This is a genomic window from Salimicrobium salexigens, from assembly GCF_900156705.1.
Classification (GTDB): Bacteria; Bacillota; Bacilli; order Bacillales; family Halobacillaceae; genus Salimicrobium; species Salimicrobium album.
On record NZ_FTOK01000013.1, the window covers coordinates 1 to 43,604 of the forward strand.

The 43,604-nt window shown below is 46.2% G+C and carries 46 protein-coding genes; 40 read left to right on the forward strand and 6 right to left on the reverse strand.

The window, feature by feature from the left end; translation table 11 throughout:
- Nucleotides 1–177 (forward strand): ATP-binding protein (locus tag BW931_RS12120; protein WP_143541866.1); only part of this gene is annotated, 177 nt, incomplete at its 5' end.
- Nucleotides 178–703: 526 nt separating this feature from the next.
- On the opposite strand, the gene BW931_RS13570 is transcribed toward BW931_RS12120, so the two are convergent.
- Both BW931_RS13570 and BW931_RS12130 read right to left on the reverse strand, forming a co-directional pair.
- Entirely contained in the window at nucleotides 704–913 is a 210-nt protein-coding gene (locus BW931_RS13570; RefSeq protein WP_008590711.1) for a hypothetical protein, read from the reverse strand.
- 165 nt (nucleotides 914–1,078) lie between these two features.
- Nucleotides 1,079–1,312 carry a helix-turn-helix transcriptional regulator gene (locus BW931_RS12130; RefSeq protein ID WP_076572609.1) on the reverse strand — a complete coding sequence of 78 codons (234 nt, stop codon included), beginning with the start codon at nucleotides 1,310–1,312 and terminating at the stop codon, nucleotides 1,079–1,081.
- 440 nt (nucleotides 1,313–1,752) lie between these two features.
- Between BW931_RS12130 and BW931_RS12135 the strand changes: the two genes are divergently transcribed.
- The 6 genes from BW931_RS12135 to BW931_RS13725 all read left to right on the forward strand — a co-directional run bounded on the left by BW931_RS12135 (nucleotide 1,753) and on the right by BW931_RS13725 (nucleotide 7,400).
- Nucleotides 1,753–3,147: an alanine/glycine:cation symporter family protein gene (locus BW931_RS12135; protein WP_076572611.1), complete on the forward strand. Its 1,395-nt coding sequence runs from the start codon at nucleotides 1,753–1,755 to the stop codon at nucleotides 3,145–3,147.
- A 175-nt stretch (nucleotides 3,148–3,322) separates the two neighbouring features.
- Complete coding sequence (locus BW931_RS12140) at nucleotides 3,323–4,279, forward strand: glycosyltransferase family 2 protein (protein ID WP_076572613.1); 957 nt, start codon at nucleotides 3,323–3,325, stop codon at nucleotides 4,277–4,279.
- Nucleotides 4,280–4,439: 160 nt separating this feature from the next.
- Nucleotides 4,440–5,234: a mechanosensitive ion channel family protein gene (locus BW931_RS12145; RefSeq protein ID WP_084193936.1), complete on the forward strand. Its 795-nt coding sequence runs from the start codon at nucleotides 4,440–4,442 to the stop codon at nucleotides 5,232–5,234.
- A 150-nt stretch (nucleotides 5,235–5,384) separates the two neighbouring features.
- Complete coding sequence (locus BW931_RS13715) at nucleotides 5,385–5,600, forward strand: hypothetical protein (protein ID WP_234972636.1); 216 nt, start codon at nucleotides 5,385–5,387, stop codon at nucleotides 5,598–5,600.
- A complete protein-coding gene (locus BW931_RS13720; protein WP_234972637.1) occupies nucleotides 5,551–6,339 on the forward strand; it encodes an acyltransferase family protein in 789 nt (262 codons plus the stop codon). Before BW931_RS13715 ends, BW931_RS13720 begins: the two co-directional genes overlap by 50 nt.
- Nucleotides 6,285–7,400, forward strand: a complete 1,116-nt coding sequence (locus BW931_RS13725) for an acyltransferase family protein (RefSeq protein WP_234972638.1) — start codon at nucleotides 6,285–6,287, stop codon at nucleotides 7,398–7,400. Before BW931_RS13720 ends, BW931_RS13725 begins: the two co-directional genes overlap by 55 nt.
- Before the next feature lie 41 nt (nucleotides 7,401–7,441).
- On the opposite strand, the gene BW931_RS12155 is transcribed toward BW931_RS13725, so the two are convergent.
- The gene (locus BW931_RS12155; protein WP_076572616.1) at nucleotides 7,442–8,002 is read right to left on the reverse strand and encodes a DUF6241 domain-containing protein; all 561 of its coding nucleotides are present in this window, start codon (nucleotides 8,000–8,002) and stop codon (nucleotides 7,442–7,444) included.
- 173 nt (nucleotides 8,003–8,175) lie between these two features.
- Between BW931_RS12155 and BW931_RS12160 the strand changes: the two genes are divergently transcribed.
- The 4 genes from BW931_RS12160 to asnB all read left to right on the forward strand — a co-directional run bounded on the left by BW931_RS12160 (nucleotide 8,176) and on the right by asnB (nucleotide 12,995).
- The gene (locus tag BW931_RS12160; RefSeq protein WP_076572617.1) at nucleotides 8,176–9,552 is read left to right on the forward strand and encodes an outer membrane protein assembly factor BamB family protein; all 1,377 of its coding nucleotides are present in this window, start codon (nucleotides 8,176–8,178) and stop codon (nucleotides 9,550–9,552) included.
- Nucleotides 9,553–9,617: 65 nt separating this feature from the next.
- Nucleotides 9,618–10,397, forward strand: coding sequence for a 3'(2'),5'-bisphosphate nucleotidase CysQ (gene cysQ, locus BW931_RS12165; protein WP_076572619.1), 780 nt, complete (start codon nucleotides 9,618–9,620; stop codon nucleotides 10,395–10,397).
- Between the two features lie 53 nt (nucleotides 10,398–10,450).
- Nucleotides 10,451–11,017, forward strand: coding sequence for a YdcF family protein (locus tag BW931_RS12170; RefSeq protein WP_076572620.1), 567 nt, complete (start codon nucleotides 10,451–10,453; stop codon nucleotides 11,015–11,017).
- 73 nt (nucleotides 11,018–11,090) lie between these two features.
- A complete protein-coding gene (asnB, locus tag BW931_RS12175; RefSeq protein WP_076572622.1) occupies nucleotides 11,091–12,995 on the forward strand; it encodes an asparagine synthase (glutamine-hydrolyzing) in 1,905 nt (634 codons plus the stop codon).
- Nucleotides 12,996–13,062: 67 nt separating this feature from the next.
- Here asnB and BW931_RS12180 read toward each other — a convergent pair whose 3' ends face one another.
- Together BW931_RS12180 and BW931_RS12185 are read right to left on the reverse strand one after the other, a co-directional pair.
- Nucleotides 13,063–13,965 (reverse strand): LCP family glycopolymer transferase, encoded by a 903-nt coding sequence (locus BW931_RS12180; RefSeq protein ID WP_076572623.1) that lies wholly within the window; start codon nucleotides 13,963–13,965, stop codon nucleotides 13,063–13,065.
- Between the two features lie 122 nt (nucleotides 13,966–14,087).
- Nucleotides 14,088–14,828 (reverse strand): helix-turn-helix domain-containing protein, encoded by a 741-nt coding sequence (locus BW931_RS12185; protein WP_076572625.1) that lies wholly within the window; start codon nucleotides 14,826–14,828, stop codon nucleotides 14,088–14,090.
- Nucleotides 14,829–15,063: 235 nt separating this feature from the next.
- Here BW931_RS12185 and BW931_RS12190 point away from each other — a divergent pair, with 235 nt between their 5' ends.
- From BW931_RS12190 to BW931_RS12310, 24 genes are all read left to right on the forward strand, one after another.
- Nucleotides 15,064–15,921, forward strand: a complete 858-nt coding sequence (locus tag BW931_RS12190) for a glycosyltransferase family 2 protein (RefSeq protein ID WP_076572627.1) — start codon at nucleotides 15,064–15,066, stop codon at nucleotides 15,919–15,921.
- A gap of 461 nt (nucleotides 15,922–16,382) precedes the next feature.
- The gene (locus tag BW931_RS12195; RefSeq protein WP_076572629.1) at nucleotides 16,383–17,054 is read left to right on the forward strand and encodes a sugar transferase; all 672 of its coding nucleotides are present in this window, start codon (nucleotides 16,383–16,385) and stop codon (nucleotides 17,052–17,054) included.
- Between the two features lie 49 nt (nucleotides 17,055–17,103).
- Nucleotides 17,104–18,111 (forward strand): EpsG family protein, encoded by a 1,008-nt coding sequence (locus BW931_RS12200; RefSeq protein WP_159435711.1) that lies wholly within the window; start codon nucleotides 17,104–17,106, stop codon nucleotides 18,109–18,111.
- 79 nt (nucleotides 18,112–18,190) lie between these two features.
- On the forward strand, nucleotides 18,191–18,940 hold the full coding sequence (locus BW931_RS12205; protein ID WP_234972639.1) for a YveK family protein: 750 nt from the start codon (nucleotides 18,191–18,193) through the stop codon (nucleotides 18,938–18,940).
- Nucleotides 18,930–19,616, forward strand: coding sequence for a CpsD/CapB family tyrosine-protein kinase (locus BW931_RS12210; RefSeq protein ID WP_076572633.1), 687 nt, complete (start codon nucleotides 18,930–18,932; stop codon nucleotides 19,614–19,616). Before BW931_RS12205 ends, BW931_RS12210 begins: the two co-directional genes overlap by 11 nt.
- Before the next feature lie 47 nt (nucleotides 19,617–19,663).
- Entirely contained in the window at nucleotides 19,664–20,971 is a 1,308-nt protein-coding gene (locus BW931_RS12215; RefSeq protein ID WP_076572675.1) for a lipopolysaccharide biosynthesis protein, read from the forward strand.
- Between the two features lie 93 nt (nucleotides 20,972–21,064).
- Nucleotides 21,065–22,153, forward strand: a complete 1,089-nt coding sequence (gene galE, locus BW931_RS12220) for a UDP-glucose 4-epimerase GalE (protein WP_076572635.1) — start codon at nucleotides 21,065–21,067, stop codon at nucleotides 22,151–22,153.
- Between the two features lie 73 nt (nucleotides 22,154–22,226).
- Nucleotides 22,227–23,069 carry a glycosyltransferase gene (locus BW931_RS12225; protein ID WP_076572637.1) on the forward strand — a complete coding sequence of 281 codons (843 nt, stop codon included), beginning with the start codon at nucleotides 22,227–22,229 and terminating at the stop codon, nucleotides 23,067–23,069.
- A gap of 619 nt (nucleotides 23,070–23,688) precedes the next feature.
- The gene (locus BW931_RS12235; RefSeq protein ID WP_076572640.1) at nucleotides 23,689–25,542 is read left to right on the forward strand and encodes a heavy metal translocating P-type ATPase; all 1,854 of its coding nucleotides are present in this window, start codon (nucleotides 23,689–23,691) and stop codon (nucleotides 25,540–25,542) included.
- 193 nt (nucleotides 25,543–25,735) lie between these two features.
- A complete protein-coding gene (locus BW931_RS12240; RefSeq protein ID WP_066189340.1) occupies nucleotides 25,736–25,969 on the forward strand; it encodes a heavy-metal-associated domain-containing protein in 234 nt (77 codons plus the stop codon).
- A 47-nt stretch (nucleotides 25,970–26,016) separates the two neighbouring features.
- The gene (locus tag BW931_RS12245; RefSeq protein WP_076572642.1) at nucleotides 26,017–26,316 is read left to right on the forward strand and encodes an iron-sulfur cluster repair di-iron protein, ric; all 300 of its coding nucleotides are present in this window, start codon (nucleotides 26,017–26,019) and stop codon (nucleotides 26,314–26,316) included.
- A 66-nt stretch (nucleotides 26,317–26,382) separates the two neighbouring features.
- Nucleotides 26,383–26,616 carry a heavy-metal-associated domain-containing protein gene (locus tag BW931_RS12250; RefSeq protein ID WP_066189344.1) on the forward strand — a complete coding sequence of 78 codons (234 nt, stop codon included), beginning with the start codon at nucleotides 26,383–26,385 and terminating at the stop codon, nucleotides 26,614–26,616.
- Nucleotides 26,617–26,680: 64 nt separating this feature from the next.
- Complete coding sequence (locus BW931_RS12255; protein ID WP_076572643.1) at nucleotides 26,681–27,379, forward strand: Crp/Fnr family transcriptional regulator; 699 nt, start codon at nucleotides 26,681–26,683, stop codon at nucleotides 27,377–27,379.
- A gap of 123 nt (nucleotides 27,380–27,502) precedes the next feature.
- Nucleotides 27,503–28,315 carry an amino acid ABC transporter substrate-binding protein gene (locus tag BW931_RS12260; RefSeq protein WP_076572645.1) on the forward strand — a complete coding sequence of 271 codons (813 nt, stop codon included), beginning with the start codon at nucleotides 27,503–27,505 and terminating at the stop codon, nucleotides 28,313–28,315.
- Nucleotides 28,293–29,003 carry an amino acid ABC transporter permease gene (locus BW931_RS12265; protein ID WP_169819471.1) on the forward strand — a complete coding sequence of 237 codons (711 nt, stop codon included), beginning with the start codon at nucleotides 28,293–28,295 and terminating at the stop codon, nucleotides 29,001–29,003. The genes BW931_RS12260 and BW931_RS12265 overlap by 23 nt, the downstream gene beginning before the upstream one ends.
- A 10-nt stretch (nucleotides 29,004–29,013) precedes the next feature.
- Entirely contained in the window at nucleotides 29,014–29,751 is a 738-nt protein-coding gene (locus BW931_RS12270; RefSeq protein WP_076572647.1) for an amino acid ABC transporter ATP-binding protein, read from the forward strand.
- Between the two features lie 327 nt (nucleotides 29,752–30,078).
- Nucleotides 30,079–30,780, forward strand: a complete 702-nt coding sequence (locus BW931_RS12275; RefSeq protein ID WP_076572648.1) for an N-acetylmannosamine-6-phosphate 2-epimerase — start codon at nucleotides 30,079–30,081, stop codon at nucleotides 30,778–30,780.
- Between the two features lies 1 nt (nucleotide 30,781).
- The gene (locus tag BW931_RS12280) at nucleotides 30,782–31,651 is read left to right on the forward strand and encodes an N-acetylneuraminate lyase (protein ID WP_076572650.1); all 870 of its coding nucleotides are present in this window, start codon (nucleotides 30,782–30,784) and stop codon (nucleotides 31,649–31,651) included.
- Nucleotides 31,652–31,687: 36 nt separating this feature from the next.
- Nucleotides 31,688–32,725: a sialic acid TRAP transporter substrate-binding protein SiaP gene (locus tag BW931_RS12285; protein WP_076572652.1), complete on the forward strand. Its 1,038-nt coding sequence runs from the start codon at nucleotides 31,688–31,690 to the stop codon at nucleotides 32,723–32,725.
- A gap of 27 nt (nucleotides 32,726–32,752) precedes the next feature.
- A complete protein-coding gene (locus BW931_RS12290) occupies nucleotides 32,753–33,217 on the forward strand; it encodes a TRAP transporter small permease (protein ID WP_076572654.1) in 465 nt (154 codons plus the stop codon).
- 4 nt (nucleotides 33,218–33,221) lie between these two features.
- Nucleotides 33,222–34,502, forward strand: a complete 1,281-nt coding sequence (locus BW931_RS12295) for a TRAP transporter large permease (protein WP_076572656.1) — start codon at nucleotides 33,222–33,224, stop codon at nucleotides 34,500–34,502.
- Nucleotides 34,503–34,550: 48 nt separating this feature from the next.
- Nucleotides 34,551–35,450, forward strand: coding sequence for an ROK family protein (locus BW931_RS12300; protein ID WP_076572659.1), 900 nt, complete (start codon nucleotides 34,551–34,553; stop codon nucleotides 35,448–35,450).
- 21 nt (nucleotides 35,451–35,471) lie between these two features.
- Entirely contained in the window at nucleotides 35,472–36,311 is an 840-nt protein-coding gene (locus tag BW931_RS12305; protein ID WP_234972641.1) for a MurR/RpiR family transcriptional regulator, read from the forward strand.
- A gap of 41 nt (nucleotides 36,312–36,352) precedes the next feature.
- Complete coding sequence (locus BW931_RS12310) at nucleotides 36,353–36,646, forward strand: monooxygenase (protein ID WP_268794171.1); 294 nt, start codon at nucleotides 36,353–36,355, stop codon at nucleotides 36,644–36,646.
- Nucleotides 36,647–36,907: 261 nt separating this feature from the next.
- Here BW931_RS12310 and BW931_RS12315 read toward each other — a convergent pair whose 3' ends face one another.
- Nucleotides 36,908–38,563: a high affinity choline transporter 1 gene (locus BW931_RS12315; RefSeq protein WP_084193937.1), complete on the reverse strand. Its 1,656-nt coding sequence runs from the start codon at nucleotides 38,561–38,563 to the stop codon at nucleotides 36,908–36,910.
- A 456-nt stretch (nucleotides 38,564–39,019) separates the two neighbouring features.
- On the opposite strand from BW931_RS12315, the gene betB reads away from it, so the two are divergent.
- The 5 genes from betB (at nucleotide 39,020) to BW931_RS12335 (ending at nucleotide 43,514) form a co-directional block, all read left to right on the forward strand.
- Nucleotides 39,020–40,486 carry a betaine-aldehyde dehydrogenase gene (betB, locus tag BW931_RS12320; RefSeq protein ID WP_076572665.1) on the forward strand — a complete coding sequence of 489 codons (1,467 nt, stop codon included), beginning with the start codon at nucleotides 39,020–39,022 and terminating at the stop codon, nucleotides 40,484–40,486.
- Nucleotides 40,487–40,502: 16 nt separating this feature from the next.
- Nucleotides 40,503–42,188 (forward strand): choline dehydrogenase, encoded by a 1,686-nt coding sequence (gene betA, locus BW931_RS12325; protein WP_076572667.1) that lies wholly within the window; start codon nucleotides 40,503–40,505, stop codon nucleotides 42,186–42,188.
- Between the two features lie 121 nt (nucleotides 42,189–42,309).
- A complete protein-coding gene (gene cudC / locus BW931_RS12330) occupies nucleotides 42,310–42,855 on the forward strand; it encodes a choline uptake/conversion transcriptional regulator CudC (RefSeq protein ID WP_076572670.1) in 546 nt (181 codons plus the stop codon).
- A 272-nt stretch (nucleotides 42,856–43,127) separates the two neighbouring features.
- Nucleotides 43,128–43,265, forward strand: a complete 138-nt coding sequence (locus BW931_RS13575; RefSeq protein WP_159435713.1) for a hypothetical protein — start codon at nucleotides 43,128–43,130, stop codon at nucleotides 43,263–43,265.
- Between the two features lie 36 nt (nucleotides 43,266–43,301).
- Entirely contained in the window at nucleotides 43,302–43,514 is a 213-nt protein-coding gene (locus tag BW931_RS12335) for a hypothetical protein (RefSeq protein ID WP_076572671.1), read from the forward strand.
- The last annotated feature ends 90 nt before the right edge of the window (nucleotides 43,515–43,604 follow it).

Below are 43,604 nucleotides of genomic sequence, written 5' to 3' on the forward strand. Positions count from 1 at the left end.
CTGTACGAACGAAGTTCGATTATCTTAACATCGAACAAAGGTCCTGAAGAATGGGGAGAACTCCTTGGAGATCAGGGAATCACCACAGCTATTTTGGATCGTATTCTCCATCGTTCCGAGGTTCTTCATTTTGATGATAAGAGTCACAGAATGAAGAACCGCAAGTCTTTATTTTAACCGAAAAGTGTCCAAGCCTACCGAGCAAAAAGTGTTCAGAAAGACTTGACGGTTACAGGTCTTCAAAATGCACGAATCACTCCATGATATTAACAGTAAAATAAAAGTGCAGGAAGACGATAGGGATATGTAAAGTAACATCAAATACGGGAAGCAATAGTAAATAATCATTTAGGCTATTAAGTCTCCTCAACAATTTAATTCTCATTTTTGTCTCGGCGCAATACGCGGTTGAGAGAAATGAGAATTAAAGTTTTAGGGAGTTTATATTTTAAAATATCTGAATGTTCTGTTATTAAAATAAGCAATAAGAAATTAGTTTGTATTTAGCAAGAGAAATTTTCCGATTATAGAGCCGATAATCATACCGAAATATGTAGATGTAGTTTTATGAAGACGGAGGAAAACGAACAGTACTCAGTCCTGGTGGTGGGAAGACATTCACCTTAGTCTAGTTAGTTACAGCCAGTTCGTCGAAAGTTACAACGTCATTTTTGTATTTAGAATTACATAAAAGTTGAATCAATTAATTTGTGAAAAGGTCACGGTTATCCGAAATTATGCGACGAAGTATGGTGGCGAGCACTTTGTTCAAATCTTTCCCTTCGACCTGGTAAGGCATATGATAGAAGACTGACCGGGCGTAGAAATAATTCTCTCCCAGAACTTCAATATCGATGAATGTGTCGGCCAGGGGAAAGCGGAGGTAACGTTTTTTAGTGAAGATGAGAATCACCTTTTTCTATTAGGATGGATGTTGCAAAGGGGAGGGGAAGAGGAGGGTGCTATTTGTAAGAAACGAATAAGATCGGAGATGAAAGCTATTCCCTGGTTTTTCATGCTGTTTGTAACTGAAAGGGCTTTATGGCAGGAAATTGTAAGGCAGCTGGGACCTCAGAATTTATGAGCCGCTTCTGCCCGTATTTCTTACGAGAGCTTCCGGCTTTGTATCCAGGGCTTCCGCAATTTGATAAAACAATAGTATGGAAGCATTTACCTCCCCGCGTTCAATCTTCCCTATGTATGAGCGGGAAATTCCGGCTTCCCACCCCAACGTTTCCTGCGACATGTTTCTTTCCATTCGTAAGAGTCTTATGTTTTGTCCTAGTTTTTGCAGAGGAGTTAAATTAGTCATAGTTTTATATTCTTATGGAGGTTCAATTTATACTACGTTCTCACAGGAGCATTTTGTAATAATATGTAAAACGAACTCTTTTTAATAGAAAATTTCAGTCAAATAGAGATTAATAGCTGCAGTCAGTATTTTTGAGGTCCATCCCTTTCGCTTCTTTTATAAAAGTGAATCATCCCTTTTTTACAGTTCCGTGGGAAAATCGAAAACGTTCATCGGTTTTACAGTAGCTTATTTCCAAGCATCTCCCTTTAGGTATTTTCGTTTCATGAAAGTGTATGAGTAACAAGTAGATCTTATTCGCTATCCAAATTGACAGACAATGGAATTTAACATAAGATTGATTAAACTTCATTGGACGAATTAGTGTTTCCGGGATAGAATTTCTACATACGAGTTGTAAGCGATTACTTGATCACGGAGACGAACCTAGGAGGGCTTGGATGGAACAATTCACGGAAATCATTTCAAAAATTACCGAAATCGTATGGGGTTTGCCTATGATTATTTTACTGCTGGGCGGCGGTGTCTTTTTGACATTGAAGCTCGGATTCTTTCAGTTCAGGCATCTGCCGCATATTCTCGGTGAAACACTTGGAAAGATGTTCAAAAAAAGTGATCATCCGGGCTCGGTGTCTCCTTTCCAGGCGACGACAAGTGCTCTTGCGGCGACGATGGGAGCGGCGAACATCGTCGGGGTACCGGTGGCGATTGCTCTCGGGGGGCCGGGATCGATTTTTTGGATGTGGATTGTCGCTCTGATCGGTATGGCTACGAAATATTCGGAAGTCGTCCTCGGTATCCGGTACCGGGAGACGAACGAGAAGAATGAGTACGTCGGCGGCCCGATGTACTACATACGGAAAGGACTTGGCTGGAAGAAGGTCGCGTATTTTTTTGCGTTCGCCCTTATGCTTGAAATCATCGCAAGTACGATGGTCCAGGCGAACTCCGTGGCGGAGACGATCAACGGATCATTCGGTATCTCCCCGCTATGGACCGGGCTCGTCGTTATGCTTCTCGTCGGTATGGTGGTTATCGGCGGCATTAAGCTGATCGGAAAAGTGACGGAGAAGCTGATTCCGGTTATGATTCTCGCTTACATAGCAGGTGTACTTACAATTCTTATCATCAACATCAGTGAAGTGCCGCAGGCTTTTCTGTTGATTTTTGAATACGCTTTCCAGCCGATTTCCGCTGCGGGAGGTTTCCTTGGTGCCGGGGTGGCTGCAGCTATACGCTGGGGGCTGGCACGCGGATTGTACTCCAACGAAGCAGGGATGGGCACCGCGCCGATCGCCCACTCGGCTGCGAGAAACGATCACCCGGCCAGGCAGGGGTTCTGGGGTGTGTTCGAAGTCATTATGGATACGCTCGTCGTCTGTACGATGACCGCCATGGCTGTTCTTACGACGGGGGCCTGGAAGGAAGTTGGTCCGGACAGCGCCGCCGACATGGTACCGACGGCTTTCGCGACGATATTCGGCTCTTCCCTCGCAGGAAGCATCATCTCTCTTATTCTGTTTTTCTTCGTTATTACTACTGTGCTGATTATCGTCTACTACGGGGAGAAGCAGGCGGAGTTTCTATTCGGTCGTAAGTTCTCGCTCTTCATGCGCTACGTCTACCTCGTGGCTATCGTTCTCGGTGCCATAGGCGGGCTGAAATTCATCTGGCAGTTCCTCGATCTGCTGCTGGCGATGATTGTTATCCCTAATATGATTGCTGTCGTATTTTTAAGTAAGCAGGTGAAGTCGATTACGGACGATTACTTCAGGAACTACTTGCGCGGGGAAGGCGAAAGTAAGTATAGAGGAAATGGAGAGCAGCAGGAGTAAGGCAGAGGCGTTTTTTTGCCTTACTCCTCTTTTTACATCTTATTGAAAAAGCAGTTCCCGACAGGAATTGTTTTTTATTTTGTTGTTTTGTTTTTTATAATGAATTAGAATAGATTATAGAGAATGGAAATTTCATGAGGGTTGCTGAGAAAAATTCGCTTAAAGGAGAGGGTATATGTTGGTGAAATTATCGATCATCGTCCCCCACTTCAATTCCTCCGGATCTTTGGAGCGACTTGTTGCCTCTATCCCTGCCCGTCATTCAATTGAGATTATTATCGTGGATGATCATAGTGACCCTGCCGAAAAAGCGAAGCTGGAAGTGCTGCGTGATAAGTTTTATAAACACCGGCTTCTGTTTCTGTCGAACGGAGCTGGGAAGAAAAGTGCCGGTGCTGCGAGAAACGAAGGTCTTTATCACGCATCAGGTCAGTGGGTTCTGTTCGCTGATGCGGACGATTACTTTCTGGACGGTTTTTATGAAAAGGTGAGTGCTTTTTTTGAAAGTGCTTACGATATCGTATATTTCACTCCGGTAAGTGTGTATAACGGTACTGACGAACAGGCGGACAGGCACGTGAAGTACGAAGGTCTCGTTAAGAACTATGTGAAGGAAAAGAATCGTACGGCTGAAATAAAATTGAGGTATCAGTTCGAGGTGCCGTGGTCGAAGCTGCTCCGCCGTTCGTTGATTATGAGGAATTACATTAAGTTTGATGAAGTTATGCATGCTAACGACGTCCTTTTTTCCGTAAAGAGCGGTTATTACGCGCGGAAGATTTATGCTTCTGACGAACGGATCTACTGTGCGACGAAAGACAGCGGCAGTTTGACCACTGTCGTAACGGAGAAATCGTTTGATACCAGGTGCCACGTTTTCCTTAGGGAACATTATTTTCTAAAAGACCACGTATCAAAAGCGGAGTTTGAAATCATCGAACCGAACGGACGTTACTACCTGCTGGGGGCGCGGAAGTTCGGCATACGGAAAGTGTGGGGAGTGTATCGAGCATTAAGGAAACAGAAAGTGAAAATTCTTACACGACGGATGTTCAACCCGTTCTGGTTCAAAGACAGGTACAGAAAAGTGAAAAAGGAAGATGAGGAGAAAGAGAGATTTATGAATAAGTAATGAGAGCAGGGCAGAGGATTCTTCTGCTCTTTTTTATGTTCGGACTTGTGGCTGTTGCTAATCGGTAATTTCCATTTTTTACGTTGTTCGCTGAATGAAAAGAATGTAAGATAGGGTTGGAATTCATAAATTATCAATGCGTAAAGAGGAGGAGTTTTTCGTGGATTGGTTGGAAATTGTTTTACCTATCGCCAAGAGCATAGCTCTTGCGCTTATTGTACTGCTTGTGGGACTTGCAGTTATCCGAGTTATAACGAAATTCGTAGCTAAAGGAATAGACCGTTCGAAAATGGACGATACGCTGAAGCCGTTCCTGACTTCCATGGCCGGGACGATTCTGAAAATCTTGCTGGTATTGACAGTCGTTCAGATTCTAGGCGTGGATATCACATCTTTCGTCGCTATTATTGCAGCTGCCGGGTTCGCTATTGGTCTTGCCTTCCAGGGGGCGCTGGCTAACTTCGCCGGCGGTGTGCTGCTGCTTACCCTTCGCCCGATCCGGGTCGGAGACTACGTGGAAGGCGGCGGCTACAGCGGTACCGTACAGGGGATCAAGATTCTTTATACAGAGCTCGTCACTCCCGACAACAAAGTCATCTTCGTGCCGAACGCTTCGTTGTCCAACACCGGACTGACGAACTACAACGTCAAGGAAACGAGACGTGTGGACTTTGCGTTCGGAGCAGGATATGAAACGAATGCAGACTACGTGATCCAGTCTCTTACGGAAATCGTCAGTAAGCATCCTCTCGTGTTTCAGGATCCGGCTCCGTTCGTTAAAATTTCCGAACACGGAGAGAGTGCTGTCGTTTATACCGTACGCGTCTGGTCGAAGTCGGAGGACTACTGGACCGTGCACTTCGACGTAATGGAAGACGTGAAGAAATGGTTTGAAAATGATGAATTGTCCATCCCTTATCCGCAGATGGACGTGAACGTAAGTCAGAAACAATAGGCTGTTACAGTCGAATGGAGAGGTGGTGCCGTGGGCATTGCCTCTCTTTTTATGATTCATTGAAAAGTTATACCAGTTGATGTATTATTACGTTGCATAATAACCGTTTACAGTGATCGGAATATATTAAAGATAATGGAGAGGGTAACCATGGACAACAGAGAAAAAAGCAGAGACTTGAGAGCGCCGGAGAAGCGCTTCCGTCCTGAACTCGAAGGAGTGCGTGCAGTGGCCGCCCTTCTGGTGGCTATTTATCATATCTGGTTAGGCTCTGTGTCGGGGGGGCGTAGATGTATTCTTTATCGTATCCGGCTATTTGATTACTACTTCGCTTCTATCTCGGATGGTGAAATACGGGCGCATTAATTTGGCGGAATATTTATTGGGCCTTGGCAAGCGTCTCTTCCCGGTCGCATACGTAGTCATTATAACGGTCGCCCTGTTGTCCATCGTCATTATGCCGCTTTCGCAGTGGCCTCAGCTCATTTCGCACATGTTTTCTTCCGCTTTTTATTTCCAGAACTGGCAGCTGGCATTTAATGCGGTCGATTATCTGGCTCAGACCAATAACTCCAGCCCTTTCCAGCACTTTTGGGCGCTGTCTCTGCAGGGGCAGTTTTACGTAACCTGGCCTTTAGTCATTTTTCTAAGTGTAATGCTGGCTAAGAAATTGCTGAAGACGCCTGTCAGAAAGACGCTTCTCGGTGTACTTACCTTTATATTTATAGCTTCTATGTCCTACTCCATCTATATTACGGAAGTGAACCAGCCGTGGGCTTATTTCGATACTTTCGCCCGGGCCTGGGAATTCAGTCTCGGCGGAATGCTGGCACTCCTGCTTCCATATCTGCGGTTACCGAAGAACGTCAGTTTCGGTTTAGGCTGGGCAGGACTTGCGGTCATCTGCCTGACAGGTATTGTCGTACCTGTATCGAGCGTGTTCCCGGGTTACGCTGCACTTTTACCTATTTCCGGAGTCATCATGGTCATTCTGCGGCAGAAATCGGGCACGGATTCGGGGTGGAAAAACTCCTCGGCTCCAAGCCTTTCATGTATTTCGGAGGGATTTCCTACGGGTTTTACCTGTGGCACTATCCGCTTCTGATTTTCTACTACAATTATTTCGGTACGGACACGATTCCAATACAGTGGGGGTTGCTCATTCTCGTCATCACTTTCGTGTTATCGGTAGCTTCAGTGAGACTGGTGGAGTCACCTATCCGTACGATTAATCTGAGAGAAGCGAAAGGGAAAGTCGCTGCCGTTCTCGTGGCGCTGGTCGTCCCGGTGCTGGCCGTATACTTTTCCTGGGACATCTATGCCTCGCAGGCGAAAGATAATCTGAACGACGATTATAATCAGCAGGATTACCCGGGGGCTTTGGCGATGGAAGAAGGGGTGGAAGCGCCTGAGGGGGTGGAGCCTATCCTCAATCCTCCCGGTTCGGAAAGCAACCTGCCTGAATTCTATAGTGACAAAGACTGTTACACCGATCTCGAGGAGGAAGGCGTGAGCCACTGCTCCTACGGTCAGACCGAAAACCCGGACTATACGGTAGCTCTGGTGGGAGGCTCCCACACAGGCCACTGGTTCCCGGCGCTGAATCGTCTCTCGGACGAATTGAATATGCAGATTGATGTGTACAACAAGGATGGCTGCAGATTCACCACCGACGATTTCGGAGGTGCCATGAATGAATCATGCATGGAATGGAACGAAAAAGTGATAGAACCCCTCCTTGAAGACCCACCGGATATGGTTTTCGGTACAGCTACCGTGAATAATATGCCGAAGGTGCCGGAAGGGTATATCGAGCAGTGGGAGAAGCTGGAGGGCGTTACCGAAGTGTTCGCCATCCGGGATAACCCGCGAATGGGGGAGAGGATCCCTGAATGTCTGGAGACGAAATCCGAAGAGGAGTGTTCGATTGAACGGGAAGGCTCCTTGCCGAAGACTCCGCCGTGGGAAATAACAGAAGGTATTCCGGATAACGTAACGTTTGCCGATCTGTCGGAGTACTTCTGTGACGAGGATACCTGCCACTCCGTAGTAGGTAACGTCATCGTTTATCGGGACGTGCACCATATCTCGAACCTTTATTCCTATACGCTGGCCGAACCGTTGAAGAAACCGCTGAGAGAAGCTCTGGAAAATCTGGATGAATAGTAAAAGAAGCCATAGCCGGCGATGCGGCTATGGCTTCTCTGTTACTGGGCGGATTCGATATACGCCTGTTCTTCCTCTTCGCTCAGGACGCCGGTCGCTTTGCCGACGTTTCCGCCCTGCATCCTCCATATAATATTGTGGTGTTCATCGACGTTGCTGAAATTTCCGTTACTCCAGGCAGTCAGTATATTTTCATACTGATCCCCTTCACTGTATTCATTCGTCTTCACTTTATCGGAGAGCCAGCTGATCCGCTCATCGGTTATACGGTAAAAGCCCCACTTCTGTTCGGCCTGTACTTTCTGGTGACTCATCTGGTGGATGTAATCCCGGATGGTCGATTCAGGGACAGTGTCAGCTTTCTTCTCATCCCCGAACGGATTCAGTTCCTCCTCGTCCGAGGATTCCTCGAACTTCTCCTTAGATAGTTCTTCGACTTTTTTCTCCTCTTCCTTTTTCCCCGGTTTCCCGTCTTTGGAATCGGACGGTTCTTCTTCTTTCGTTTCGGAGCTTTCCGTATCTGTTATGTAAAAGTAACCCCAGGTCCCCGCTCCGGCAAGAAGCAGAATACCAAGCGTCCACAGAATCGTTTTCCTGACCATAATAAAGCCTCTCCTCTCCTTGCATTCCATCTACATGCTATCGATGATATACTGGGAATTCAAGAGAGAAAAAATAGGCAGGCCAATTATTTGTATACGTTTTCGCTACGGGGAGAAGGGTAAGTTTGGTAAGTATAATAAGAGAACGTCTATCACGATGGAGGAGGTCACCGATGAAGAAACGAGTCCGTAATGTAATGTTATCCGCTTTATTTTTGACGGGGAGCCTGATGATGACGGAGCAGGCATCTGCTGCGAAAGTCGGTCCGGAGGAGTGGACGGAGTACCGGATGAATTCCGAAAACAACCCCGTATATAACAGCAGTTTCGACGAAGAGATACAGGATGTCATCGAAACGAACAACCAGATACGGTCGACTCCCGTGATTGTCGGTAACAATGCCTACATAGGAAATCACGAGTCCGGCGATCTTTACTCTTATAATCTGGTCGAGGGTACGATGAACTGGGAAGCAAAAGCTCCGAACTGGGTACACTCGGAAATGATTTATGCCGAAGATAATCTGTTCGTAGGTTTCGGAAACCGCTATTTCAAAGAAAATGGAACGAGAGGAACAGAAGACAGTGGGGTTCTCAGTCTGAATCCCGAAACGGGGGAGACCCGCTGGAAGTTCGAAACCGACGGCGAGGTGATGCCGACACCGGCTTTTCATGACGGGACGGTATACATTGTAGCCGGAGATCGACACCTGTATGCCGTGGATGCAGAGAGCGGGGAAGAAGAGTGGAACTTAGAACTCGGCCACGTGATGAGTATGTCCTCTCCGACGATTGAAGACGGGATGCTGTACGTAGGGGGAGGGGCGCCTACGCCTTACACATTCACAGCCGTCGATCTTGAAAAGGAAGAAATCAGCTGGCAGACGGAATTCCCGGAAGCCTACGCGGGGCTTGATGACGTACCGCCGGTCATCTATGAAGATTCCGTCATTACAACAGCTCTTGAGGGGGAAGAGGACGACAATCCCACCCACATGATCTACGCCATGAATACCGATAACGGAGAGATGAAATGGAAAGACAGCCTTGGCCAGGGGGAAATGGTGAAAAATAATAAGTCGGGAGCCCCGATGATTTATGAAGACCAGGTATTCGTCGCGAGTCCGATTACCAAATCCTATTACGCTTACAACGCGGCGGACGGGGAACAGAATTGGAAGTACGAGGCGAACGTTAGTAAGGCGCCTCCGGTTGCGGAAGACGGGACCGTGTACTTCACAGATAAAGAAGGGTTCGTGTACGCTTTCGATACCGAAACGTATGAGCTGCTCGGGAGTAAGGAACTCGGAGGAGTCCTGGCCCCCTCCGGCCCGGTACTGATGAACGGAACTCTGATTGTCGGGAGTCAGGACTCGAACGTGTACGCCCTTCCCACCAGTGACGTCAGAGGTTCCTCGGACGCTTCCTTTTTTTGGACGAGTCCGCTAGGAATAATCCTGTTCGCCGCGACGGCACTGCTCGCCGTGGTGCTTCTGTTCATATTAAGGAAAAGGACAGCCAGGAAAGATCCCCGGAGAGTAGGGAAGTAGAGGCCCTCCGGCGGGGAATCATGTATAATAAACAATAAATTATAGTGAACTAGGGGGAGAAACATATGGAACAAGCGATTGCAGCTGCTCTTAAGGCAGGTCAGGAAATTATGAAGATTTATGAAAGCGAAGACTTCGATGTCGAAACGAAAGAGGACGATTCACCGCTCACCCGGGCGGACCGTGCCGCTCATGATATTATCGTGAAGAAACTGGAGGAGGGAGAGGACTCCCTTCCGATTTTAAGCGAAGAAGGAAGTTCCATTTCCTACGAGGAGCGTAAAGAGTGGGGAGAATTCTGGCTCGTCGATCCGCTGGACGGCACGAAAGAATTTCTGAAGAAGAACGGGGAATTCACCGTGAACATCGCGCGGATCAAAGACGGAAAACCGGTATTCGGCGTCGTGTATGCTCCGGCCCTTGAGGACCTTTACGTAGCGGTCGAAGGGAAAGGATCCTTTAAACTCACTTCCGTCCTGCGTCCGGAGTGGGAGAAAAAAGCGACGGTACTGCCGGCTCTCCCTGCAGCAGGAGATACGGCACGCATCGTCGCAAGCCGTTCGCACATGTCCGAAGATACGAAGGAGTTCATCGGAGACCTCGAAATGACGTATGACTCTGTGGAAACCGTTTCTGCGGGAAGTTCACTTAAGTTCTGCCTCGTTGCCGAAGGAGTGGCCGATTATTATCCGCGCTACGCTCCTACAATGGAGTGGGACACGGCAGCCGGTCAGGCAATCGTCGAGCTTGCCGGCGGCTCCGTCGGTGTCGCCAATTCGATTCATTCGCTCACATACAACAAAGAGGATCTGCATAACCCGTGGTTCCTCGCCACACGAGGATAAGATCCGGCACTCCTTTACGGGGTGCCTTTTTTTACGATAAGGGGAGGTCTGTTATGCAAACGAAGAAAAAAGTGATCGCCGGTGTTCTTCTGTTATTTTTTCTGATTTTCCTGGCTGTCGTTATCACATTCACTGTACTCGGGCGTGACTTTCTCGTTATCAAAGAAAAACCGAAGCCTTCCGAAGTGATATACGTGCTGGACGGAAGCCCCGGACGGGTGGAGCGTGGTTTCGCACTTTATAAGGAAAGGTACGCGGGACGCCTCATCCTCTCCGGAGGCGTTCAGCCGGAGGATGCAGAAGCGTTCCCAGGACTGAAGACGGCTGCCGTCACCGGTACTCCGGAAGCGGAAAGCACGTGGGAGGAAGCGAGGAATATGGAAAAGATAGTGAAAGAAGAAGGGATACGGACGCTGCTGGTCGTTACGGACGACTACCACTCCAGAAGAACGAAAATTGTTTTTGATAAAGTGATCGGAAACGAAAATGTAAACGTAAGCTATGCGACGGCAGATACCCCGTTCGATCCCGAAAGCAAGTTGACGGAAGAACAGCATCTGACTGCTTTCCGGGAGTACGTGAAACTGATGTTCTACCGGATCAGACTTTTATTTGAATGAATGGAAATAAAAAGGTGATGATATCATTCGAATGGTGGTATAATAGTCCTGTGTTAATTGAAGGAGGTTAACTATGTGCGGTTTTATCGGTGTCCTCAGAAACGTTCCCGGTCCTATGACAGAAGAAGACAAACTGCTCTTCCGGAAGAAAAACAATCTTCTCACGCATCGTGGTCCTGATGAGGAAGGAATATATCACGACGAATATATATCTTTCGGGTTCCGGCGGTTGAGCATCATAGATATTGAAAACGGTCAGCAGCCGCTGAGCTACGAAAATGAAAGATATTCTCTCGTATTCAACGGAGAAATCTACAACTATATCGAATTACGGGAAGAGTTACAGAAAGAAGGCTATACGTTTGCGACCGAGTCCGACACGGAAGTCATCGCCGCTCTATTCGAGGCGAAGCGTGAAGACGCATTCCGCCGTCTGCGCGGCATGGTCGCCATCCTTCTCTGGGACAAGCAGGAAGAGATGATGTACGGAGCCAGAGATCCTTTCGGAATCAAACCTATGTATTACTCGGTGGAGGAAGATGGGACGTATTTCGCTTCGGAGAAGAAGTGCCTTACGTTTGATGATGATCCGGTCGACGTGGACGAAGAAGCCCTGAGCCATTATTTAAGTTTCCAGTACGTTCCCGAACCATGGACGATGACGGCCAGCATCCGGAAAGTACCGGCCGGTCACTATTTCACTCAGAAGCCGGGCGGGGCCGTAACATTCACGCAGTACTGGAGATCTGAATTTACTCCTGTAATCATGGAGAAGGGGAAGTGGGTCCATCGTGTCCGCGACGTTATGTATGATTCGGTGGAGAAACATATGCGGAGTGACGTCGAAGTCGGTTCTTTCCTCTCCGGCGGGATCGACTCCAGTCTGATTGTGGCCATGGCCAAAGACATCCACCCCGGCCTCCGCACGTTTTCGGTCGGATTTGAAAGAGAAGGATATTCCGAAGTGGATGTAGCCCGGGAAACCGCGGAGAAGCTCGGAGTGGAAAACCACTCCTACATGATCTCGCCGGAAGAGTATGTGCGTAAACTTCCGAAAATCATGTATCACATGGATGATCCTCTTGCGGATCCTGCCTGCGTCCCTCTATATTTCGTCGCAAGAGAAGCGCGCAGGCACTCCACCGTCGTTCTCTCCGGCGAAGGGGCGGACGAGCTGTTCGGCGGCTACAACATTTACCGGGAACCTCAGTCGTTGAAGGCCTTCACAAAAATTCCCCGGCCGGTGAACTACTGGCTGAACCGCGTCGCGTCGATCATGCCTGAAGGGGTGAAAGGGAAAAGCTTCCTTGAACGCGGTACGACCCCGCTCCGCGACCGCTATATAGGGAATGCGAAAATGTTCGAGGAGAAAGAAAAACAGGAGCTGCTTCGAAACCACACCGAACCTCCGTATCAGAAAGTGACGGAAACCCTTTTTGATGCAGCGAAAGATTATGATTACGTCCATCAGATGCAGCATGTGGATATCCACACCTGGCTGCGTGGGGACATTCTGTTGAAAGCGGACCGGATGACGATGGCTCACTCGCTTGAACTGCGGGTCCCGTTTCTTGATAAGGAAGTATATGATGTAGCGAAACACATTCCGGCGGATCTGAAGATAGCGAACGGAACCACGAAGCACATTTTACGGGAAGCAGCGGAAGGTATTGTGCCGGATCACGTACTGGACAGGAAGAAGCTCGGGTTCCCCGTGCCGATCCGTGAGTGGCTGAAGAATGAAATGTACGACTGGGCACGGACGCTTATTTCCGAAAGTGAAACCGGGCGATACTTCCACAAGGAGTACGTCCTCGGGCTTTTAGAAACGCACCGGAGTGGCAAACATGATTACAGCCGGAAGATATGGACGGTACTCATGTTTATGCTGTGGCACCAGGTTTTCGTCGAGAAACGCTATTCGTTTGAAGAACTCATTTCGGAAGACAAAACAGAAAGCAAACTGACTCTCGTGTAACGACAAAGAAGCCTGACGGATGGGTATCCGTCAGGCTTCTTCTTGTGTGAGGGTTGATGGAACGTTATTAGTTACCGTTGATGAGAGATTTCGCTTTGGCGATCTCTTCATCGGGCATCTGCATGTAGTAGATGCCGTCGATGGTCACACCGCTGCCTTTCATCTGGTACGTGTCGATATTCTGACCGGACTTCCGGTAATCCTGGAACAGCATCTTCATCGTATCGAAGTCGGCGTTCGTCGTGACGTTGCCGCCGAGGACGTCCAGAATCCCCTGGATTTTGCTGACCGAGGAGAAGGAAGCGGCTTTGTCGACCACCCCTTTGATCACTTCACGCTGTCTTTCGTTACGGCCGAGGTCGCCGTTAGGATCGTTCTTTCTCATTCGTGCATATTCAAGCGCTTCGTTTCCGCTTAGATCAATCTCCCCTTCGGGAAATTCGATCCCTCCCTGAGTGAAAGCTCTGTCGTTAGTGACAGTCACTCCGTTCACGGCATCCACCAGTTCGACGAGACCTTCCATGTTGATTCTTACGTAGTAGTCAAGCTCCATATCCATGAACGTCTCTACCGTATCCACAGCCATATCGACTCCCCCGAAAGCATAGGCGTGGTTGATTTTATCCATCCTCCCGCTCTCCGGTTCATTCCCGCCGAGCACCGTTCTGGTGTCTCGCGGTATGCTGATCATATTGGTCTTCTCCTTGGACGGCTGGACGGAAGCGACGAGGAGGGTATCCGATCTTCCGCGGTCGCCTTCCCGCTCATCGACGCCCATCAGCAGTATGTTGATCGTTTCTTTATCTTCGACTTTTTTCTTCGTTTCTTCATGATCGATAGAGGTGACCGGCGAATGCATATTGCTGTTCACCGTCGTTTCTGCCTGGCTGTATACATATCCGGCGTACGTCCCGGCTCCGAAAAACAATAAAATAGCGACAATTGCAGTGATTTTTCCAAGTTTCTTCAAATGAAACCCTACTTTCCAAGTGTAGTGGTAGTACCGGTTCGCGATGCGAAACCATTATTCTTTATTTTACCACAAAAGCTGGCGTACGTGAGAAAAGCATGGAAAGATTTTGGAAATTTCTTTTAAAAGGAGTGGGCTTTCCGGTATTTTAGCGGGGTCGTCCCCATCACTTCCCTGAATTTCCTTCCGTAAGTGGTGACAGAGGAGTATCCGTATTCCGATGCCACGTCCTTGATCGAATAGTCGGTGAAGATAAGATGTTCCGTGGAAGCTTTTATCTTCTTGCGGTGGATATAGGAAGTGATCGTTTCCTGCATTTCTTTTTGGAAAATGGAAGACAGATAAGGAGAGGAGATATCGAGTTCTTCTGCTACAGTACTCAGCTGCAAATCCCGCGACTTCACTTTTGTATTGATGAACTGGATAGCCTTGGCGACATGCGGGTTCGTTATCGTATCGAATTCCTTCACGCTCGAGGCGTACAGATCAATGATCTTGTCCGTCAGAAAACGTGCCCCCGACTCCGCCTGCTCCGCCTTCATCTCGTCAATCGTGTGGAACAGGGAGAAGACCTGAGCCATAGACATCAGGGTGAGATGCCTGGCCTCGGACTGAAGACTTGCTGAAGCGAGAATGCTCTTCCAGAAAAACTGGATGCTTTTCCACTGTTCCGGGTCCGGGTATTCCTCATAACAGAAACCGGTGGAGTGGAAAACGTTATAGAGACTCTCCCGGTCGTTGTCGGCGAGAGAACGAGTGATGTTATGAACGTCTCTCGAGGTTGTGGAATGCGAGTTAAGATGATCCACAGCCCGCATAGTCTCATCCAGACGTTTCAAATAAATATGTTCAGCTGACTCCAAAGGGAATAACCTCCTTTCTGAAATTCCGTCATTATTTAAATTTATAATACACTAGTCCTAGGTAAAAGTGAAAAAAAAGGTTCTTTATAATCATACAAGCGCATTTTTTTGAATAGCTATGAAGGTGAAAAGCATCTTTTGTTCTTTATAAAATAAATTTGTTTTCTTTTTAGATACCTACGTGTATACTGAACGTAATGATGAATGGAATGTCAGGACCGGGAGGGGCAGCGGAATGAAAAATCATAAGTTCTCCTTAATCTTATGTACGCTCGGAAGAACGGATTTGGTAGGGGATTTTATAACGTCAATATCTTCACAGACGTATCAAAATTTGGAACTTATCATTGTCGATCAGAATGAAGACGAGAGAATCCACGAGCTGTTGAAGAGAATGGAGCCGGATTTTCCCGTTCTTCACTTGAGTTGTGAAAAAGGCCTGTCCAAATCCCGCAATGAAGGTTTGAAATATGTATCCGGGGAGATTGTAGCCTTTCCGGACGATGACTGTTTGTACCCGGAGAATTTACTGCGGAGAATCAACGATTTTTTCGACGAGAATAATTTAGATGTGCTGGCGATTAAAATGAAGAACAGCGTCCCGACAGGAAGAAAAGTACAGGAAAATACGAAGTCCCAGTTCGTTCATAAATACAATGTTATCGGTCTGATGGCCTCTATCTCCTCTTTTTATAAAAAAGAAGTTATCGATCAAGTCGGCGCGTTCGATGAAAGGCTTGGCCTCGGAGCGAATACGATATTCCAGGGCTGTGAGGATTACGATTATCCGATCCGGGCTCTTAAAGAGGGGTTTATCATTTATTACACGAATACGATAGAAGTACTGCACCCCTGGGATTATGAAATGGTTGATAAAAACAAAGATTTGAAAGGTCGATCTTATAACGGGGGAGCGGCCGAAATGTTTCTTTTGAATAAGCATAACTATTCTCTTTTCTATCGACTGAAACGGATATTCAGGAGAATAATGGTGAGTTTGTACTATATGTTGAAGCGAAACCGGTATAAAGCAGGTCTCAGTATTGCAATTTTAAGAGGTATGATTGCTCACTTCAGGTATCGCCCGGGGTAGGTAGTATAAACGTAGCATCTTTACAGAAGCAGAGCCTCCTCCGCTGGGAGAGGCTCTTTTATATAGAAGGTTTCGGGACTGTAATCAACATCATTCTTTATAAAGAATTTAAAACAGGGAAGTACAAAAAGGTTTTGTTCTTTATAAAATATATATTTTCATTATTTTAAACAAAGGCTAGGCTTTTTGTAAACGATGTAGTATAATACTAAACAAGACCAGAAGAAAAAATAGCGAATTTCCGGATTGTAAATAAAGAGTGAAAGGAGTGGATTCAGTTTATCGTTCCTTATTAAGAACGAAGGCTGTGTTTTCCGAAAAAAGTGAGCTTCAGCGTGAGTCTTTTATTTTTTGCCGGTTTGTTCTTTATAAAGAATAAAATAACTTTAATAGAAATGAACCTTCAGCAATTGCAGGAAAGAAACGGGCGATCTTTTAACAGGAAAAGGAGTGACTTTAATATGGAAAACTCTGTTGTTCAGAAAAAACCCGTCCCACGTCCCTCCGGAAGATCATTTCAGGGAGTCGTTAAGAGAAGTCTCGATATTATTTTAAGCGTGATCCTCCTCATGGTTTTGACACCTGTGTATGTGCTCATTGCTGCTGCTATCTATATAGAGGACGGCGGTCCGGTTCTGTTCAGACAGACACGCACCGGTAAGGATGAAAAACTTTTCCGTATGTATAAATTCCGATCTATGCGAGTAGTGATGAAAGAGGAAAGGTCGGACGGAAAGATGTACAGCTGGACGAACGGTGTACCGGATGATTTCGTATTCAAAAGCTGCTCTGAGTGGCATCCGGATGTCACCAGAGTGGGAAGGTTCATTCGGAAGTTCAGTCTGGACGAACTGCCTCAGCTGGTGAACGTCTTAAAAGGCGAGATGAGTGTGATAGGACCAAGACCGGAAGTTCCGGAAATCACAGACTGCTACAGTGCCGCTCAGAAAAGAAGGCTGGAAGTGAAACCCGGCATCACCGGATGGGCTCAGGTAAATGGAAGAAGTGAAATAAACCACGGTCAGAAAGTACATTTCGATAACCATTACGTCGATCATCTGTCATTGAAAATGGATGTGAAAATCTTTTTTCTTACCATATTGCAAGTACTGAAAGGAAAAGGTGCTGTGTAATGAATGGCAAATGGAAGAAAAGGGTTACCGGGTTCGGGAGGAAAAGCTGATGGGAGCATTGATGGGTTTCTATGTAAATACGTTCCTGCTCGCAATCGTCAATCTGAAATTGCGCAACAGAACACTCGGTTTTTTACTGATAGCATCCCTTTTAATCTTTTCTGCTTTCCGGAAAAATATCGGTACGGATTTCGAGTCTTACTTTCTTCTTCAAAAGGCAGCGGATGTAAATCTGGACTATGTATATTTTGAACCGTTCCACAAACTGTTGTTTTTCCTCGGTACGGTCACAGGTTATGAATACGCTTATTTCGTGCTTACTACCCTGTTCATCTTCTTCTTTCTCGTCAAAATCCTTAAAGATCATGCGAAAGTGGCGCCGGAACTTACCCTGATTTTTCTCACTTCCGGATTCTTCTTCTATTCGTTCAACGGTATCAGACAGTTTATGAGCATCATCGTCTTTCTGTACGCTGTGAAGTATCTGGAGAAGAACTTACTGAAGTACTTCCTGTACATCGGTCTTGCGATCACCGTACACTACAGCGCTATGATTCTGCTTATCGTACCGTTCGTATTGAAAGGTCTGAAAAAGGTACCTGACAAACTGTTTATTTTCATTATACTTTTCTCTATAGCGTTCTCACCAGTAATTAACATAGCGATAGAGTTCGTCGTCGAAAGTGTTCCTATCCTGGAGACTTACTCCTTCTACGTTCGCGAAGATTTTGTAGAGGTAAGCGCCAAACACTTTATGGAACGGCTGGCGTGGGTTGTGTTGGCGATGTTTCTGATACTCGGCACCGGAAAAAATGTCAAAAATAATTTTTACTACCTGGTGCTGTTCGGAATCATACTTCGGCTGGTTCTGCCACTTTCCTTATCGAGAATAGCCCTGGACTTCCTGATGGTACAGATGCTGCTTTTCCCTTATCTGCTCAGCTTGACCGGCACTAATGTAAACCGGAGTATCAGAACTGTAGTGCTGGCGTTCTCTCTTATCCTGTTCTGTACGTACCTGTTAACCAACACTTCCCACATTTTCGGTATCAGATAGAACTGGAGGGATTATACTGTCCCCTTGTTCTTTAAAAAGCGCGTTACGACTATTCATAAAACAAAAGGGGCTGTTACTAGTGGAAAATGGTTATTCGACCATGGAACTTCTGCTTATATTGAAACGACGCTGGCTGGTTATCACTCTCATAGTAATTCTGGGGCTCGGAGCGGGTGCTTTCGTTACGCTTTACGTAATGACTCCTCAATACAAGATGTCCTCGGAGTTCATCGTTAACCAGGCTCAGCCGGTTTCTACAGAGAGTAATTCAGTGACATCAGAGAGTATAAGATCGAATATCGAACTGATCAACACGTATAACGTCATCATTAAAAGTCCTGCCGTGCTCGACGAAGTGACTTCGTGGCTGGGTCTTGAAATGAGCGCAGAAGAACTCAAAGACAAAATATCGGTATCGAGTGCCGAAGAATCACAAGTAGTCAAAGTCACGGTAGTCGACGCAAGCCCGGAGAAAGCAGCCGAAATCGCTGATACTACGGTCCTTACTTTTAAAGATAGTATCCCTGAACTGATGAACGTAGATAACGTGCAGATTCTTTCGGAAGCTGCCCCGGCCGGGGAGGCTGTTCCGGTCAGCCCTAATATAATGCTGAACCTGCTCATAGCTCTGGCGGGGAGTGCGGCTGTCGGAAGCGGAGTCGCTTTTATCCTCGAGACGTCGGATACGACACTTCGAAAAGAAAATGACGTAATCGAAAACCTCGGTGTACCGTTCATGGGTAGTGTCGAAGTAATTGTAGAAGAAGGAGAAGACTCCATCCCTGCTTCTAACACTGTGGAAATGAGAGGTGAGTCCATTGGTTCGTAAACAGACAGTAAATAAAAAAGGCGGTTACCTTGTTAACGGCAGACATTCTTTAGCGGCAGAGCAGTACAAAACCATCAGAACGAATCTGGAATTTGCGTCTGTAGATCGTAAACTCCGATCATTTTTCGTCACATCCCCGGGCCCGGGAGAAGGTAAATCTACAACTGCCGCCAATCTGGCTGCCGTTTTTTCGGAACAGGGGAAAAGAGTAATTCTTATTGATGCCGATATGCGTAAACCGACCCTTCATTATACGTTTTCCTCCGATAACGTGGTGGGTCTCAGCAATTATCTAGCCGGTCAGAAAACTTCCGTCACCAATGTAATTCAGGAAACAGCAGTGGAGAACCTGGATATAATAACGAGCGGGCCGGTTCCGCCGAATCCGGCTGAGTTGCTGGGCGGAAGTTCCGTGAAGACTCTTATGAACGAATTGAAGAGCACTTACGACCTGATCATTTTCGACACGCCACCCGTACTTTCTGTGACTGATTCACAGTTATTGGCCCCGCATACAGAGGGAGTAGTTCTCGTAGTGCGGAGCAGAAAGACAAGAAAAGAAGAAGCGAATAAAGCCAAGGAAGTGCTCCTGCACTCACGGGCCAGGATCCTTGGTGCGGTACTGAACGGTAATGAAATGGGAAGAAGGAAGAAAAACTATTATTACTACGCCTAGCAATGGGATATGCAAATAAGAAGTCAGAGCTTCGGGAAGGGATGCCAATGGAAAATATATTAGTGAAAATTTCACAGAAAACATTTGTCAGAAACGTAGTGATCGTAGCTTCCGGTACCGCCTCTGCGCAGGTAATTATGGTAGTGAGTTCTCAGTTTTTAACGAGAATATATGGACCTGAGGCTTTCGGCATGTTTGGAGTCTACTCTTCGATCATCGCCATCCTGGCTCCCGCAGTCGCCCTGACTTATCCTATTGCCATCGTATTACCGAAGTCGAAAGAGACAGCGATGAACCTGATGCGGCTTTCTTTTTACGTCACGCTACTGGTGGCGTTGCTGACGGCGGTGGTGCTGCTATTGTTCAATGACCTCATAGCATCAGTGTTCCATTTACAGGAAGTCGCCGCTTTTCTTTACTTTCTTCCATTCGTCATTTTCTTTTCAGGATGTCTGCAAATCATAGAGAACTGGCTCATTCGTACCAATCAGTATAAAGTTACGGCCCGTTCCATTATGGGTCAAACGACCATCGTTCAGGCAGGCATGGTCGGAATCGGTTTTTTCAACCCAATGGCAGCCGTACTGATTCTGTTCACTTCGATGAACCAGGTGTTGCGATCTTTTCTTATGGTGGCCGGTGCCGGGTACTTTCGACTCGGAAAACTCACGGCTTTTTTGAAACAGACGAATACGCAGGAGATGAAGAGGTCAGCGAAAAAATATTATGACTTCCCGGTTTATCGGACCCCTGAACTTTTGCTGAATGGATTCTCTCAGGGGTTCCCGGTTCTGATGCTGAGCAGTTTCTTCTCTCCTGCAGCCGCAGGGTTTTACGCCATAGGCAGAATCGCTCTCGATATGCCGGCTCATTTAATCGGGAAATCCGTTTCAGATGTTTTTTATCCCCGTGTTACGAAGGGGGCGAATAACTTTGAAAAGATCACTCCCATACTGATGAAAGCGACGGGGGTGATGGCTGTCATAGGTCTCCTCCCGTTTGGCCTCGTCATCCTGATCGGTCCGTGGTTATTCGAACTGGTCTTCGGAGAAGGATGGGCGATGGCGGGGGAATACGCCGTGTGGATTGCAGTGTGGGGATGGACAAGATTCCTGCAGGGACCAAGTACCAGTACTCTGCCGGTTTTGTCGGCGCAGGGGTTCCATCTCGTCTTCACGATCTGTTCCTTAAGTGTCCGGGTATCAGCGATGTTTGCCGGATACTGGATTTTCGGTGATGACCTTATAGCCGTGGCGTGTTTTTGTCTTGGAGGTGCGGTAATGAACGTACTTCTTGTGCTCATTACGTGGAAACGAACTCGCAGATTTGATACGGAGCGAAGTAGTTTGATATAAAAGGAAGAATTATACACTTTCGTTCGTTATATAGAATTAATTTTCTTCGGCGCCTGGAGGTATCGCGGATTTAAATAAAGGAGGACATTGAAAATGAAAAAGAATGCCCGTAACTCAAAAGGCACGGTTCTGGTCACGGGAGGAGCGGGGTATCTCGGCTCCCATACGAGTGTCGCCCTGCTTGAAGCCGGTTATAACGTCGTCGTCGCCGATAATCTCGCTAACGGATACGAAGAAAATATAAAGAAAGTGGAGGAAATTACCGGAGCGTCCGTCACCTTCTATCGGGCGGACGTAACAGATGAACAGGCACTACAAAAGATATTTACGGAACATTCGTTCGATGCGGTCATGCACTTCGCCGGACTGAAATCTGTTAAAGAATCCTTCGCGAGAGCGCTGGACTATTACCACACGAACGTCAGCGGAACTGTAACGCTGGCGAAAGTCTGTAACGCTTTCGGAGTACAAAAATTCATCTTCAGCTCATCCGCTACAGTTTATGGAGAGAACCAGGTTCCGTTTACGGAGCACATGCCGCTGAAGCCGACTATCAACCCGTACGGAGAAACGAAAAGTATGTGCGAACGCGTACTGCAGGATTTTTCATTGATGAATCCTGAGTTTTCCATAGCCATTCTTCGCTATTTCAACCCTGTCGGTGCTCATGCAAGCGGGAAGATAGGTGAAAACCCGCGCGGTATCCCTGATAATATCATGCCCTACATTACCCAGGTTGCGACCGGGAAACTTGAGAGGCTCCATATATTCGGGAACGATTACGAGACACCGGACGGAACGTGTATAAGAGATTTCGTCCACGTCATGGATATTGCCGAAGGACACGTGAAGACGATGGAACATCTGGATGGCGGGGCAGTCGTTTACAACCTCGGAACCGGAAAAGGGACGAGTGTGAAGGAACTGATTTATACATTCCAGCAGGTGAACAACATCCGTGTCCCGCATGAATTTGCAGCACGAAGAGAAGGAGACATAGAAATCTGTTATGCAGACACCGGAAAAGTCAACAGGGAAATCGGCTGGCGGGCGGCACGCACGGTAGCGGACATGTGCAGGGATGCATGGCAATACGAACTCGCTCTCATGAAAGAAAAGGCGACGCTGCTTGAAGCCTCAAGAGGAGGAGGGACTTTTATCGATATGGAAAAGAAAGTCTGATCTGCGGTCATGATCGACAGTCTTCGGAACATCTCGAACATCGGATCGATTACTGAAAAGGGGCGGTGGGACAATGAAATTCTCTGTATTGATTTCCGTATACGATAAGGAAACTCCCCGATTTTTCAAAGAAGCGTTGGAGAGTGTAGTGGAACAGACTAGGAAGCCGGACGAAATCGTTGTAGTAAAAGACGGAAGACTTACTGATGGACTGGAAGAAGTGCTTCGAACATTCGAGCGGGAGAATGAGCCGTTAGTGAAAATCGTGCCACTCGAGGAGAACGTGGGGCTCGGGGAAGCTCTCCGGACAGGGGTATGGCACTGTTCCCATCCTGTCATCGCCCGTATGGACAGTGATGATATAAGTCTTCCTCACCGGTTTGAAACACAGATCGATTATTTGAAAAGGCACGTAGATGTGGACCTTGTAGGAGGATGGATTTCCGAGTTTGATGAAAACGACTCCAGGAGGCATACGAGAACCGTACCCACGGGACATGAAACGATTAAGAGACGGGCCAGATACCGGAACCCGCTGAATCACGTATCCGTCATGTTCCGGAAACAGGCAGTGCTGAAGAGCGGAAATTACCAGACGTGCCTGTGGAATGAAGATTACTACCTATGGATCCGGATGCTGAGCAGAGGGTGCAGAATAGAGAATATTCCGGAAGTCCTCCTGGATGTAAGGACCGGGAAAGGGATGTACCAGCGCAGGGGCGGAAGAAACTATATAATGAATGAAGTGAAATTTCAAAGAATGATACTGGAATCGGGATTCATCTCTCGTTCGGAATTTGTGTTCAACGTATCGAGCCGCACATTTGTAAGAGTGCTTCCGAACGACGTACGTTCTCTGATATATACCCGGATGCTGAGGAAAAAGCCGGTTGTGCCTCAGGCTGCCGGAGAATAGAGCTTGAAAGCTGCGGTCCTTGAGTGGACGGCAGTTTTTTTATGTGGTCGTCCCCCGAATCCTGACGTTTGGGGGAGGAAATTCAGTGTGAAGGTCACGAAAAGGCTGAAAACCTTCCCTTTGGAGGAGAAATTATCTGTTGAAGGTAACAATTCGGGGTTAATCGTTACCTTCAGAGCTTTTTGAGAACGGTGAAGGTCACGAAAGAGACTTGATTGAGAAAGTGAACACGTGTTTCAGTGTTTTTTTCATTCAATTAGCAGTGAACAACAAAAAGCCCTGAAAAAATGAGCGATTCACTTAAAATAGCCAAATCTATTATTATACGGTCTCTATGTAAGATACAATAGAAGCATTTATTATTCCGACTTTTTTATCGTTTTATCAAACAAAAGGTTGTTTTCACATGTCTTATTTGTTTTTAACTAAGAAGTCGGGATAATCTGAAAGTCGGAATAAGTGGTGTGAGAGGTCGGGGGTTAGTCGCCCCCTCCTACTCGATTAATTTTTCACTTTTACAATAGAACTTGATCCTAATCAATTTTTATTTCATAGAAACATCCTATACTAGAGTCATCAACAAGGAATACAAATGAAAATGAAATTGGAGGGAATCAACATGCAAAGATATATATTAAGTAAAAAGAATTCCATTACACTGATCAGTGCAATTTTGATTGCACTTGCATTCTTCGGACAATTTTCCTTAGACAACATGGCCATTTTCAATTGGTCGCTCATCATTGCATCTATTCTTGGTGTAGCACCAATTGCGATTCAAGCCTTTCAGGCATTAAAAGTAAAAGTTGTCAGTATTGATGTTTTAGTTACCATTGCAGTAATTGGGGCAGTATTGATTCAAAATTATGAGGAATCAGCCATCGTTACTTTCTTATTCTTATTTGGTTCTTACTTGGAGCAACGTACCTTGAACAAAACACGTTCTGCCATTAAAGAATTAACAGAGCTGGCACCAGAAAGTGCTTTAAAGCAAATGGAAAATGGAGAATTTGAAGAAGTTGATGTCGATGATGTAGATGAAGGTGACATTTTATTAGTCAAAACGGGTGCAAAAGTCCCCGTAGATGGAACCGTGTTAACAGGTGAAGGTCACATCAATGAAGCAAGTATTACCGGAGAGTCTGTTCCAGTAAGCAAAAGGGTCGATTCTGAAGTATTTGCGGGAACAATCTTAGAAAATGGAACGATTCAAATTCGATCTGACCGTGTAGGGGAAGATACAACATTTGGTAGAATTATCGAATTAGTGGAAGAAGCACAGGATTCCAAATCAGAAGCAGAGCGGTTTATTGATCGATTCTCTAAATATTATACACCAGCTGTTTTAGTCCTTGGTTTTATTGTTTGGCTATTCTCAAAAGATATTGAACTAGCTATCACGATTCTTGTTTTAGGATGTCCAGGTGCATTAGTTATCGGGGTTCCTGTATCCAACGTTGCCGGTATCGGAAACGGTGCACGTAATGGTGTCCTCCTAAAAGGTAGTGAAGTTATCAATGACTTTAGCAGAGTAGATACTATCGTTTTTGATAAAACGGGAACATTGACAGTAGGAAACCCTGAAGTTGCCGAAAAAGAATTTTACGGCAACAACACTGAAGAAATTCTAGGATACTTAGCAAGTGTGGAGCGCGAATCGGACCACCCACTAGCAAAAGCTGTCTTACAGGATATTGGCGAGACAACTTTCTATACTGTTGAAGAAACCGAAGTCGTTAAAGGTGGCGGAATTGTAGCAAAAATAGGTGTTCATCGTATAGCCGTTGGTAACGTAGCTTTAATGGAAAAAGAAAATGTGAAATTAAGCGAAAAAGCTAAAAAAGACGTCGAACGCTTTGAGAAAAATGGGAATTCTCTTGTGTTAACTGCGGTTGACGGAGAATTAAAAGTTCTGATGGGTATTCGGGATCAAATCCGTCCAGGTGTTAAAAAAGATCTTCAAAACCTAAAAAAACTTGGAGTCAAAAACCTAGTCGTTCTTTCAGGGGACAACCAAGGAACCGTAGATTTAGTTGCTCGAGAACTTGGATTAACAGAAGCACACGGTCATATGCTTCCAGAAGGAAAATCCGCATATATTGAAAAAATGCAAGCAAAAGGCCAACTCATTGCCTTTGTCGGTGACGGAGTGAATGATAGTCCTTCATTAGCCTTAGCAGATATCGGAATCGCAATGGGAAGTGGAACAGATGTTGCAATTGAAACATCGGATGTCGTTTTAATGAATTCTGACTTTAGTCGTTTACCACACGCATTAGGCTTAACAAAATTAACTTCAAGAAACATGAAACAGAACATCACCATAGCAGTTGGTGTGGTATTAGTCTTACTTGCTAGCCTACTATTTAGTGAATGGATGAATATGTCAATCGGGATGTTGGTTCACGAAGCAAGTATCTTAGTAGTCATCTTGAATGGTATGAGATTGCTTCGATACCGTTTGAGAGGATAAATTTAATAGAAAGCGGTCTTGACGAATGATAAAGGGGAAGTATTCAGGTAGGAAGAACAAAATACTCCCCTACTTTTTTCTTAAAACTTGATTTGCGTCAATTTCATTTCGTAGAACCTCAGCTATACTTAAATTGTAAAGAAGAAGAGGGAAAACAAAAAAGTCAAAGATAAGATGAAAGGAGAAATAATTCATGCAAAAAGCAGTTATTCAATTAGAAACATTATCTTGTCCATCTTGTATGCAAAAGATTGAAAATGCGGTGAAAGGATTAAATGGGGTTAATCAAGATAGCTTAAAAGTATTATTCAATGCCAGTAAAGTAAAAGTAGATTTTGATTCAGAAACGATCACCGTTAACGATATCAAAAAGGCAATTGAAGACTTAGGATATCCCGTTGTTAAATCAAAAGTAAAATCTGCCTAAGACAAACACACATAACAAAAATTATATATAGAAAGAGGGAAATAATAATGTCTGAGCAAACATTTAACGAAGTAATAACAAACCATTTTGAAAAACTGGATTTATACACTACTGCGATTACACGGGCCCATGGTAAGAACCATCCAGAAGCCTTTGAAGTACGTGAACTATTTGAAAAACTCAGTAAAAAGGTAAAAGATGCTGGTGCAAACAAACCAGACTTGGATGTTGAATTTGCTCAGTTACGAAAAATCACAAACAACTACGCCATTCCTGGAGATGTATGTGAAACATATGCAGGCACCTACGAAATGTTATCAGAAGTAGACAAAGCATATCAGGCTTAAAAGTAACCCAAAAACAAAAGAATAAATTGGTTTACGGTCGTTAAAAAATGAAGGGAGAAATGATTTATGCAAAAAGCAACGATTCAATTAGAAACCTTATCTTGCCCATCTTGTCTCCAAAAGATTGAAAATGCGGTGAAAGGAATAAACGGTGTGAATCAAGATAGCTTGAAGGTAATGTTCAATGCTAGTAAAGTAAAAGTAGATTTTGATTCAGAAGCAGTCGTTATTAACGATATCGAAGAGGCAATTGAAGACTTAGGATATCCTGTTGTCAAATCAAAGGTAAAACCTGCTTAATCGAGTGAATAGAAAGGAAGCCTAAGATGCCCTCTTAGGCTTTTTATAAAAAGGAGAGGTTATTTTGGAACAAAACCAATGTTGTCATCACCAACATGGACATGCAGAATGTATTCGTATTGTTCCCATTTTCAACCATCTGGAAGACTCACAAATGGATTTGATTGCCGAATCTGCCAAGACACTTCATCTACAAAAAGGGGAAATGTTATTCCGTGCAGGTGAGAAAGATGATACCTTATATATTATCAATTCAGGTAAGGCTCGGATTTACCGCTTATCGGATTCTGGAAAAGAACAACTTGTTCGCATTTTAAATCCCGGTGATTTTACAGGTGAAGTCGCCATTTTCCAATCTGGAAGTATTCATGAGAACTATGCGGAAGCACTACAAAATACATCCATTTGTTTAATTAAACGAGAGGATTTACAAGAGTATTTGGTGGAATATCCGCAGATCTCATTAAAAATACTGTCAGAAGTAACGATGCGTTTGAAGGATTCTGAAAAACAAACCACACAAGTAGCGATTGAAAATGTAGAAACCCGCATTATATCCTTTTTAGCTGAGAATGTTGAAAAGGGAAGTGGCAATAGTCCAACGATTATCTTACCAATGTCCAAAAAGGATTTAGCCTCGTATCTTGGTACCACACCAGAAACAATCAGCCGTAAATTTACTACTCTAGAAGAACTTGGATTGATTAAACAGTTACCGAAAAAGAAAATTAAAATAATGGATTTAGATCAATTGTTAAAATAATTTTAATATTCGAATATATTCCAATACTTACTTGAAGAACGTTTAGTTGTTGACGAAAAGCATCTCCTTTTGTATCCTTATTAAACATACCATTTTACTAAGGATTAGAAGGAGCTGGACTATATGAAGAAAGTTTTCGGTTTTATATTTATTATTATTTTCATGGTGATCCTCAGCGCATGCGGATCAAATGGAGAAAGTGAGTCCTCTTCCGATGAACAGAGCGGAAGCGTGTGGGAAAGCATTCAGGAAGAAGGGGTACTTACGGTTGGTACGGAAGGGACGTATGCTCCATATACTTTCCACAACGAGGAAGATAAACTTACCGGGTATGATGTGGAAGTTGCGAAAGAAATAGGGAACAGACTCGGGGTCGAAGTGAATTTCGAGGAAACGAAATGGGACTCCATGTTTGCAGGACTGAACAATGAGCGTTTTGATATGATTGCCAACCAGGTCGGCATCAAGCCGGACAGGGAGGAGAAGTATGCATTTTCCGAACCCTACACGTATACCTCTGCTGTCCTCGTAACTCAGGAGGACAATGAGGATATCCAGAGCTTCGAGGATCTGGAAGGTGCGACTTCCGCTCAGTCTCTGACCAGTAATTACGCGTCCATTGCCGAGAAACACGGAGCGGAAATCGAAAGTGTCGAAGGGTTTAACCCTGCGATGGAGCTTCTGGCAAATGGCCGGGCAGACGCGACTGTGAACGACCGTTTATCCGTGCTGGATTTCCTGAATACGAGAGGAGATAAGGCCGGGGTGAAAATTGCGGATCGCAAGGATGATGCTTCTGAAACAGCGATGATGTTCCGCCAGGGAAATGAAGAATTGGTGGAAGCTGTGAACGGAGCTCTTGAAGAAATGAAAGAAGACGGTACGCTGAAAGAAATCTCCAAAGAATGGTTCGATGAAGATGTATCTGTTCAGTAGTATTCTCTGGATGAGCTCGGAGAATATAGAAATACTGAAAGAGTCGTTCCTGCCGCTAATGCGGGGAGTACTTACGTATACGATTCCTCTCTCCCTGCTGTCGTTTTTTATAGGATTGGTTCTTGCAATTGTTACAGCGCTTAGCCGTTTGTCAGGTATAGCTTTACTGTCGGGAGCGGCGCGGGTATACGTATCCATCATTCGCGGGACGCCGCTTCTCGTTCAGTTATTCATCGTCTATTTCGGTCTCGGTAATCTCGGAGTGGAATTCTTGAAATTCGAACCGTTTACCGGTGCCCTGATCGCTTTTTCCCTGAACACGGGTGCTTACGCTTCCGAAACGATACGGGCATCGATTCTTTCCGTGAATAAGGGGCAGTGGGAAGCGGCCTCGTCCATCGGAATGTCCTACATGCAGTCGCTCAGGCGGGTGATTCTGCCGCAGGCGGCCCGCGTTTCGATTCCGCCGCTTTCCAATTCGTTCATCGGTCTTGTGAAAGAGACGTCACTCGCTTCGACGATTCTCGTGAGTGAGATGTTCCGGAAAGCTCAGGAGATCGTCGCGACTACTTACACGCCGCTTCTGCTATATATCGAGGCGGCCGCTATTTACTGGGCGATCTGTTTCGTCCTGTCCCTTATTCAGGGTGGAATCGAAAATAAAATGAACCGTTATGTGAATACGTGAGGAGATTTTTATGATTACAGCAACGGATATATCAAAACGTTTCGGAGAGCTTGAAGTACTGAAGGAAATAAACATGAAAGTGGAAACCGGGAAGGTCGTCGTCATCATCGGGCCGTCCGGTTCCGGAAAAACGACCCTCCTGCGGTGCCTGAACCTGCTGGAACAGCCGGAGTACGGAAGTCTTACCATAGATACGCAGACCATAGACTTCCGTGATAAAATTTCCAAGCACAAAGTCCGGAACTTCCGCAGACTGTCGGGGATGGTTTTTCAGACGTATAATCTTTTCCCTCATTTTACTGCTATCGAAAATGTGATGGAAGGGCCCGTAATTGTCCAGAAAGTGAAAAAAACGGAAGCGAGACAGAAAGCGGAAGGGATTTTGGCTAAGGTTGGGCTGAAAGAGAAAGCAGATACGTACCCGTACCAGTTATCCGGAGGTCAGCAGCAGCGTGTCGGAATCGCAAGAGCGATGGCCATCGATCCGAAAGTGATGCTTTTCGATGAGCCTACCTCCGCTCTTGACCCCGAGCTCATAGGGGAAGTGCTGCGCGTCATGAAGCAGCTGGCGGAAGAAGGGCGTACGATGGTCGTCGTCACCCACGAAATGAATTTTGCGAAAGAAGTCGCAGACGAAGTTATTTTTATGGATGAAGGGGCGGTCGTGGAGAGAGGGACCCCCCTTGAAGTATTCGAACAGCCGAAAGAGGAGCGGACGAAACGGTTTCTCAATCTGCTGAAAGAGTAACGAGAAGAGTCGTGATCTCCTGTTTCGGGAATAAATGTTTGGATTAAGATTGCAGGGAAGCGGACAGCACCGTTTCCGTTGCAATCTTTTTTTGTTATCGTGCCCTTCAGCCTCGTTCGAATACTTCCAACGTCACGAAAAGCTCTTCATATCAAGAATATCAAAACTATCAAAAAAGACTGTTAATTGATAATTTATTATCATTTTATAAAAAATAATGATGATTATTATTTGTCATTTTTGATTATTTTATTGACAGTTATATTTCACTGTATTATTCTTGATTCATGAAAACGCTTTATAATAATAGTCTGCGAGGGGAACTTTATGGAAGTATTGGATAACTTGAAAGGTCAACTGATCGTTTCATGCCAGGCTCTGGAGGAAGAACCGCTTCACGGATCCGAAACGATGGGTAAAATGGCAAAAGCAGCGCGAGAAGGTGGCGCACGGGGTATCCGGGCCAACGGTGTGGAAGACATCAGAGCTATCAAAAAGGAGGTGGACCTTCCTTTAATAGGAATCATCAAGAGAGTGATCGGCGAAAGTGAAGTTTTTATCACTCCTACTTTTGAAGAAATTGAAAAGTTGGTAAGAGAAGGGTGCGACATCATAGCTTTTGACGCTACAGACCGGATGCGTCCGGACGGTAAGAGTTTTGAGGAATTCTTCACTTTGATTAAAGAAGCTTTCCCTGAACAACTGTTTATGGCGGATGTTTCTACAGTGGAGGAAGGTTTGCAGGCCGAAAAAATGGGCGTGGATCTGATTGCTACGACACTGGTAGGCTACACGCCCTACACGGAAGGGCATGAGCCCCTCGATGTATTGAAAGGACTGACAGCCAAAGCTTCAGTGCCGGTGATCGCCGAAGGGAATTACAATACGGAAGACAAGGCACGCCGTGCAGTGGAAGCCGGGGCTCATGCAGTAGTCGTGGGGAGTGCCATTACGAGGCCACAACTCATAACGAGAAAATTTGCTGAGGCTTTAGAGAAAGAACAAGTAACAAAGCAGGAGGGAAAGTAAAATGAAGGGTGTTTTTACAGCTCTAATCAATTCTTTTGACGAAAAAGGAAACATAAACGAACAGGGGTTGCGGGAAATCGTCCGTTACAATATCGATGTCTCCCAAGTGGACGGTTTGTACGTAAACGGCAGCACCGGAGAAAACTTTATGCTGTCACCGGAAGAAAAGAAAAAAGTATTTGAAATCGTGAAAGACGAAGCGGGAGAAGAGGTGGAGCTCATCGCCCAGGTCGGTGCTTTGAATATTTTCGAAGCGAAAGAACTGGCTGCTTATGCGACGGATCTCGGATATGGTGCCCTATCTGCTGTGACTCCTTTTTATTACAAATTCGATTTTGAGGAAATCAAAGATTACTATAATTCTATACTTGAAGATGTCGATAACCAGATGCTTATCTATTCCATACCTGCACTGACAGGCGTAAATATGGATCTGAAACAGTTCGGCGAGCTTTTTGAAAACGAAAAGATTACGGGCGTGAAGTTTACGGCTCCCGATTTCTTCCTTCTGGAACGTCTGAGACATGCTTACCCTGAGAAACTGATCTTTTCAGGATTTGATGAAATGCTTCTGCCTGCAAGCGTTCTTGGAATCGACGGGGCCATCGGAAGCACCTTCAACGTAAATGGAAGAAAGGCGAAAGATATATTGAAAGCGGTTCACTCAGGAGATTTGAATGAAGCACGGAAGCTCCAGAAAGAATCGAATGATCTGATTACGGCTATATTAGGTAACGGCCTTTATCAGACGATAAAAGAAGTTCTGAAAGATAAGGGCGTGGACGCCGGATACTGCCGCCAACCGATGAAAAAACCGAATGATGAACAGGTCAGCGGAGCAAAAGAAATCAGCCGTACATTCTTGAACTGAACACAGAAGTTAACTAATTAAAATGGAGGGGTTCATATGTTAAAAAGATTGTTTATGTTGAGTGCCATTCTGCTGTTAGCCGGTTTTCTCGCTGCCTGTTCCGGTGACGGAGGAAGAGAAAGTGAAGCTTCTTCCGACGGGGGATCGGGTGACGGAGAAACGAAAGAGCTGAAATTCGGTATGGTGGCCGGTACGGCTCAGAACGAATACAAAGCCGGAGAAACTTTGAAAAAATATGTGGAAGAAGAAAGTGGCGGAGATTTATCGGTAAAACTGTACCCGGATTCCCAACTTGGGGATGACCGTGCCATGCTCGAACAGGTCCGTGAAGACAGTCTGGACATTACGCTGGCTGAAACCGGCCGTTTCGGCATCTGGGTACCGCGTGCGGAACTGATGGGACTTCCTTACATCGTGGACGACTTCGATCATCTGAAAAAAGCCGTTTATGAAACTGAGTATGGAAAAGGCATCCATGAAGAACTGAAATCCGAGCATAACTGGAAAGTCGCAGGCACTGCTTATAACGGTACGCGTCAAACGACCTCGAGTTCAGCTATTGAGTCTCTCGAAGATATGGAAGGGATGAAGCTGAGAGTTCCGGAAGCCGACACCCTTCTTGATTATGCGGAATATACGGGAGCAGCACCTACTCCGATGGCGTTCACCGAAGTTTATATGGCTCTTCAGACAGGTTCGGTTGATGGTCAGGAGAACCCGCTCTCCACGATTGATGCACAGAAATTCTACGAAGTTCAGGATTACCTGGCAATGACGAACCACGTCGTTAACGATGCCAACTATGTAGTGAGCCAGAATACCTGGGAATCCCTTTCCGAAGAGAATCAGAAGATTTTGCAGGAAGGGATAGATAAAGCAGTAAAAGAGCATACAAAATTGTTCAAAGAAGAAGAGGAAAACTTGATCTCCAAGTTTGAGGAAGAAGGAATGACTGTTACAGAACCGGATCTTAAACCTTTCCGTGAGGCTGTTTCCGAAGTTTATCCTGAATACCTCGAAGATATTGAAGGAGACGGAGAATCCTATCTTCAACAGATCAAGGAAGCTAAATAAGTCTTGTACGTATAGGAGCATCAGTCTATGAAAAAGTTTTTGAGAAATTTCGAGGAGATTGTCGGCGGGTCCCTGTTCATCGTCATCTTTGTGGTCCTGATTGTACAGATTTTCTCCAGACAGGTTTTGGACAGCCCTAATACGTGGTCTGAGCAGATGGCGAGGTTCCTGTTTGTCTATGTCGGTTACCTCGCCGTCTCCTCTGAAATTAAAAACGAAGGTCACGTGCGTATTGAATATTTCTTCGATAAGTTGCCTGAGAAAGTACGCGTCGCTCTCCACTACTTCTTTCAGATTATAATGGGCGTCATCCTCATTGTAATGGGATATATCGGTTATGAGATGGCCATGAGAAAATTGCCGGTGGAAATTGTCTCACTGAATATTTCTTACTTCTATATGTATATGGCTCTTCCTGTTCTGTCCCTTCTCATGCTTTACCGTCTGGTGGAAGCAAACATAAGAAGAATCAAAGACGGCAGGGGGGTATAAGAAGATGGACGTATTCATTGTATTATTAGTTTGGATCGTACTGCTGCTGCTCGGAATGCCGGTAGGGTTCACTCTTTTGTCAGCCGCTTTTCTTTACTTCATATCGAATGACTGGAACCTGGTCTTCTTCTCCGGAGCCAAGTTGGTAGACAGTCTCGACACTTTTTCTTTGCTTGCTGTTCCATTCTTCATTCTTACCGGAACACTTATGAACTCTTCCGGTATTACGGAGAGAATCTTCAGTTTTGCAAAGTCGCTTGTCGGTCATTTCACCGGAGGGCTCGGCCACGTGAACATTATGGCCAGCCTTATGTTTTCCGGGATGTCCGGTTCAGCGCTTGCGGATGCCGGGGGACTTGGACAGCTTGAAATCAAATCGATGCGCGACGGTAAATATGACGATGATTATGCGGGAGGGCTGACTGCAGCTTCTGCCATTATCGGACCTATCATACCGCCGAGTATACCTTTGATCATTTACGGAGTGGTGTCGGATCAGTCGATTGCCAAGCTGTTTCTTGCCGGTGTCGTACCAGGTATCATTATGGCAGGCAGTCTGATGGTAGTCGCCTACACATTCGCTAAAAAACGCGGGTTCCCGAAAGAGGAGAAATCGACTTTCAAAGAGCGTGGCGTCCACTTCAAGAAAGCTTTCTCAGCTCTGCTCACTCCCGTTATCATCATCGGCGGGATATTCTCCGGATTATTTACGGCAACGGAGGCAGCTGTTGTGGCTACGGTCTATGCAATGATTCTGGGCTTTTTCTTCTACAAGGAATTGACTCTGAAGAAATTCTTCCAGAACGTCGTTGATTCACTGAAATTGACCGGAGTAGCAGTACTCATGATTATTGCGGTCGAATTTTTCGGACAGATGATCGCTCATGAGCAGGTAGCTATGAATATCGCCGACTTTTTCCTCAATGTGACGGATAACCCTGTTATTCTGTTATTATTGATAAACGTACTGCTTATTTTTCTGGGGACTTTCATCGAATCACTTGCGCTGCTCATCCTTCTGATACCGATTCTTGTGCCAGTCGTGATGACGGCCGGTGTAGATCCGGTGCATTTCGGTATCATCGTTATATTGAACCTCATGATCGGTATTCTTACACCGCCTATGGGCATGGCGCTGTTCGTCGTTTCCAGAGCCGGAAACATACCGATTCATACGATTACGAAAGGCGTACTGCCTTTTTGGATACCTCTGTTCCTGACACTGTTATTAATTACTCTGTTTCCACAGTTAGTGATGTTTTTACCAAATGTATTAAGCCCATAGAGGAAAAGCCTGCAAAGGTTTTTCCTCTTATTTTTGAGGAGGGGTAAAATGAAGATTGCAGCTTTTGATATTGGTGGTACGAATATAAAATGGGGAATCGTAACGGACGAGGGGGAAATCATCGAGAAAGGATCATTTCCTTCCCGGGTAGAGGAGGGAGCAGATCGGTTAATAGAAAATGTGCAGAACAAATGCAGGCAACTGAAGGAAGAATATTCTGTGAGCGGTGCAGCCATCAGTACAGCAGGACAGGTGAACAGTGACGAAGGGGAAATCGTTCATGCCACAGAAAATATCCCCGGCTATACGGGAATGAAAGTAGCTGAACGTGTCGAGAACGCTGTCGGAATACCTGTGCGTGTCGAAAATGATGTTAACTGTACGGCACTGGGAGAATCCTGGCAAGGAAATGCCGTCGCAGTAAGTAATTTCTTTTGTGTAACGCTTGGAACGGGAATTGGCGGGGCGCTCGTCATGGAAAATAATCTTGTACCGGGAGCCAGCTGGTGTGCCGGAGAAATGGGACATATGCCGCTCTATCCTGGGGGGCTGACCTGTACGTGCGGGAACCGGGGGTGTCTGGAACAGTACGCTTCTGCCGGGGCGCTGGAGAGACAGGTCGAAATACAGAAAGACCGGTTCGTCCCGCTGCCAGAATTCTTTGAAGAGGTACGAAAGGGAGAAAAAGAGTCGATGAGAATTTTCGATACGTGGATCGATCATTTAACGAATGGTCTGCAGAGTATTGTACATTTACTGAACCCGTCTGTTCTGATCATTGGAGGAGGTGTATCGGCTCAGGGCTCTCTGTTAACGGATGCGATCACTGAATCTCTCAGCGAAAAAGTGATGCCTAACCATTTTTCTGCGTTACGTGTACGGATAGCGGGTAAAGGAAACGAAGCGAACCTTTTAGGAGCTGTACGCCATTACCTTGATAATCAGTGAGTGGATGAAGGAGGGGTTTTTGTGGAGAAACTGCAACGAATTACGACGAAACCTTCGATTGTAATGGAGCAGAACAAGCATACGTTCACGAAATCGGAGCATAAAATATACGAGTATATTTTGAAGAATGAGGAAACGGTGTTATATCACTCCCTTACTGAAATTTCCGAGGCCAGCGGGGTTGCCGAAGCCACTGTCCTCCGTTTTTTTCGTAAGCTTGGATATAAAGGTTTTCAGGATTTTAAATTCGCTTATGCTCAGGAATTCTCCGGGCAGAAGGAACATTCGGAAGACGAAACGTACGTAGAGAAAATCAAAAATAACATGGTACAGGCTGTCGAAGACTCTTATGGCATTGTGGACGTGAAGACCCTGGATCATTGCGTAGAACTACTGCACAGTCATGAGGACGTGGTAATATTTGGCGTTGGATCGTCGGGTATATCTGCTGAGGATATGCAGACCAGACTTATGAGGGTAGGAAAGCATGTGAACGTAGTTACGGACCCTCATTTTCAGGTTATGCGTGCATCATCCATGACCGAAGATACGCTGGTGGTCGCAATCAGTCTGACCGGAAGCACGAAGGACATTGTTGACAGCGTAGCCGTGGCGAAGGAGAAAGGAGCGACTATCGTAGCGCTCACCAATTATGTGAAGTCTCCGCTTACAAAGTATGCAGACCAGGTTCTTTTATCTTCTTCGAAAGAAAGTCCGCTCGACAGTGGATCTCTCGTTTCGAAGATGGCTCAATTGTTCCTGATTGACCTTCTCTGCACAGGTTTCACTCTTCATAATTATGAGGATGCTGAAAAAGTGAAGCTTAGCATAACGAAGAACACGGCCCGGAAGCTGTATTGAAAAAGAAGAGTTTTTGAAAGGAGTGCGTACGTACGGCTTATATTCTTCAGATGGATTTTGCCATGGACGGTCCGTTCGGCGAGGAGATGGCCGAAGGTTTTGCCAGACTGGCTGAAAGTATTAATGAAGAAAAAGGTTTTCTATGGAAGGTATGGACTGAGAACCCGGATACGAAGGAAGCCGGAGGCATTTATGCTTTTGAGACGAAAGAAGCAGCGGAGAAGTACCTGGAAAAGCATTCCGCAAGGCTTGGAGAGTTCGGCATCACCGGTATCCGTTCGAAACTGTTCCGGATGAACGAAGCACTTACGAAGATCAACCATGGAAATGCGTGATTCTTAACGATTGCAATGGAGCCGTCATGACCGGTTTCCGTTGCAATTTTTTTATATTCGTGACGTTCGGGGCCTTTTTGTGCCGGTGAACGGCACGCAAATGACCGAATCGTTCCCTTCAGGAGACAATCGACTTCCCGAAAGTAAGGATTACCGGTAAATCGTTACCTTCAGAGCGCTAAAGAAGCTCCCAAGGTCACGAAACGCCCGTTCACCCCTGCAAAAAACAGGCAGCTCCCTCGAAGGAACTGCCTGTTTTCATTATTCTTCCGCCATTTCCGTTTTCAGCTTGCGAAGCGGCTGAGGCGGGCATGATTTCTGAGTAAGACGGGAGACGATGATGATCGTCAGTAACCCGGCGACCATAGCGAGCGTCCGGAACGGGAAGAGGACGACCCCGTCTTCCACCATCGGATAAGGAAGGAAAGCCGGGAGTCCGAGCGCCGGTTCCCCGCCCCCGATACGGAGGAAGAACGATACACCGAGTCCGGCGAGCGCGCCGTACGTGTTCGCTTTTTTATCAAAAAGGGCTGTCGTGAGCTGCGGGAAAAGTACGCAGTAGACGAGATCGGCACACAGATACCAGAGCGTGTACACGCTGTCGATGTTGAGTGCGACCATTGTCGCTGCCAGTCCGATCAATATGATAGAGATACGGATAGCGCGCTTAATGTCTTTTCCTTCGGCTTTCGGTTTAATCAGTGGACGGTAAATATTCCACGCTGCCATGGAAGAAGCAGATAGAATAGATGAGTCCATGGAGGACATAACTGCAGCCGCCACGGCACCGAGAGCCACAATAGCTACGAGATAAGGAGCCATATAGTTGATGACGTAGGCGAGAATATCGGAAGAAGCAGCCGGTCCTTCAATACCGTAGCTTGCCCAGTCGGCCGAGAATCCTGCTACACCGAGCATAACGGCCGGTACTGCAAGGATAATACAGAATACACCTGCCGCAATGGATAACCACATAGCGGTGTTTTCATTTTTCGATGAAAGTACTCTCTGGAAATAGACCTGCCACGGAATACCTCCAAAAATGAGAAGAAGGGCAGAGTCCCACCAGTAGAAGTACTGGTTTCCCCAGTCCGGATGATTCCAGCCGTCGAGAGGTGGAATCAGGTTCGTAAATCCGGCCATACCTTCTTTATAAGCTCCCCATGCCTGACCGAGTCCGCCTACTTCTGCAAGAGCGAAAGGCACGACGAGGAACATACCGACGATAATCATGATGATTTGCGCTACGTCGGTGAGCGCGACCGACCACATACCGCCGACAAACGTGTAGGCTACTGCAATGAGAGCCGAAACGATAATGGAAGTCGTGAAGTCTATACCAAGAATCAGTCCGAACGTGGATCCTAACGCTACCAGAATCGCAGCACTCCAGAAAAGTTCTCCAAGCAGTGCAGGCAGGTAAAGGACACCGGTCACTTTTTTACCGAAACGGGCTTCGAGCGGATCGAGCATTGTCGTGAATTCATATCTTCTCATTTTTCGGGCGTAAAAAACCCCGCCTATAATCAGACTCAGGCCGAAACCCCACGGAGCCTGGACCCAGACGATACCGGAGGCGAATGTCGACTCAGCCGTACCGGCGATGTAACCGCCGCCGACCCAGGTGGCCGTCATCGTGAACATGGCGATCCATAACGGCATCGCCCGACCGGCGACCATCATATCTTTGGCACTGTCTGATTTTTTCCCGGCTGTAATGGAGCCTATGTAGAAGATGATAGCGTAGGCGATGAACATGAAAATGAGGGCGCCCCAGTTGACGTTGTTCCCCGTAAAACCTACATAGACGGCTACTCCGAGAAGTAACCCCAGAAATCCGAACGTTCCTGCTTTTTCATAATTTTTATTTTTCTTATCCTGCTTCCCTTCTGGTGTTTCAGATGGTTGCGGTTGCACGAAACCACTCCTTTGCAAGTATTTGTTATGTGTAGTGTGTATGTTTCCGGATGTAAAGCTTACGACGGTACCGTGTCGCTTAATTAATTTAAAACGTTTAATAATTATTAAACAACCAACACGTATTACTGTAACGTACCATAAAATAATGTCAACTCCGCTCCCGGGACAAAACCGGCCTCATAGCTACAAAGACAAGGGATAGAGAGAATTTCAGAAAAATCCTTCTCCATGTATAGGACATGGAAGGCTTTACATAGGAAATGGGAAAAGTTCAGGCTCCCGGAAATCGTTCCTTTCATTAAAGGCTCCGAAAAGACTCTGAATTTCCTTTCTCCAATAAGAAAAGTTTAGCGGGCTCCGGTTTACAACTAAAAAATCATGTGCTAGCATGAAAATTGTTAAAAACGTTTAAAAATAATTAAATAAAATAAACGTTAAAAAGGAGGCGCGAAAATGAAACAAATGTATATTAACGGAAACTGGGTGGACGCCCGTTCCGGAAAAACGAGAGAAATCATCAATCCTTACAATCAGGAAGTGATCGCCGAAGCGGCAGACGGAAGCGAAGAAGATGCCAAAATAGCGATCGCTGCAGCACGCGAGGCTTTTGATAATGGGGAGTGGGCATCGACTCCTGCAGCAGACAGAGGAGAAAAAGTGCTGCGTATAGCGGAACTGATTGAACGGGACAGAGAAGAACTTGCCAGGATGGAAACTCTTGATACCGGCAAGACAGTAGAAGAAAGCCGGGAGGACATGGACGATATAGCCGGAGTCTTCAGGTATTTCGCCGGTCTCGCCGACAAGGACGGCGGAGAGATGATCGAGTCCCCGATTCCGGACAGTCAGAGCAGAATCGTCCGGGAACCGGTCGGAGTGTGCGGGCAGATTACCCCGTGGAACTATCCGCTCCTTCAGGCTTCGTGGAAAATCGCTCCCGCTCTTGCAGCCGGAAACACAATCGTAATCAAGCCAAGTGAAATAACGCCACTCACCACTGTCAAAGTGACGGAGCTGATGGAAGAAGCCGGGTTCCCGGCTGGTGTCGTCAACCTGGTGCTCGGCGACGGGGCTACGGTCGGCAATGAGCTGGCAGAAAGCGACAGCGTCGATCTGATTTCCTTTACCGGCGGTATCGAAACCGGGAAGAAAGTGATGCAGAAGGCGAGCGGTAACATGAAGAAAATCGCTCTTGAACTCGGTGGTAAAAACCCGAACGTCGTGTTCGCCGACGCTGATTTTGAGACAGCTGTCGACCAGGCTCTGAACGCCGCGTTTTTCCACGCCGGTCAGGTCTGTTCAGCAGGAGCTCGTCTTATTGTGGAAGATTCGATCCATGATGAGTTCGTTAAGGAACTGGCGGACAGAGCAGGGCGTATCAGGCTCGGTGACGGTTTCGAAGACGATACACAGTCAGGACCCCTTATTTCCGCAGAACATCGCGGGAAAGTGGAAAGCTACGTGGAAATCGGTAAACAGGAAGGTGCGAAGATAGTTACCGGCGGAGCACGGCCGGAAGAGGATGAGCTTCAGAACGGCTTCTTCTATCTTCCGACGATTTTTACGGAATGTACATCTGATATGAGAATCGTGCAGGAAGAAATCTTCGGACCGGTACTTACGGTGGAGCGTTTCCGTTCTGAGGAAGAAGCGGTGACTCTTGCGAATGACTCCATTTACGGACTGGCAGGAGCCGTTTTCACTACAGACATCGATAAGGCGGAACGTGCAGCTGCCAAAATGCGCATGGGAACAGTATGGATCAATGATTTCCATCCGTACTTTGCTCAGGCGCCATGGGGCGGCTACAAACAGTCCGGTATCGGCCGTGAACTCGGAAAACCGGGACTTGAAGAATATACAGAAACGAAACATATATACAGAAACTTGAAACCTGAACCGATTCACTGGTTCAAATAACAGGGAGGTTATCAAAATGAGTGAAGCATACGATATTGTAATAATCGGAGCAGGAAGTGCCGGTTCGATTCTTGGGAACCGGCTGAGTGAAGATGGAACGAAAAGCGTACTTGTACTGGAAGCCGGGCGCAGTGACTATCCGTGGGATCTGCTGATCCAGATGCCGGCGGCTTTACCGTTTCCGGCAGGGAAATCCCTCTATGACTGGAAATATGAATCGGATCCGGAACCATACATGAATGGACGCAGAATCAAGCATGCCCGTGGTAAAGTGTTAGGCGGTTCCAGTTCCATAAACGGAATGATTTACCAGCGCGGTAACCCTAAAGACTATGAGCGCTGGGGAGCGGACGAAGGGATGGATACGTGGGACTTCGCCCATTGCCTCCCTTATTTCAAACGGCTGGAGAATACAATCGATTCCGATAAGAGTGATGAATACCGTGGTCATGACGGCCCGGTTAAACTGACACGCGGACCTGCGACGAGTCCGTTATTCCAGGCTTTTTTCGAAGCTGCTTCAGAGGCGGGGCATGCGAGAACTCCGGATGTGAACGGATTCCGTCAGGAAGGTTTCGGTCCGTTTGATAAGCACGTCTATAACGGGCGGCGGATGTCCACCTCCCGCGCTTACCTTCGTCCTGCAATGCGCAGGAAGAATCTCACGGTCCGGACCCTTTCTTTCGTTCAGCACATCGATATTGAAAATGGAAAAGCACGGGGACTTACTTATAAGCGGAACGGGAAAGAACACTACGTATCCGCTGGAGAAGTCATACTTTCAGGCGGGGCGATCAACACTCCTCAGCTGCTTCAGCTTTCCGGAGTCGGCGATCCTGAACATCTCCGTTCCGTCGGCGTTCAGCCGAAAGTGAATCTTCCGGGAGTGGGTGAGAACCTGCAGGATCACCTGGAAGTCTATATTCAGCACGGCTGCCCGCTGCCGGTTTCCGAGCAGCCGAGTCTCAAACTGAAAAACATGCCGTGGATCGGTCTGCAGTGGCTGCTGAAACGTCAAGGACCTGCTGCGACGAACCATTTCGAAGGCGGAGGGTTCGTACGGTCGAACGAAGACGTGGAGTATCCGAACCTTATGTATCACTTCCTTCCGGTCGCCGTCCGGTACGACGGTGAAAAAGCACCGGTGGAACATGGTTTTCAGGTACACATCGGACCGATGTATTCGGATGCCCGCGGTTCCCTGAAAATACAGTCCAACGATCCAAAAGCGCATCCAAGCATGATTTATAACTACCTTTCCACTGAACAGGACAGACGTGAATGGGTGGAAGCAGTACGCGTCACGCGTGAAATTATGAACCAGCCTGCCATGAAACCTTACAATAGCGGAGAGATTTCGCCGGGACCGTCGGTACAGACGGAAGAAGAAATTCTGAACTGGGTGGCGGAAGACGCAGAAACGGCTCTGCATCCAAGTTGTACAGCGAAAATGGGAGCGGAATCCGATCCTATGGCCGTCGTCGATCCGGAAACGATGAAGGTTCACGGACTCGACAACCTCCGGGTGGTCGATGCTTCCGCTATGCCGTACGTAACGAATGGAAATATTCATGCTCCGGTACTGATGCTCGCCGAGAAGGCTGCAGACATCATCCGCGGCAAAAAACCGCTTGAGCCCGAGTATGTAGACTATTATAAGCACGGCGTACATCCGGCAGATGCAGGAACAGTTAAAGTTTAACCAGAAAAGAAATAAGGAAATTACTAAAATCAGGGGCTACTTTACAGGTCCCTGATTTTAATTTGTGTTATATTTTAGTTAATATTAAATACTTTAAATGAAATAAAAGGAGTGGTTCCCGGTGGAAAAGGATTCGGAAGCACTGATTGAGGAAGCGGAAGGGGCCGTCGTCGATTCCATTGCCGAAACGATGGACCTGTACGGTATCACCCCGTCAACGGGCCGGCTGTTTGCACGGATGTATTTTAAACATCAGCCTATGACTTTGGACGATATGAAGGATGATCTCGGAATGAGTAAGCCGAGTATGAGCATAGCCGTCCGTAATCTTCAGGAAGTGAGCATCGTAAAGAAAGTCTGGCAGAAAGGCTCCCGTAAGGACGCTTTTACGGCTGAGAAGAACTTTTTTAAATATTTTTCTCATTTTTTTGGCAACAAGTGGGAAAGAGAAGCGAAATTGAATTTATCCGCAATCGAATATGCAGAAGAGAAGCTTCAGGAAGTCATCGATGACGAAAGTACGGAAGAAGAACTGAAGGAGAGGGCGCGCAAAGACTACAATCAGCTCGAAGAATACCGTAAGTATTGTAAGTGGCTGGAACGTCTTGCAGATTCCATAGAATCCGGAGAGATTTTCGAATTTCTTCCTATAGAGGAAGAAAAATAACCGGGAAGAAACACCTGTAGGAACAGGTGTTTTTTTGTTTTGTGTAACCGTGAAGGCGGAAGAGGAGGTAAGGTTTTCGGGAGGAAGAGTTAATGTTATGATGTTATTAGAAAGTTCAATTAATATGCACGAATTAGGTCTAAAGTCATGATTTGTTACAATGTTGAATTTTAATAATAAATGTTCGTAATTATGAATGTATTATCTGTTATTTAGGGTATGGTTACATTAACAGCGTAATACCTGTTACGAATTCAGGAGGATTGTTCATTTTGAGTTACAAGGTACGAGCGATGACGTGTATTCAATGCCAGACTGATTTCGAGGAAACAGTTATAGACAGAAAAATCATCCACCTCCAGTGTCCCTACTGCAGAGTAGAAGAATCTGCCGGTAACAGCAGCCGGTAAGTATCAGGTAAAAGGACGGGAGGAAGGTGATCCTGGGTGAATAGTACAAACGAGAAAAAGTTCAAACAGCTGTATGATCAGGAACTTTTCAACCTGCAGAACACGGAAGAAAAGATTTTTGCCACTATTATCAAGGAAGAAGAGTATTATTTCGCAGCCGTATGTAACAGCAAACAGTCCGAAGCTTACAGACGGATAGAAAACATTGCTGAGATTCTGTCAGGAGAGAAAGACCCGCAGGAACGGTAGTGCACCCCGGAAGTTAGAGTAAAAAATCTAACTTCCGGGGTGTTTTTATGTCCAAGTATAGTAAAGCATTTAAGGTAAAGGTGGTAAGGG

Excerpts from the sequence above, each read along its gene's own strand:
- betB (WP_076572665.1), top strand. The coding sequence starts at position 39,020 with ATGAAACAAATGTATATTAACGGAAACTGGGTGGACGCCCGTTCCGGA.
- BW931_RS12225 (WP_076572637.1), top strand. The coding sequence starts at position 22,227 with ATGAAATTCTCTGTATTGATTTCCGTATACGATAAGGAAACTCCCCGA.
- BW931_RS12190 (WP_076572627.1), top strand. The coding sequence starts at position 15,064 with ATGAAAAATCATAAGTTCTCCTTAATCTTATGTACGCTCGGAAGAACG.
- BW931_RS12300 (WP_076572659.1), top strand. The coding sequence starts at position 34,551 with ATGAAGATTGCAGCTTTTGATATTGGTGGTACGAATATAAAATGGGGA.
- BW931_RS13715 (WP_234972636.1), top strand. The coding sequence starts at position 5,385 with ATGGACAACAGAGAAAAAAGCAGAGACTTGAGAGCGCCGGAGAAGCGC.
- BW931_RS12215 (WP_076572675.1), top strand. The coding sequence starts at position 19,664 with ATGGAAAATATATTAGTGAAAATTTCACAGAAAACATTTGTCAGAAAC.
- BW931_RS12275 (WP_076572648.1), top strand. The coding sequence starts at position 30,079 with ATGGAAGTATTGGATAACTTGAAAGGTCAACTGATCGTTTCATGCCAG.
- BW931_RS12245 (WP_076572642.1), top strand. The coding sequence starts at position 26,017 with ATGTCTGAGCAAACATTTAACGAAGTAATAACAAACCATTTTGAAAAA.
- galE (WP_076572635.1), top strand. The coding sequence starts at position 21,065 with ATGAAAAAGAATGCCCGTAACTCAAAAGGCACGGTTCTGGTCACGGGA.
- BW931_RS12260 (WP_076572645.1), top strand. The coding sequence starts at position 27,503 with ATGAAGAAAGTTTTCGGTTTTATATTTATTATTATTTTCATGGTGATC.
- BW931_RS12140 (WP_076572613.1), top strand. The coding sequence starts at position 3,323 with ATGTTGGTGAAATTATCGATCATCGTCCCCCACTTCAATTCCTCCGGA.
- BW931_RS12135 (WP_076572611.1), top strand. The coding sequence starts at position 1,753 with ATGGAACAATTCACGGAAATCATTTCAAAAATTACCGAAATCGTATGG.
- BW931_RS12130 (WP_076572609.1), bottom strand. The coding sequence starts at position 1,312 with ATGACTAATTTAACTCCTCTGCAAAAACTAGGACAAAACATAAGACTC.
- BW931_RS12250 (WP_066189344.1), top strand. The coding sequence starts at position 26,383 with ATGCAAAAAGCAACGATTCAATTAGAAACCTTATCTTGCCCATCTTGT.
- BW931_RS12265 (WP_169819471.1), top strand. The coding sequence starts at position 28,293 with ATGAAGATGTATCTGTTCAGTAGTATTCTCTGGATGAGCTCGGAGAAT.
- BW931_RS12280 (WP_076572650.1), top strand. The coding sequence starts at position 30,782 with ATGAAGGGTGTTTTTACAGCTCTAATCAATTCTTTTGACGAAAAAGGA.
- BW931_RS12295 (WP_076572656.1), top strand. The coding sequence starts at position 33,222 with ATGGACGTATTCATTGTATTATTAGTTTGGATCGTACTGCTGCTGCTC.
- BW931_RS12200 (WP_159435711.1), top strand. The coding sequence starts at position 17,104 with ATGGGAGCATTGATGGGTTTCTATGTAAATACGTTCCTGCTCGCAATC.
- BW931_RS13725 (WP_234972638.1), top strand. The coding sequence starts at position 6,285 with ATGTATTTCGGAGGGATTTCCTACGGGTTTTACCTGTGGCACTATCCG.
- BW931_RS12170 (WP_076572620.1), top strand. The coding sequence starts at position 10,451 with ATGCAAACGAAGAAAAAAGTGATCGCCGGTGTTCTTCTGTTATTTTTT.
- BW931_RS12285 (WP_076572652.1), top strand. The coding sequence starts at position 31,688 with ATGTTAAAAAGATTGTTTATGTTGAGTGCCATTCTGCTGTTAGCCGGT.
- cysQ (WP_076572619.1), top strand. The coding sequence starts at position 9,618 with ATGGAACAAGCGATTGCAGCTGCTCTTAAGGCAGGTCAGGAAATTATG.
- BW931_RS12235 (WP_076572640.1), top strand. The coding sequence starts at position 23,689 with ATGCAAAGATATATATTAAGTAAAAAGAATTCCATTACACTGATCAGT.
- BW931_RS12240 (WP_066189340.1), top strand. The coding sequence starts at position 25,736 with ATGCAAAAAGCAGTTATTCAATTAGAAACATTATCTTGTCCATCTTGT.
- BW931_RS12290 (WP_076572654.1), top strand. The coding sequence starts at position 32,753 with ATGAAAAAGTTTTTGAGAAATTTCGAGGAGATTGTCGGCGGGTCCCTG.
- BW931_RS12270 (WP_076572647.1), top strand. The coding sequence starts at position 29,014 with ATGATTACAGCAACGGATATATCAAAACGTTTCGGAGAGCTTGAAGTA.
- BW931_RS12160 (WP_076572617.1), top strand. The coding sequence starts at position 8,176 with ATGAAGAAACGAGTCCGTAATGTAATGTTATCCGCTTTATTTTTGACG.
- betA (WP_076572667.1), top strand. The coding sequence starts at position 40,503 with ATGAGTGAAGCATACGATATTGTAATAATCGGAGCAGGAAGTGCCGGT.
- BW931_RS12155 (WP_076572616.1), bottom strand. The coding sequence starts at position 8,002 with ATGGTCAGGAAAACGATTCTGTGGACGCTTGGTATTCTGCTTCTTGCC.
- asnB (WP_076572622.1), top strand. The coding sequence starts at position 11,091 with ATGTGCGGTTTTATCGGTGTCCTCAGAAACGTTCCCGGTCCTATGACA.
- BW931_RS12195 (WP_076572629.1), top strand. The coding sequence starts at position 16,383 with ATGGAAAACTCTGTTGTTCAGAAAAAACCCGTCCCACGTCCCTCCGGA.